This window comes from Spartinivicinus poritis, from assembly GCF_028858535.1.
Taxonomy (GTDB): domain Bacteria; phylum Pseudomonadota; class Gammaproteobacteria; order Pseudomonadales; family Zooshikellaceae; genus Spartinivicinus; species Spartinivicinus poritis.
Genome location: NZ_JAPMOU010000001.1, coordinates 173,015 through 230,685 on the forward strand (window position 1 = coordinate 173,015; position 57,671 = coordinate 230,685).

51 protein-coding genes and 1 tRNA gene (2 of these 52 running past the window's edge) are annotated in these 57,671 nt (G+C 42.0%); 18 read left to right on the forward strand and 34 right to left on the reverse strand.

What is annotated here, in order from left to right:
• On the forward strand, positions 1-1,127 hold the 3' portion of the coding sequence (mltF, locus tag ORQ98_RS00770) for a membrane-bound lytic murein transglycosylase MltF (protein ID WP_274686860.1). The gene continues 265 nt to the left of window position 1, outside the view; 1,127 of the gene's 1,392 nt are visible here — the last part of the coding sequence; its start codon lies off the left edge, out of view; it ends in the stop codon at positions 1,125-1,127.
• Between the two features lie 54 nt (positions 1,128-1,181).
• Here mltF and tadA read toward each other — a convergent pair whose 3' ends face one another.
• Complete coding sequence (gene tadA / locus ORQ98_RS00775) at positions 1,182-1,691, reverse strand: tRNA adenosine(34) deaminase TadA (protein ID WP_274686861.1); 510 nt, start codon at positions 1,689-1,691, stop codon at positions 1,182-1,184.
• 99 nt (positions 1,692-1,790) lie between these two features.
• Here tadA and ORQ98_RS00780 point away from each other — a divergent pair, with 99 nt between their 5' ends.
• The 3 genes from ORQ98_RS00780 to folM all read left to right on the forward strand — a co-directional run bounded on the left by ORQ98_RS00780 (position 1,791) and on the right by folM (position 5,646).
• Entirely contained in the window at positions 1,791-3,029 is a 1,239-nt protein-coding gene (locus ORQ98_RS00780; RefSeq protein WP_274686862.1) for an HDOD domain-containing protein, read from the forward strand.
• Positions 3,030-3,174: 145 nt separating this feature from the next.
• Positions 3,175-4,557, forward strand: coding sequence for a class II fumarate hydratase (locus ORQ98_RS00785; RefSeq protein ID WP_274686863.1), 1,383 nt, complete (start codon positions 3,175-3,177; stop codon positions 4,555-4,557).
• Between the two features lie 363 nt (positions 4,558-4,920).
• Positions 4,921-5,646: a dihydromonapterin reductase gene (folM, locus tag ORQ98_RS00790; RefSeq protein ID WP_274686864.1), complete on the forward strand. Its 726-nt coding sequence runs from the start codon at positions 4,921-4,923 to the stop codon at positions 5,644-5,646.
• A gap of 7 nt (positions 5,647-5,653) precedes the next feature.
• On the opposite strand, the gene ORQ98_RS00795 is transcribed toward folM, so the two are convergent.
• Entirely contained in the window at positions 5,654-7,258 is a 1,605-nt protein-coding gene (locus ORQ98_RS00795) for a Na+/H+ antiporter NhaC family protein (RefSeq protein WP_274686865.1), read from the reverse strand.
• A gap of 469 nt (positions 7,259-7,727) precedes the next feature.
• The gene (locus ORQ98_RS00800; RefSeq protein WP_274686866.1) at positions 7,728-8,204 is read right to left on the reverse strand and encodes a Dps family protein; all 477 of its coding nucleotides are present in this window, start codon (positions 8,202-8,204) and stop codon (positions 7,728-7,730) included.
• 752 nt (positions 8,205-8,956) lie between these two features.
• On the opposite strand from ORQ98_RS00800, the gene ORQ98_RS00805 reads away from it, so the two are divergent.
• Entirely contained in the window at positions 8,957-9,676 is a 720-nt protein-coding gene (locus tag ORQ98_RS00805; protein WP_274686867.1) for a hypothetical protein, read from the forward strand.
• Between the two features lie 82 nt (positions 9,677-9,758).
• Here the strand turns inward: ORQ98_RS00805 and guaA are convergent, their stop codons facing one another.
• Positions 9,759-11,336 carry a glutamine-hydrolyzing GMP synthase gene (gene guaA, locus ORQ98_RS00810; RefSeq protein ID WP_274686868.1) on the reverse strand — a complete coding sequence of 526 codons (1,578 nt, stop codon included), beginning with the start codon at positions 11,334-11,336 and terminating at the stop codon, positions 9,759-9,761.
• Between the two features lie 302 nt (positions 11,337-11,638).
• Positions 11,639-13,108, reverse strand: a complete 1,470-nt coding sequence (gene guaB / locus ORQ98_RS00815; protein WP_274686869.1) for an IMP dehydrogenase — start codon at positions 13,106-13,108, stop codon at positions 11,639-11,641.
• Positions 13,109-13,217: 109 nt separating this feature from the next.
• On the opposite strand from guaB, the gene xseA reads away from it, so the two are divergent.
• The gene (xseA, locus tag ORQ98_RS00820; protein WP_274686870.1) at positions 13,218-14,612 is read left to right on the forward strand and encodes an exodeoxyribonuclease VII large subunit; all 1,395 of its coding nucleotides are present in this window, start codon (positions 13,218-13,220) and stop codon (positions 14,610-14,612) included.
• Positions 14,613-14,858: 246 nt separating this feature from the next.
• Here xseA and der read toward each other — a convergent pair whose 3' ends face one another.
• The 19 genes from der to trmJ form a co-directional block, all read right to left on the reverse strand.
• Positions 14,859-16,328 (reverse strand): ribosome biogenesis GTPase Der, encoded by a 1,470-nt coding sequence (der, locus tag ORQ98_RS00825; protein WP_274686871.1) that lies wholly within the window; start codon positions 16,326-16,328, stop codon positions 14,859-14,861.
• Positions 16,329-16,460: 132 nt separating this feature from the next.
• Positions 16,461-17,633 (reverse strand): outer membrane protein assembly factor BamB, encoded by a 1,173-nt coding sequence (gene bamB, locus ORQ98_RS00830; RefSeq protein WP_274686872.1) that lies wholly within the window; start codon positions 17,631-17,633, stop codon positions 16,461-16,463.
• A gap of 13 nt (positions 17,634-17,646) precedes the next feature.
• Positions 17,647-18,309, reverse strand: coding sequence for a YfgM family protein (locus tag ORQ98_RS00835; protein ID WP_274686873.1), 663 nt, complete (start codon positions 18,307-18,309; stop codon positions 17,647-17,649).
• A 107-nt stretch (positions 18,310-18,416) separates the two neighbouring features.
• A complete protein-coding gene (gene hisS / locus ORQ98_RS00840) occupies positions 18,417-19,688 on the reverse strand; it encodes a histidine--tRNA ligase (protein WP_274686874.1) in 1,272 nt (423 codons plus the stop codon).
• Between the two features lie 228 nt (positions 19,689-19,916).
• The gene (gene ispG / locus ORQ98_RS00845; RefSeq protein WP_274686875.1) at positions 19,917-21,029 is read right to left on the reverse strand and encodes a flavodoxin-dependent (E)-4-hydroxy-3-methylbut-2-enyl-diphosphate synthase; all 1,113 of its coding nucleotides are present in this window, start codon (positions 21,027-21,029) and stop codon (positions 19,917-19,919) included.
• A gap of 5 nt (positions 21,030-21,034) precedes the next feature.
• Entirely contained in the window at positions 21,035-22,096 is a 1,062-nt protein-coding gene (locus tag ORQ98_RS00850) for a RodZ domain-containing protein (RefSeq protein WP_274686876.1), read from the reverse strand.
• Complete coding sequence (gene pilW, locus ORQ98_RS00855) at positions 22,086-22,865, reverse strand: type IV pilus biogenesis/stability protein PilW (protein WP_274686877.1); 780 nt, start codon at positions 22,863-22,865, stop codon at positions 22,086-22,088. Before pilW ends, ORQ98_RS00850 begins: the two co-directional genes overlap by 11 nt.
• Positions 22,866-22,903: 38 nt before the next feature.
• Positions 22,904-24,046 carry a dual-specificity RNA methyltransferase RlmN gene (gene rlmN / locus ORQ98_RS00860; RefSeq protein WP_274686878.1) on the reverse strand — a complete coding sequence of 381 codons (1,143 nt, stop codon included), beginning with the start codon at positions 24,044-24,046 and terminating at the stop codon, positions 22,904-22,906.
• 121 nt (positions 24,047-24,167) lie between these two features.
• Positions 24,168-24,599, reverse strand: a complete 432-nt coding sequence (gene ndk / locus ORQ98_RS00865) for a nucleoside-diphosphate kinase (RefSeq protein WP_274686879.1) — start codon at positions 24,597-24,599, stop codon at positions 24,168-24,170.
• Between the two features lie 98 nt (positions 24,600-24,697).
• Positions 24,698-24,898, reverse strand: a complete 201-nt coding sequence (iscX, locus tag ORQ98_RS00870) for a Fe-S cluster assembly protein IscX (RefSeq protein WP_274686880.1) — start codon at positions 24,896-24,898, stop codon at positions 24,698-24,700.
• Between the two features lie 14 nt (positions 24,899-24,912).
• Positions 24,913-25,251: an ISC system 2Fe-2S type ferredoxin gene (gene fdx / locus ORQ98_RS00875; RefSeq protein ID WP_274686881.1), complete on the reverse strand. Its 339-nt coding sequence runs from the start codon at positions 25,249-25,251 to the stop codon at positions 24,913-24,915.
• Positions 25,252-25,261: 10 nt separating this feature from the next.
• A complete protein-coding gene (hscA, locus tag ORQ98_RS00880; protein WP_274686882.1) occupies positions 25,262-27,118 on the reverse strand; it encodes a Fe-S protein assembly chaperone HscA in 1,857 nt (618 codons plus the stop codon).
• A 134-nt stretch (positions 27,119-27,252) separates the two neighbouring features.
• On the reverse strand, positions 27,253-27,804 hold the full coding sequence (gene hscB / locus ORQ98_RS00885) for a Fe-S protein assembly co-chaperone HscB (RefSeq protein ID WP_274686883.1): 552 nt from the start codon (positions 27,802-27,804) through the stop codon (positions 27,253-27,255).
• Between the two features lie 21 nt (positions 27,805-27,825).
• The gene (iscA, locus tag ORQ98_RS00890) at positions 27,826-28,149 is read right to left on the reverse strand and encodes an iron-sulfur cluster assembly protein IscA (RefSeq protein ID WP_274686884.1); all 324 of its coding nucleotides are present in this window, start codon (positions 28,147-28,149) and stop codon (positions 27,826-27,828) included.
• A 197-nt stretch (positions 28,150-28,346) separates the two neighbouring features.
• Positions 28,347-28,730, reverse strand: a complete 384-nt coding sequence (iscU, locus tag ORQ98_RS00895) for a Fe-S cluster assembly scaffold IscU (protein ID WP_274686885.1) — start codon at positions 28,728-28,730, stop codon at positions 28,347-28,349.
• A 33-nt stretch (positions 28,731-28,763) separates the two neighbouring features.
• Positions 28,764-29,972, reverse strand: coding sequence for an IscS subfamily cysteine desulfurase (locus ORQ98_RS00900; RefSeq protein ID WP_274686886.1), 1,209 nt, complete (start codon positions 29,970-29,972; stop codon positions 28,764-28,766).
• Positions 29,973-30,074: 102 nt separating this feature from the next.
• Positions 30,075-30,575, reverse strand: coding sequence for a Fe-S cluster assembly transcriptional regulator IscR (gene iscR / locus ORQ98_RS00905; protein WP_274686887.1), 501 nt, complete (start codon positions 30,573-30,575; stop codon positions 30,075-30,077).
• Between the two features lie 358 nt (positions 30,576-30,933).
• Positions 30,934-31,818 (reverse strand): serine O-acetyltransferase, encoded by an 885-nt coding sequence (gene cysE / locus ORQ98_RS00910; protein WP_274686888.1) that lies wholly within the window; start codon positions 31,816-31,818, stop codon positions 30,934-30,936.
• Between the two features lie 6 nt (positions 31,819-31,824).
• Entirely contained in the window at positions 31,825-32,589 is a 765-nt protein-coding gene (gene trmJ, locus ORQ98_RS00915; protein ID WP_274686889.1) for a tRNA (cytosine(32)/uridine(32)-2'-O)-methyltransferase TrmJ, read from the reverse strand.
• A gap of 191 nt (positions 32,590-32,780) precedes the next feature.
• On the opposite strand from trmJ, the gene ORQ98_RS00920 reads away from it, so the two are divergent.
• Positions 32,781-33,593 (forward strand): inositol monophosphatase family protein, encoded by an 813-nt coding sequence (locus ORQ98_RS00920; RefSeq protein WP_274686890.1) that lies wholly within the window; start codon positions 32,781-32,783, stop codon positions 33,591-33,593.
• A 79-nt stretch (positions 33,594-33,672) separates the two neighbouring features.
• Here the strand turns inward: ORQ98_RS00920 and secF are convergent, their stop codons facing one another.
• From secF to queA, 5 genes are all read right to left on the reverse strand, one after another.
• Positions 33,673-34,593, reverse strand: coding sequence for a protein translocase subunit SecF (secF, locus tag ORQ98_RS00925; RefSeq protein WP_274686891.1), 921 nt, complete (start codon positions 34,591-34,593; stop codon positions 33,673-33,675).
• A 31-nt stretch (positions 34,594-34,624) separates the two neighbouring features.
• On the reverse strand, positions 34,625-36,487 hold the full coding sequence (secD, locus tag ORQ98_RS00930; protein WP_274686892.1) for a protein translocase subunit SecD: 1,863 nt from the start codon (positions 36,485-36,487) through the stop codon (positions 34,625-34,627).
• A gap of 156 nt (positions 36,488-36,643) precedes the next feature.
• Complete coding sequence (yajC, locus tag ORQ98_RS00935; RefSeq protein WP_274686893.1) at positions 36,644-36,973, reverse strand: preprotein translocase subunit YajC; 330 nt, start codon at positions 36,971-36,973, stop codon at positions 36,644-36,646.
• A 44-nt stretch (positions 36,974-37,017) separates the two neighbouring features.
• Positions 37,018-38,151 (reverse strand): tRNA guanosine(34) transglycosylase Tgt, encoded by a 1,134-nt coding sequence (gene tgt, locus ORQ98_RS00940; protein WP_274686894.1) that lies wholly within the window; start codon positions 38,149-38,151, stop codon positions 37,018-37,020.
• Positions 38,152-38,183: 32 nt separating this feature from the next.
• Complete coding sequence (queA, locus tag ORQ98_RS00945; RefSeq protein WP_274686895.1) at positions 38,184-39,215, reverse strand: tRNA preQ1(34) S-adenosylmethionine ribosyltransferase-isomerase QueA; 1,032 nt, start codon at positions 39,213-39,215, stop codon at positions 38,184-38,186.
• A gap of 189 nt (positions 39,216-39,404) precedes the next feature.
• Between queA and ORQ98_RS00950 the strand changes: the two genes are divergently transcribed.
• A tRNA-Leu gene (locus ORQ98_RS00950) sits at positions 39,405-39,491 on the forward strand.
• Between the two features lie 899 nt (positions 39,492-40,390).
• On the opposite strand, the gene ORQ98_RS00955 is transcribed toward ORQ98_RS00950, so the two are convergent.
• From ORQ98_RS00955 to rluD, 4 genes are all read right to left on the reverse strand, one after another.
• Complete coding sequence (locus tag ORQ98_RS00955) at positions 40,391-40,600, reverse strand: cold-shock protein (protein WP_180567228.1); 210 nt, start codon at positions 40,598-40,600, stop codon at positions 40,391-40,393.
• Positions 40,601-40,925: 325 nt separating this feature from the next.
• A complete protein-coding gene (clpB, locus tag ORQ98_RS00960; protein ID WP_274686896.1) occupies positions 40,926-43,490 on the reverse strand; it encodes an ATP-dependent chaperone ClpB in 2,565 nt (854 codons plus the stop codon).
• Positions 43,491-43,695: 205 nt separating this feature from the next.
• Positions 43,696-44,481: a peptidoglycan editing factor PgeF gene (gene pgeF / locus ORQ98_RS00965; protein WP_274686897.1), complete on the reverse strand. Its 786-nt coding sequence runs from the start codon at positions 44,479-44,481 to the stop codon at positions 43,696-43,698.
• Between the two features lie 46 nt (positions 44,482-44,527).
• Complete coding sequence (rluD, locus tag ORQ98_RS00970) at positions 44,528-45,490, reverse strand: 23S rRNA pseudouridine(1911/1915/1917) synthase RluD (protein ID WP_274686898.1); 963 nt, start codon at positions 45,488-45,490, stop codon at positions 44,528-44,530.
• A gap of 458 nt (positions 45,491-45,948) precedes the next feature.
• On the opposite strand from rluD, the gene ORQ98_RS00975 reads away from it, so the two are divergent.
• On the forward strand, positions 45,949-46,971 hold the full coding sequence (locus ORQ98_RS00975) for an outer membrane protein assembly factor BamD (protein WP_274686899.1): 1,023 nt from the start codon (positions 45,949-45,951) through the stop codon (positions 46,969-46,971).
• A gap of 75 nt (positions 46,972-47,046) precedes the next feature.
• Here the strand turns inward: ORQ98_RS00975 and ORQ98_RS00980 are convergent, their stop codons facing one another.
• Positions 47,047-48,669: an NAD+ synthase gene (locus ORQ98_RS00980; RefSeq protein WP_274686900.1), complete on the reverse strand. Its 1,623-nt coding sequence runs from the start codon at positions 48,667-48,669 to the stop codon at positions 47,047-47,049.
• 151 nt (positions 48,670-48,820) lie between these two features.
• Between ORQ98_RS00980 and ORQ98_RS00985 the strand changes: the two genes are divergently transcribed.
• From ORQ98_RS00985 to ORQ98_RS01025, 9 genes are all read left to right on the forward strand, one after another.
• Positions 48,821-50,428 carry a sensor histidine kinase gene (locus ORQ98_RS00985; protein WP_274686901.1) on the forward strand — a complete coding sequence of 536 codons (1,608 nt, stop codon included), beginning with the start codon at positions 48,821-48,823 and terminating at the stop codon, positions 50,426-50,428.
• 37 nt (positions 50,429-50,465) lie between these two features.
• Positions 50,466-51,821, forward strand: a complete 1,356-nt coding sequence (locus tag ORQ98_RS00990; protein WP_274686902.1) for a sigma-54-dependent transcriptional regulator — start codon at positions 50,466-50,468, stop codon at positions 51,819-51,821.
• Positions 51,822-52,101: 280 nt separating this feature from the next.
• A complete protein-coding gene (locus tag ORQ98_RS00995) occupies positions 52,102-52,674 on the forward strand; it encodes a GspH/FimT family pseudopilin (RefSeq protein WP_274686903.1) in 573 nt (190 codons plus the stop codon).
• A gap of 121 nt (positions 52,675-52,795) precedes the next feature.
• Complete coding sequence (locus ORQ98_RS01000; protein ID WP_274686904.1) at positions 52,796-53,374, forward strand: GspH/FimT family pseudopilin; 579 nt, start codon at positions 52,796-52,798, stop codon at positions 53,372-53,374.
• Between the two features lie 20 nt (positions 53,375-53,394).
• Entirely contained in the window at positions 53,395-53,958 is a 564-nt protein-coding gene (gene pilV, locus ORQ98_RS01005; RefSeq protein WP_274686905.1) for a type IV pilus modification protein PilV, read from the forward strand.
• 2 nt (positions 53,959-53,960) lie between these two features.
• Positions 53,961-54,755, forward strand: coding sequence for a PilW family protein (locus tag ORQ98_RS01010; RefSeq protein WP_274686906.1), 795 nt, complete (start codon positions 53,961-53,963; stop codon positions 54,753-54,755).
• A gap of 11 nt (positions 54,756-54,766) precedes the next feature.
• Positions 54,767-55,345, forward strand: coding sequence for a pilus assembly PilX family protein (locus ORQ98_RS01015; RefSeq protein WP_274686907.1), 579 nt, complete (start codon positions 54,767-54,769; stop codon positions 55,343-55,345).
• 2 nt (positions 55,346-55,347) lie between these two features.
• Positions 55,348-55,656, forward strand: coding sequence for a hypothetical protein (locus ORQ98_RS01020; RefSeq protein ID WP_274686908.1), 309 nt, complete (start codon positions 55,348-55,350; stop codon positions 55,654-55,656).
• A gap of 24 nt (positions 55,657-55,680) precedes the next feature.
• On the forward strand, positions 55,681-57,671 hold the 5' portion of the coding sequence (locus ORQ98_RS01025; protein WP_274686909.1) for a pilus assembly protein. It continues 1,093 nt past the right edge of the window; the window shows 1,991 of its 3,084 coding nt (coding positions 1-1,991); its start codon is at positions 55,681-55,683; its stop codon lies beyond the right edge, outside the window.

The following is a 57,671-nucleotide window of genomic DNA, read 5'->3' on the forward strand; positions in this document are numbered from 1 at the left end:
TCAGCCTGGCTGCTGCTGGCTTAGCTGTCACTGACCACCGTCAACGCCAAGTACGTTTTAGTCAGCCTTATATGGATGTTACTCAACAACTGATTTATAACGCTAAGTTGAAAACACCAAAATCATTTGCCGACCTTGTGCCAGGTAAGTTTCTGGTATTGGCAGGTTCAAGCCATGCAGAGCGCCTTAAGCAATATAGCGATCAAATCCCAATTCCTTGGGAAACCACTGAAGTGCATGAAAACATTGATTTACTAAGAATGGTGAATGATGGCGAGATCGACTATACGGTGGTTGACTCCAACGAGCTTGCCATGAATTTTATTTATTTCCCTAATATCCGGGTTGCCTTTGACCTGGCTCCAAGTGACAAGCTCGCCTGGGCATTCCCCAAAAGCGTTGATGCCAGCTTAATCAACCGGGCGAATTTATTTTTTGCCAAAATCAAAGCCAATGGCACCTTGGCCCACCTTTATGAGCGCTTTTATGGCCATGTCGAACAAATTAATTATGTGGGAGTTAAAACCTTTACCAAACAGATGCAAAAGCGGCTGCCTAAATACCGTAATTACTTTGAAAAAGCCGCCGAATCTTATGACATGGACTGGCGATTACTTGCATCAATTGGTTATCAGGAATCTCACTGGCGACCTAAAGCAAAATCGCCCACTGGAGTGAGAGGGCTAATGATGCTAACCCGTGCCACTGCTAAAGAAATGGGGGTTTCAAACCGGTTAAACCCTAAGCAGAGTATCATGGGTGGCAGCCGCTATTTTAAAAAAATAAAAGCGCGTATTAACCAAGATATTAAAGAGCCAGATCGAACCTGGATGGCACTGGCCGCATACAATGTAGGCTATGGCCACTTGCAAGATGCCAGAAAGCTGACTGAAATGCGTGGTGGAGACCCTAACAAATGGGTTGATGTAAAAGAGAGCTTGCCGCTTCTTTCCAAAAAACAGTGGTATCAACTGACCAAATATGGTTATGCCAGGGGCTATGAGCCTGTATTATATGTGCAAAACATTCGCCGCTACTACGACTTACTAAGATGGCTGACCGTACCTCAAATTGAAAACTTGCCTGTCGCCAAAAGTGAGCACTCGCCAGGCATTAAAGATGGTTAGTCCTGCATATTGTCTTTTAAAAAGTCTTCTAAAGCCAATACCCTACAATCATTTTCACTGCTGGTCTTTTTGTTGTTGCTTGAACAGCTTTTTAGCTTGGCGACGAGACTTAAAAAAGTCAGACAACAGTTGTCCACACTCCTCTGCTAATACTCCCCCTATCACTTCAACAGAATGATTCATCTGTGGTTGGCTAAAAACATCTGTTACGCTACCTGCAGCACCTGCTTTAGGCTCATAAGCACCAAAGACCAGACGTTTGATTCGGCTATGAATAATTGCTCCAGCACACATGGTACAAGGTTCTAATGTGACATAAAGAGAACAGTCAACCAGCCGATAGTTGCCTAAGTGTTGTGCAGCCTCAATTAAAGCCATCATTTCAGCATGAGCAACAGGGTTATGGCTACTAATCGGCTGATTAAAGCCTCTCCCTATTACATTCCCCTGATAGACGACAACTGCACCCACTGGCACCTCTCCAGCTTTAGCACCTTGTTGGGCAAGCTCAATTGCCTGATTCATCCAGCTAATATCAGTTTGGCTACTACTTACTACTGTCATTATTTAGTCTCAAGTGATCTTACTGACTGTACAATAACGGTCTACACTAAAATAAATAACTATATCAGCGAATAGAATTTTCCAGCCAAGGAATGGGCAATGGAAAAAAACAATCAGCCCTCTCTTGATGTCTTACGGCGCTTTGCCTGTTTTGAAAATCTTAACAAGCAACAGCTGATATTAATTGCAGCCGCTTGTGAGCAGCTATCGGTTGGCGCCAAAATAACCTTATTTAATATTGGTGAAACAGATGATAAAGAGTACTTTTTACTTAGCGGGGCAATAAAACTCACGGCTGCTGACGGTATTAGTAAAACGATTATAGCGGATAGTAAAGAGTCCATTGCACCTTTAGCAAGGCTGAAACCTAGACTATTTAAAGGGGAAACCACCCAAAAAAGTCAACTATTGGTGTTTGACCAAAGCCGACTTGATCAATTTTTGAGTGATAATAAAACAACCTTAAGTTCATTAATCCATGAAGATGAAGTAGAAGAACAATCTTTCTTTGACAGGTTTTCAGAAGACTTAATCCAAAACAGGCTACAACTTCCAACTTTGCCTCAAATAGCTATTGCGGTAAAAGAAGAGTTAAATCGAAGCAACAATCACCTTAATGATATAACCCACATTTTAAAACAAGACCCTGCTATTGCTGCCAAAGTATTAGCAGCAGCTAACAGCCCCTTATTTCGAGGAATTAGTCCTTGCGATACACTTTCTGGGGCTATTTCCCGGCTCGGCACTAAAGCAACAGAACAGTTAGTAATTGCCCTTAGCCTACAGGAATTATTACAAGTCAAAAGCCGCCTACTGCGACCACAAATTCATGAGTTTTGGCGTGAAAGTGTTGAAGTGGCTTGCTTAAGCCATGCCTTAGCGAAACACAGTAATCAGTTCAATCCAGAGAAAGCGCTATTGGTTGGTTTGGTACACAATATTGGTTTTATTCCTATTGTGCTGTATGCAGATCATACCGATGAAGAATGTACTATTGCTGAATTAGATGAGCTCAATCAAGAATTTGGGCGTCGTATTACCCAAGCTATTTTACATAAATGGAACTTCCCTGAAGATATTGCGGAAGCTGCTTTGCACAGCCACGACTGGTATTATGTCAGCAGTAAGCCAGAAGACTACACTAACCTGTTAATCATGGCCCAATTACACTATGCCATGTTCAATCGCACACATTTTCCTGAGCTGCCTCGAATCAGCCTAATTCCCGCATCCAAACATATTGGCATTGGCGACTTTAACCCACAATTCAGCTTACAGATTAAAAAAGAAGCGGATAAAAACATGGAGAGCTTTCATGCAATAGTGACTAACAAATGATCAACGGCTGTCCATATTCCTAATCGACAATCCAAATATTATAAGAAGGCACTTACTAGCCAGCTAAATGCTCAATACCGACAAGCGGGCATAGAAAATAAGAATAAAAATCATTACCATTAAGCAAAACCAAGACAGGTGAGTTATGACTGAATTTCGCATTGAAAAAGATAGTATGGGGGAGCTTCAGGTTCCTACTAACGCGCTATACGCAGCCCAAACGCAACGAGCTATCGATAATTTTCCTATCAGCGGCCTGGCGATGCCACCTTTATTTATCAGAGCCTTGGCTTTAGTGAAAAAAGCAGCAGCACTAGCCAATATCGAACTGGAGCTACTACCCAAACCGATTGGAGAAGCTATTGCTCAATCTGCTCAGCAAATTGTTGAAGGAGAACACCTAAACCAATTCCCTGTGGATGTTTTCCAAACAGGCTCTGGCACCAGTAGTAATATGAATATGAATGAGGTCTTAGCTACCTTAGCTAGCCAGCAGCTGAATGAAACTATCAGCCCCAATGATCATGTTAATATGGGGCAAAGTAGTAATGATGTTATTCCCACTGCTATTCACCTGAGTGCTTCCATTGGCCTTAAAGAGCAGTTATTACCTGCACTCCACCACTTAAAAGACGGCTTAACCAATAAAGCCAATCAGCTGGCTGAATACACTAAAACAGGTCGCACTCATTTAATGGATGCGATGCCTGTTTCCATGAAGCAAGAATTAGACGGCTGGGGTTTACAGATTGCCAATGGCATAGACCGTATAGAAGCTACTCTGCCTCGACTTCATAAGTTAGCGCAAGGCGGTACAGCGGTAGGCACCGGCATAAATGCTCATCCAGAGTTTGCCAACAAAATGGCTGCCCGCTTGAGTGTAGAAACCGGGTTAGCGCTAGAACCCAATAGCAGTTTTTTTGAAAGTTTGAGCAGCCAAGATGCTGCTGCCGAATTATCAGGGCAATTAAAAACAGTTGCTGTTAGCTTAATGAAAATTGCCAATGATTTACGCTGGATGAACAGTGGCCCACTCGCAGGTTTAGGAGAAATTGAACTACCTGCCTTACAACCCGGCAGTAGTATTATGCCAGGTAAAGTTAACCCAGTGATTCCAGAAGCAGTAGCTATGATTGCAGCACAAGTGATTGGTAACGACTCCACCATTACTATTGGCGCACAGTCAGGTAATTTCCAATTAAATGTTATGCTTCCCGTAATAGGCTACAACTTATTGCAAAGTATTCAGTTACTGGCAAACGGTGCTACTGCTCTCGCTGATAAAGCCATTGAAGGTTTTAAAGTGCGTGACGATAACCTAAAAGAGCCTTTGGCCAAAAATCCCATTTTAGTCACTGCTTTAAACCCCATTATTGGCTACTTAAAAGCGGCTGAAATTGCTAAAAAAGCCTACCAGGAAAGCAGGCCAATTATCGATGTAGCAGAAGAGTCTACAGATTTAAGCCGTGAAGAATTAATGAAACTACTCGACCCAGCCAAGTTAGCAGAAGGCGGCATTCAAGGGTAATTTTCTTACTATGGAAATTGAAGAGTAGTTATGGAGTAACAGGGTATTCTTCCACCGCTCTACAAGGGCAAGTTTACTACTGTGAAACTTGTGGTAGCGCCTTTAATTGAGATAAAAGCGCTACTGGATCAGCTATGGTCTTTAGAGCTTTAGCTGTTCTAAGCAGCAGTTCCAGAACACCCTATCACCCCATATTTCCCAACTTTTTCGACAGCCTCAAAAGGCGACTAAGAGGAGTTTCATAAAAACCTCCCAATTAAAGTACACTGCACTCCCTTCTCCTTCTGGGTCTTCTCTTCTATTTAAGACTTTTTTTCAGGCATAATGGCAGCAATACTTAATAAAAAATAAGACTATTACCTTATGTTTAAGCCATCAACAGCACCTGTTTTAATTACTGGAGGAGCGCAACGAGTTGGTTATCACTGCGCCCAACGTTTTGCTAAGCTGGGCCAGCCCGTTATTATTAGCTACCGCCAGCACCATGAAAATGTAGATAAGCTCACTGACCTTGATGTTAAATGCATCCAAGCTGATTTCTCCAGCTCAGAGCAAACCCTGGCTTTTATTCAAGAGTTAGCTAGCACTACTCCATCACTACGTGCAATTATTCATAATGCTTCAAGCTGGTTAACTGAAGAAGATGCAACCATGCCACCTGAGCAGCTAATGAGCATCATGACTCAAGTGCATATGATGGCGCCTTATTTAATAAACTTACACTGTCAGTCATTATTGAAAAATGCAAAGGAAACAGTCACTGATATTATTCACATCACTGACTGTGTAGTAGCCAAAGGCAGCTACTCCCATATTGCTTATACGGCAAGTAAAGCAGGGCTAGATAATATGACCCGCTCTTTTGCAAAACAGTATGCGCCTGATATTAAAGTGAATACAATCGCTCCAGCGCTATTAATGTTTCATCCTGACGACCCTACAGAGTATAAGGAGAAATCCCTTAGCAAATCATTACTCGGTATTGAACCAGGCCCCGAGGTCCTTTTCGAGGCACTTTGTTTTTTACTGGGTAATCGCTATATGACAGGACACACCCTTACGTTGGATGGTGGTAGGACTATTAAGTAAAGTCCTGCTAAGAAGTTATCGCTTGCAAAGAGTCCCCAGTATTTTTTCTGCTAGCTAACCACTTTAACCCTATCACCACAGCTACAAAAGCAATAGAAGACACCAGTAGACCAGCAATAACAGAATCAGCTACTCCCATTGCAATAAAACCGCAGCTAGCGACTAATGCCACTGCAAGACTGTACGGCAGCTGGGTCATCACATGATCAATATGGTGACAGCCGGCACCCGTGGAAGAAAGAATAGTTGTGTCAGAAATAGGAGAGCAGTGATCACCAAACACTGAGCCTGCTAATACAGCAGCCAACGCAGGCAGCATTAAACTAATTTCAATTGCAGCCGCCATATCACCTGCAATCGGCAACATAATACCGAAAGTCCCCCAGCTAGTGCCCGTTGCAAATGCCATGGCTCCAGATACTACAAATAAAATAACAGGCAACAACTGCGGGCTTAACCAGCTTTCTACCAAGCTTGATAAATATAACCCCGTTGATAGCTCTTTAATTAACCCTGTTAGCACCCAAGCAAAAATTAAAATAATGATAGCTGACAGCATGGATTGACAGCCTTGAACAATCCCCATCAATATTTCTTTTCCTGTTAGCCGTTCTTTAACAGCAATTGCCAAAGTTATTACCGTACCTACTAATCCACCATAAAGCATTGCTCCGGCTGGATCACAGTTCTCAAAAGCCCCTAATACAGTAATGGGTAAGTTGTCAGCTACTAAGGCTTGATAGCCAGTAAACCAAACAAAAAATAAAGTGGCAAAAATTAACGATACAATAGGCAATACCAGTTGGTATACTTTGCCTTCTCGTTCATTGTTGAAGCTAACTGTGCCTGCTGGGGTACCTCTAGCAGGATCGTAAAGCTGGCCTTCAACAGCCATCATTTCATGGCGCTTCATCGAACCAATATCCAACTTAAAATAAATAACCGCCAATACCATGAATAGTGCAAAGATCGCATATAAATTCATGGGGATCATTGTAACAAAAGCAGTTAATGGTGCTTCACTAGTAAGCTCGTGAGCAGCTAACACACTGCCAATCAAGGCAATAATATAAGCTCCCCAGCTTGAAATAGGAGTAATGACCACAACTGGAGCTGCAGTTGAGTCAATAAGATAGGCTAACTTAGCACGGGATACTTTATGCTGATCAGTTAATGGCCGACTAGTGCTACCTACCGCAAGGCTATTAAAATAATCATCGATAAAAACAATAATTCCTAACAAAAAGGTTGCTAATTGTGCACCTTGACCACTTTTAACCCGTTGCCGAGCCCATCGCCCAAATGCTTTAGCACCACCAAGCAACGTGACCATGCTGGTAATCACGCCAAGCAACAATAAAAACAGCATAATATCTACTTTACCGTGATTAATACTGCCAGCTTGGCCACTTTCACCTGCCTCCCAAAACAGGCTTAATCCAGCTGTACCCAGATGCCCAATACTGGCTAAAATATCACCACCATTAAGTAATAAAATGCCAACTAAAATACCTGCACCAAGTGAAATAAGCACTCGACGAGTAATAATCGCTAAAGCAATCGCCACAATTGGCGGTAATAACGACCATGCATTAGGCACGGAAAAGTCCATTAAGCAGCCCCTTAATTTAGGGCACCTCTAATAATTGTTTATGGCCTCTGAGCAAGCTGACGGGCTCTTGAACAAGACGGCTTGCGAAGTGTAAGGCTGGTTGCCTTTTCAAGTAAGCCAACACAGTGCAAGAGCCCGTCAGGCAGTGCCTTCAGGACCTTCTAGTAAACCCGCACTCGGTGTTGTTGCTTTTCGACAGGCCACCAGCATGCCTTCAAACCAACGCCTTGATTGCGAATTTACCAGAAGGCCAGAGACAGTAAACAATGATTAGAGGTGCCCTTTAGTTGAAATTAAGTTCTGCATTATACCGATTGGTCTGAACCTGTTAATACTAATAAATGAAAACTATTCTAAATTTCCTGATGGATAAGAAAAATAGCAAAAAGAAGGGTAGTCTCAGGATAAATGACAGCCCCAATCAACATTAAGGCTGTCACTTTATATTCATTATTTTTAAGAAAAAGTTTTACAACATACTTCTTAACATCCAGGCATTTTTCTCATGTAAACGCATTCTATCCGAAATTAACCCAACAGTAGATTCATCATCTGCCTCTTGAGCTGTAGGCAATATTTCCCTAGAGGTTCTAACTATCGTTTCATTGGCTTCAGCTAATAGCTTTACCATTTCATTAGCTGAAGGAACACCTTCCACCTCTTTTATGGCTGAAAGTTCAGCAAACTGTTTGTAAGTGCCTGGTGCTGGGTAGCCTAAAGTACGAATTCGTTCGGCAATTTCATCTACAGCAGTCGCCAACTCAGTATACTGCTCTTCAAACATTAAATGTAAATCACGGAACTGAGGCCCTGTTACATTCCAGTGAAAATTGTGGGTCATTAAATATAAAGTATAACTGTCGGCTAACAACCGAGATGTATTATGTGCAATTTTTTCCCGCGCTTCTGCCGAAATACCAATATTGACGTCTTGCACCTGTTTCATCACGCTCTCCTCAACCATTTGCTTCTGTTTAGTTTATTGGTTGATAGTATAGGACGAACAGCATACACAACAAAACTAATCAAATAAATAATTGCCATAGATAAAAACTATCAAAATAATCCAAGGTATTGTTTAGTTGAACCATTACAATGGTTGATATTACCGCCTAGTTTATAATGGCCAAATCAATATTATATATTTTTACTGGCTCTTGAAAAATATATAATATTTCTTGTCAACCACTTTATTAGTAGAATCCTAAAAGCTAAATCCTTGCTTGCAGTTATCCCACCCTCCATATAAATAATCTCATTTTAACTAGACTCAGTTAGGTGCTTTCATCTTAAAAAGCATTATTCCTTCAAATTACAACGGATTACTTTTTCAAGCTTAATCTAGACATTATTTGCTAGATAAAAAGCAGTTTTTTAATATTCACAACTATTTTTTATTATTTTAATTACAGTATTTCGACAAAAGCTCTTGATAATTTTTAGGGCTAGCTTACTACGACGAAGCCAGCAATAGCTGGCACTTAGTAAAACAAAAAAGTCAAGGGGGCTGTCTAATGACAAAGCTCCATGAACTAGTCTTTTCAAAGTGGTTGATGTTAAGAACGATTAGGAAAGCTTCTTCATACAAACTTAATAATATAATGTAAAAGCTACCCTATACTCCATTCGAGTGGTATGTAACACCACATACAAATCATCACTACATCTATTTTTGAAATGAATTTAAGGGATATTCAAATGAATGAATATATTAATTGGGATGATGGACGTCGACTCAATCTTTCAACTGGAGCAACTGCTAAATGTCAGGCTTTAAACCCAGGCCAATTATATGCTCTATTTTTATATAACAGCAGCAATGCCGATCATGATATACAAGCTACTGTAGTAGGCAGCAACTCTACTCCTCCTGTACAGGTAACTGTACCAGGCACCACTGCTAACGAAGGTTTAGCTTCAATAGTTTTAGTCTCTGGTAATGATACTGATACTGTATCTATATCTATTGTTCCTAATGGAGTTCATTCAACTAATAATTTAGATATTTGGATTGGTAGTGTTCAAATGCCAACTAATACTGCTGGTTTAAATAATCAGCATTTAGATGCGACAGGTCAACCACAGCAATTTAACAAATATTGCCGGTATTACTCTGTGCCTGCTTCACACTGGTATAACGTATCAATAAACAGCAATATCAATCAATTTATCAGTGTTCAGTTCCAAGAAAGCACAGCTACTGTATACATTGTTAACCCAACACCAAATGCAAATGCACGTGTTACTGCATTAGGCACTGTTACTGAAAATAAAGATTACACTATCGTAAAAGGCGCAAATCCAACTCCACAAACTATCACTCATTACTTATCAGGCAATGGAAAACAGTTTGTTTGGATGGATGCAGACAGTGAACAAAACTCTGAAGGAGCTACATTAGCTCTGACTAGTTTATAATACGGACAATAAAATAAGTCACATTTAGGGTAGGCTACATTTGTAGCCTACCTCTTTTCTTTCAAAAGGCTAATAAATACAATTATTCCCACTCAATCGTCGCAGGCGGTTTGCTCGACACGTCATACGTCACTCGTGAGATACCACTGATTTCGTTAATAATTCGGTTAGACACTTTTTCTAATAATTCATAAGGTAAGTGCGCCCAGCGAGCTGTCATAAAGTCGATCGTTTCTACAGCACGTAAAGCAACAACATACTCGTAACGACGTCCATCACCTACCACACCAACCGACTTCACTGGCAGAAATACGGCAAATGCCTGACTGGTTTTATGATACCAGTCTGCATTATGTAATTCCTCGATAAAAATAGCGTCAGCCTGGCGGAGCACATCAGCATATTCTTTTTTCACTTCACCCAAAATCCGCACCCCTAAACCTGGACCAGGGAATGGATGGCGATAAACCATGTCGTAAGGCAAGCCTAGTTCTAAGCCTATTTTACGGACTTCGTCTTTAAACAATTCACGTAGAGGCTCAACCAGCTCGAAAGCCATGTTTTCTGGTAAACCACCCACATTGTGGTGTGATTTAATGACATGGGCTTTACCGGTTTTAGCGCCCGCAGACTCTATTACATCAGGATAGATGGTACCTTGAGCCAAGAACTTAACGTCTTTTAGTTTTGCCGCTTCTTGATCAAATACTTCAATAAAAGTATTACCAATAATTTTCCGTTTTTGTTCCGGGTCATTAATACCTTTTAATTTATTTAAAAACAAATCTTCGGCATCGGCACGAATAACATGCACTCCCATATTTTCTGCAAACATGGCCATTACCTGATCACCTTCACGTAGGCGTAATAAGCCATTATCTACAAATACACAGGTTAATTGATCGCCGATAGCTTTATGCAATAAAGCCGCAACAACAGAGGAGTCAACGCCACCAGACAAGCCAAGCAGTACTTTATTACTACCAACCTGCTCTCTTACCTTATTAATTAAATCATCAATAATGTTGCTTGCCGTCCACAAAGGCTTGCAACCGGCAATGTTCAACACAAAACGTTCTAAAATCCGCTGGCCTTGCTTAGTATGAGTCACTTCTGGATGAAATTGCACACCATAAAAGTGCTTTTCTGCATGTTCCATTGCAGCGATTGGACAGCTGTCAGTTTTCGCAACTAATGAAAAGCCTTCGGGTAGTTGGGTCACTTTATCCCCATGGCTCATCCAAACGTCTAAAGATAAAATACCTTCACTACTGACATGATCTTCAATGCCAGCAAATAATTCTCCTGGAACAGTCAAATCAACCTGTGCATAGCCAAACTCTTGCTTAGCAGAGCAGGATACCTTTCCACCAAATTGCTCAGCCATTGTTTGCATGCCATAACAAATACCAAGTACAGGTACATTTAACTGAAAAACAATTTCTGGCGCCCGAGGCGAGTTTTCTGCCGCAACGGACTCAGGACCACCCGCCAGGATAATTGCCTTTGGATTAAATGCTTTAATCGCCTCTGACTCCATATCAAACGGATGGATTTCAGAATAAACCCCTATTTCACGCACCCGTCTTGCAATTAGCTGGGTATATTGAGAGCCAAAATCCAAAATTAAGACACGTTCAGCATGAATATCTAAAGACATAATTAATCTCAAAAAATCATCGAGGTAAAAGAGTAACGGGGCTGTCTTAGCCCCGCTTTATACTCTTCGCAATTGACTTTTAGGGGTTGTTGTCGCTGACCACCATGGATGGTGGGAATGCAGTTTAAGCAGGAGCATTTAACTGCCTTCACCCTAATCATTTATTTATATATAAACTCATAGGGCTTCATCGCTTGACGGCCCAGCTAGCGCTCTTTAAAACAGTTAGCGTTGCTATCGCTAACCTTGCAGTAGCAGGTTAGCCCCCAAAAGCCATTCGCTTTGACTATCTTACTAAGCCTTTAACCGACCCGGTAATTGGGTGCTTCCTTAGTAATGGTTACATCATGAACATGACTCTCCCGCATCCCAGCATTAGTGATCCGAACAAACTGGGGTACGGTACGCATGGTTTGAATATCCGGGCTACCGGTATACCCCATGGCTGCTCTCAAGCCACCAATCATTTGATGCAGAATGCTAGCCATTGGGCCTTTATATGGCACTCGGCCTTCAATACCTTCTGGTACTAGTTTTTCGACACCAGCCTGAGCATCCTGGAAGTAACGGTCACTGGAGCCGGAAGCCTGAGACATGGCACCTAAAGAACCCATACCCCGGTAAGCTTTATAGCTTCTACCTTGGTAAAGCTCAACTTCACCTGGTGCTTCTTCTGTGCCCGCCAACATACTGCCCATCATGACACAGCTGGCGCCAGCAACAATCGCTTTAGCAATATCACCCGAATAGCGAACGCCGCCATCCGCAATGACTGGAATATTTTCATTCTTTAATGCTTCTACTACACTGGCTACCGCTGTTATCTGAGGTACGCCTATGCCTGTTACCACCCGAGTGGTACAAATTGAGCCAGGTCCAATCCCTACTTTTACCGCATCAGCACCCGCATCAGCTAATGCTTTGGCAGCTTCAGCCGTGGCAATATTGCCACCAATCACTTGGATATGTGGAAACTGTTTTTTAACCCACGCGACTCGGTCTAGCACCCCTTTAGAGTGTCCATGAGCGGTATCCACAACAATTACATCAACACCGGCTTCAACCAGCGCAGTGACACGTTCTTCTGTTTCAACACCAGTACCTACTGCGGCACCTACGCGTAATTGGCCTGCAGAATCTTTACTAGCATTTGGGAAATCTTGAGCCTTTTGGATATCTTTCACTGTCATCATGCCAGTGAGATTGAAGTTATCATCAACCACTAATACTTTTTCGATGCGATGCTTATGTAACAATTGTTGTACTTCGTTAGGATCAGCACCTTCTTTAACTGTCACCAGTTTTTCTTTTGGTGTCATAATGTCAGAGACTAATGTATCCAAATCCAACACGAAGCGAACATCACGACTGGTAACTATTCCCACCAGGTCACCGTTTCGCATAACAGGCACACCTGATATTTTATTCTGGCGGGTGAGGTCTAATAACTGCCTGACTGTTGCCCCTGCTTCAATCGTGATAGGATCTTTTACCACGCCACTTTCATGCTTTTTAACTGCACGAACATGGTAAGCCTGATCAGCAATGGTCATGTTTTTATGAATGATGCCAATACCGCCCTCTTGGGCCATGGCGATGGCAAGCTGAGATTCCGTCACTGTATCCATTGCAGCTGATACCAGAGGAATATTCAGCTGAACTTCCCGGGTAAGCTGAGTTTTTAAGGATACATCTTTAGGCAATACTTCAGAGTAACCTGGAACTAATAAAACATCGTCAAATGTTAGGGCTTCTTGGGCAACGCGCAACATACTATGTCTACCGTATTGGCTTGCAAGGTGGGTAAATAAATCCCGCCAGTATAGCTTTTTTAGCTACTACTAACAATATCGACTGCTTTTAAAATCATCTAAGGCTGCTATGACCATACCAACAGCGGACCCCTATATTTCTCAATCCACTCCAGAACGGCAAGTGCTGAGCGTTTCTCAACTCAATCAACAGGTACGCCGACTGCTGGAAATTAGCTTAGGCCAGATTTGGGTAGAAGGTGAAATTTCTAACCTGGCGATTCCCTCATCAGGGCATTGGTACTTCACCTTAAAAGATGCTAATGCCCAAGTTCGCTGCGCCATGTTCCGCAACAAAAACCAGCTACTAGGGTTTATTCCTGAAGAAGGCACCCAGGTATTAATGCGCGCCAAAGTAAGCTTGTATGAAGGCCGTGGAGACTACCAACTAATCGCTGAGTATTTAGAAGAGTCTGGTGATGGTGCACTGAGACGGGCATTTGAGCAATTAAAGCAAAAACTGTCACAACAGGGCTTTTTTGAGGAAGCACATAAACGACCAATTCCTGAACTACCTAAGCATATTGGGGTGGTTACCTCTCCGACTGGTGCTGCCATTCATGATATTTTATCAGTACTGAAAAGACGCTTTCCTGCCATTCCTATTACCGTATTTCCCACCGCTGTTCAGGGCAAAGAAGCTGCACCACAAATCGTTGCTGCAATTACAGCGGCTGAACGCTATGGCCAATGTGATGTGCTAGTTGTTGGTAGAGGTGGTGGTTCGTTAGAAGACTTGTGGCCCTTCAACGAAGAAGTGGTCGCCCATGCTATTTATAATTGCTCAATACCTGTCGTGAGTGCAATTGGCCATGAGGTGGATTTTACGATTGCTGATTTTGTGGCTGACTTGCGTGCTCCTACCCCTTCGGCTGCAGCCGAAATGCTAAGTAGCGTTAGCCAGCAGGAGTGGCTATCTGTCATAACTAACTACCAAAACTTGCTTAAAGAGAAGCTGCAAAATGCACTTGCTTTTCATCAACACCAATTGACTAGCCTGAAAAAAAGACTTCGTCACCCTGGTCACCGTTTACAAGAGTTAAGTCAACGGTTTGATGATTTGGAAATTCGCTTAAAGCAAGCAATGGATAAAAAATTGGTTATTGCCAAAAACCAGCTAAAACTTCAACATAATGCCATCCAGCAACAGTCACCGGCTAAACAACTGTTGCAGTATCAACAATTCGTTCAATTACTTACCAATCGCTTACACCACAGTACTCAACAAGCACTAAAAAACAATCAACTTAAAATGCAGCACGCAGCCAAACAACTACAAATGGTGAGTCCATTGGCGACATTAAGCCGAGGTTATTCGATTACTTTAACTGAAGATAAGAGTCAGGCTATTCGCTCTTATAGTGAGGTAAAACCAGGGGACCAGCTAACAACTTTACTGACTGATGGGGAAATTAGCTGCCGGGTAGAAAAAACAACAAAGCGCCGAGCGCTAAAGACCAAATAAAGCAAAAAGCTGACTTGCTAGGGAATATCACAAAAACTAACAGATATGGGGTAACAGGGTATTCTATCGCCGCTGTCGGGAACAGTTTTAGCTCTAAAGGCCAGGGATGGCCTTTAGAGCGGCGAGGAATAAACTGTTATTCCGTGTCAGACGCAAAACTTCTTTTCAACATCCTTTTGCGTCACCCTAGTTAAGAAAAATTTTTTATGATCATCGATTATTTAAATGATCAGACTCGAAGGGTAACTAGCTTTTTTTCTTACGTTTCTTCTTATGCTCTGCCTTTTTCACATGTTTCATTAGACGTTTTTTCTTATTAACTTGACGATCTGATAACTTATTCTTTTTCCCTGCATAAGGGTTTTCGCCACCTTTAAACTCAATGCGTATTGGCGTACCAACAATCTTTAATTCCCTGCGGAAAGTATTTTCTAAATAGCGCTGATAACTGGCAGGCACTTCACTGGTTTGATTACCATGAATCACAATAATCGGTGGATTACTTCCTCCCATGTGGGCATAACGTAATTTAATGCGATTACCTCGAACCAAAGGAGGCTGATGCTCAACTATTGCATCCTCTAACAAACGCGTCAGTTGGTTAGTTGACCAGCGACTCATTGCTGCTTGATAAGCTTCTTCTACTGACTTATATAAATTTCCTACGCCAGATCCATGGAGTGCAGAAATATAGTGAATGCGAGCAAAATTAATAAAACCCAAACGGCGCTCCAGTTCTTCCTTAACCTGGGTTTTCATTTCTGTATCCATGCCATCCCACTTATTCAGTGCGATCACAACCGCTCGACCTGACTCTAAAATAAAACTCAATAAGTGTAGGTCTTGATCAACCAAGCCTTCTTTAGCATCTAAAACCAGAATCACGACATTAGCATCACTAATTGCCTGTAAGGTTTTAACAACAGAAAACTTTTCAACGGCCTCTTTGACTTTGCCACGACGACGTACACCAGCCGTATCAATTAACGTGTATTTTTGCTCTTGTCGTTCAAAAGGAATATAAATGCTATCGCGCGTAGTGCCTGCATGGTCAAACACAACCACCCGATCCTCACCCAGCATTCTATTGACCAACGTAGATTTACCGACATTGGGACGCCCGACAATACCTATTTTTATGCCCTGGGCTTCTTGCTCAATTTCAGCTGTTTGCTGCTCTTCAACCCCTTCTGCACTTTCTGCTAACTCAGTCAATTCTTCAGGTTTGGGAAACTCATCCAAAACCTTATTAATCAGCGCTTTCACACCACGACCATGGGCAGCAGCAATACCTTCGACATTAGCAAGACCCAGCTCATAAAAATCTGCCAATGCTGCATCAGCATCTAAACCGTCCAGCTTGTTTACCACTAAATAAGCAGACTTATTATGTATCCGTAAGTGCTTGGCAATCATTTCATCAGCTGGAGTCAACCCTGCCCGAGCATCAACCAGAAATAACACTGCATCAGCCTCATCAATCGCTTGCAACGACTGACCAGCCATCATGGCATCAATGCCTTCCTCGTTACCAGTGATACCACCTGTATCAATTACCAAATAATCGCGATTGCCAAGCTTTCCTTCACCATACTGACGGTCACGGGTTAAGCCAGAAAAGTTTGCAACTAAAGCATCTCTGGAACGGGTGAGTCGATTAAACAGGGTCGACTTTCCTACATTCGGTCTTCCCACTAGAGCAATGACTGGTGTCATAACATTTCCTACAACTTCAAAAGCACCCTAAGTGCTGAATTAACCCAATGATAGGTTATTAATTTAAATGCTTATAACAACAAACGGCTGCTTGTGATCACAAGCAGCCGTTTTAAAGTAAGGTAAGATCGTTTACTTAACAATTTCCAGTGCAGTTAAGTCACCATCATTACTATATACATAAACAAATACGCCATCCGTCACTGGTTGAGTACGAATGCCTGAGCTATCCACTTTAACCCGTGCAACAAACTGCCCTTCTAATTGGGAAATATAATGTATATAGCCCTCAAAATCGCCCACTACAACATAGTTACTGATTGGTGTAGGAGCAGTGATTTTACGGTTTTCTAAATCTTGCTGTTGCCACAATGTAGAGCTGGAATTTAAGTCAACCGCTGTTACATAGCTTTGGCTATCAGACAAATAGATATTACCAAAACCCTGAGCCAAGCCTTCTGCACTAGAGGCTTTACGTTGCCAAAGCACTTCACCTGAACGAGGGTCAAGCGCAACCAGCTGTCCTTGGTAGCTAACTGCGTAAATGACACCTTCGTGGAATAGAGGTGTTGCATCAATATCCACTATTCGTTCCAGCTCGTTACGCCCTTGAGGCACAGCTACACGCTGCTCCCAAACCTGAATTCCCTTGTCTGCGGCAAATGCTTTCATTTTGCCATCAGAAAAGCCACTAACAGCCAGTCCTTTAATCAACAATGGCGAGCTAGTGCCGCGAAGAGTTAATACTGGCGGGTTACCTTCATAAATCCATAGGCGCTCGCCTGTTTCTGCATCTAACCCCACCAATTTATCATCAATACTGCGAGCAATAACGACTTGACCATCAGTTTGCGGTGCAGCAAGTACTTCACTGGTTAGCTGTGCTTTCCAAGCGACTTTGCCATCATCTTGGTTTAATGCGACTACTTCACCTGTTTCAGTGCCTAGCAACACTTTGCCAAAACCAGCAGTAACACCACCACTTACTGGCAGCTCAAGCTCAACTTCCCACAGCTCTTTTCCAGAGTCACGATCCAGAGCAACCACTTCACCATGAACATCACTGGCAAAAATCCGATTACCATCAATTGCTGGAGTTAATTTGTAGTATTTATCATCATAGCCATCACCCACTTGATGGTTCCAAACTTCGCGAACCTTAATGGAGTTTTCAATATCGGTTAAAGGCTTTGGTTCCAGTGCAGTATCACTATCATCAGAGTCAAACAAGCTACAGCCAGAGACCAATGCAAACAAGGCCACTGTACTGACTAACTTGAGGAATGTGTGACTATTTTGCTTCACTTAACACCTTCCTTTACTGAGCAGCTAAATCATCTAGCTTGACTTGAACAAATAGATTGGGCTGACCATTATCTTTACTGGCATCGAGTGCTTTTTGGTATGCGTCACGCGCCTTAGCCTGATTACCTTGAGCTAAATAAACATCCCCTTTAAAGGACTCATAATTAGCAGTAAATTTACCTGCATCAACTTTCTCAACCAGTGCTAATGCCTTATCAGCCTGGTCAGTAGACTCGGCAAAAATCACCCTTGCCAAACGCAGCTTGGCGACCAGTTTGAGGTTAGTATCAACATCTTGCTTTAGCACCCATTCCAATTCAGTTTTAGCTGCAGCCAGGTCTTTTTCAGCTACAGCCTGCTTTGCTTTGACAAATGCAGCAAATACAGCATAAGTCGTATCAGAAAATTCTGTTTTTAACTGGTTGGCAAGATGTTCCAAAGATGACTTATCTTCGTCACTTAACTCCCCTTGAGCAGACTTGCTAGATACTTCTAATAAGTCGCTATAAATTGCTGATGCCTCAGCAGCAACCGACAGCTTATGGTTTTGCCAGCCTTTATAACCGAATACACCAGCCAGCGCGACACTGATACCAACCAAAATGGCTGTACCATTTTCTTTCCACCATTTTTTCAGTGCTTCTAACTGCTCTTCCTCAGTACGGTAGGCTTCCACCCTTCACTCCTGTACAAATTTTTATCTATCTTTCATTTACTCAATAGGCTGCAATTTTGCAGCCGCACATGGTAGCACAAAAATAAGGCATAAGCTGCCATATCATATTAAAGGGCTTTAAGTTCAGTGATTAATTGATCAAATCCCAGCGTTTGCTGGGGTTTATCCTCTCTCAGCCACTTAATGGTTACCTGTTGCTGTTCCTGTTCAGATTCACCAATTATCAGTGCAACAGCAGCACCTGACTTATCAGCCCGTTTCATCAGGCTCTTAAAGCTACTGCGACCACACTGCGTTTGCAACCGAAGTGTAGGTAACGCTGAGCGGATCTTTTCTGCAATCATTAACGAGTATCCAGTCACATCTCCTACACCTAACAAGGCAGCATCAACCTGTTGTTTGGCTGTTGCAGGAATTTTATCCAGTGACTCTAACATTAAAATCAGCCGCTCTAATCCCATCGCAAAGCCGACAGCAGGTGTAGACTTTCCACCTAATTGGGTTACTAGCCCATCATAGCGACCACCGGCACAAACCGTTCCTTGTGCGCCTAACTCATCTGTAATCCACTCAAAAACTGTATCGCAGTAATAATCTAAACCACGCACTAGTTTGGGGTTAATCTGATAACCAATCTTAGCCTGATCCAGAATTGCTAATAATTGATCAAAATGTGCTTTAGAAGTTTCATCTAAAAATTCTGTTAAAACTGGTGCACCTTTTAAGACAGCCTGGGTTTGAGGGTCTTTACTGTCCAAAATCCGCAACGGATTAGACGACAAGCGACGCACACTGTCTTCATCCAACTGATCTTTATATTGATTAAGGTATTCAACCAATGCTTCCCGATAACGAACGCGTGACTCAGTAGTACCAAGCGAGTTGATTTCTAGACGCACCACATCATCGATGCCTAACATTTGCCACAAACGAGCGGTCATGATAATCAGCTCTGCATCAATATCAGGGCCTTGCAGGCCAAATGCTTCAACACCTAATTGGTGGAACTGACGATAGCGCCCCTTTTGAGGCCGTTCATGGCGAAACATCGGACCCATATACCACATCCGCTGTATTTGATTAAAAATCAAACCGTGCTCTATGGCAGCTCTCACACAACTAGCAGTACCTTCAGGCCGTAAGGTTAAGCTATCTCCATTACGATCTTCAAAGGTGTACATTTCTTTTTCAACGATATCAGTGACTTCACCAATAGAGCGCTTAAATAAGTCAGTGCTTTCAACAATGGGTGTACGAATTTCATGGTAGCCATAGGCTGCCTGTAGCTGGCGAATTATTTGCTCAACATACTGCCAACTGCTGGATTCAGCTGGCAGAATATCATTCATCCCACGAATTGCTTGAAGTTTTTTCGCCAAGGAACTGTACCTTTTTTATCTAAGTCTGCGACTAAATTTCAATTAACCTGTTCAAGCCCTGGCCAGGCATTAATAGTAGCCACCAGGTATAAGAAAAGTGATTCTACGGATATTAAGTGCTGCTGGCCATAGCTTGTTAACCAGAGAGAGCAACAAAAGACAGACAAACAAAAAAGCCCTAATAAAAGGGCTTCTATTTATAAAAAAGTAAGGGGAAAATAATACAGGTTAGGCTTTGGCTATCACGTTTGCTAACTCTTCTTCTTTTTGCTTAGCCTTAGTACGGATCATATTTTCCAAGTGATCCACCAAAGTATCATTTTTCAACTTATGGCTGGGCTTGCCATCTTCATAAATCAGGTTGCTTGGCGTACCACCGGTTAAGCCAATATCCGCTTCTTTCGCTTCACCAGGCCCGTTCACCACACAGCCAATGACAGCAACATCGAGGGGTACATTAATATCTTCCAGGCGTTGCTCTAATTCATTCATGGTTTTAATGACATCAAAATTCTGTCTTGAGCAGCTTGGGCAGGCAATAAAATTAATGCCACGGGTCCGTAGTTTTAAACTTTTTAGAATATCAAAACCTACTTTCACTTCTTGTACAGGGTCAGCAGCAAGAGATACGCGCAAAGTGTCACCAATACCATCCATCAGCAATAACCCCAAACCAACTGATGACTTCACTGCTCCAGAGCGAAAGCCGCCTGCTTCGGTAATTCCCAAGTGAAGTGGTTGGTCAATTTGATTCGCCAGCAAGCGATAGGCTGCTACTGTAGTAAATACACCAGAGGCTTTCAGGCTGATTTTAAATTCTTGAAAATCAAGCTTGTCGAGAATATCAATATGGCGAAAAGCAGACTCGACCAAAGCTTCAGGAGTTGGCTCGCCATATTTTTTTTGCAAATCCTTTTCAAGTGATCCAGCATTAACCCCTATACGAATGGGAATACCTTTATCTTTTGCAGCATCGACTACTGCTCTCACTCGATCTTCTCTGCCAATATTACCTGGGTTGATCCGCAAACAGTCAACACCATTTTCAGCTACTTTCAGAGCAATACGGTAATCAAAGTGGATATCCGCTACTAAAGGCACTGTCACTCGCTGGCGAATTTTGGCAAAAGCTTCTGCTGCATCTAGGCTAGGAACAGAAACTCTGACAATGTCGGCACCTGCTTCTTGCAGTGCTTCAATCTGCCCTACTGTGGCAGCAACATCACAAGTCTCTGTATTAGTCATGCTTTGTACTGAAATAGGAGCATCCCCTCCGACCGCAACATCTCCTACATGAATCTGGCGCGATTTACGTCTTTTGATGGGGGATTCAGCAAACATGAAGACTACTCCTTACCTAGCACTAACTTGGCGACATCACCACGGGTGAATGGGGCGACATTCACTGCTCCCCCATTAAACTGGAGCAATTTTACCATACTTGCTTTACCTAGCTTAATTTTTATCGGCCCAGCTTGCTTGAGTTCTAGTTTACTGCCTGCTCGATATAAAGCTTTGACTAAGGCATTATTGGTTTGGGCATCTCTGACTTCTGTCCAGCAAGGACCATCAAAGGTTATCAGTAGGTGGTTAATACCTTCCTCTACGTTAGTTAGCGCAGCTTCAGTTGACAGTTCTGAAGTGACCTCACCACTAGCCGGTTGAGGTGTATTTTCTGCGGTAGACTGATTAACAACCTCCTCTGTTTGACTGGCAGTGCTTGATGTTTCTTCTGTTTCAGCAGCTGTAGCCTCACTTATTGCCGGCTCTTCTGCTACAGCCAATACCTGCGTTTCTTCCTGTTCTGGCAAAACCTGTTCGGCAATTGCTTCAGCAACGGCCACTTCTGCACTAGGTTTAGCATCAACTGCTTGCTGCTCTTGTTGCTGAGCCTCAGCCAGCACATTCACAACGGTCTCACCTGTTACCGTTTCAACAGTAATTTCATTTTCTTCTAAGTCAGCATTAGGGTTCTCTGTCAGTGGTTGATTAACCTCGTTTTGCCACCAAACAACCGTTAATGCCACGAGTCCACCAATTAATAAGTAAGTAAACCATTTAAATATGGGGTGGCTAGTTTCATCAGGTGCTTCAACTTCTGTCACTGATATTGGTTTATGCTCTTTTGCAGCAGCACCGGTAAAACGATCAAATGCCTGAATGACCTGGTTTGGATCCAGACCAACAAAATCAGCATAGCGCCTTAAATACCCTCGAACGAAGGTTAGTCCAGGTAATTTATCAAATGCAGAGCACTCTATTGCCTGAACAAAATCAACGCTAATTTTCAGGTTATCAGCAACCTCATCTTGCCCAACACCGAGATTCTGTCGTTGCTGAGCTAACATTTCCCCTGGAGTAATATGATCCTGATATGACTCCAGAGGTTTGATATTTTCACTCTTCATTCGCTAATAAACCCTGGTACTGCTTTAGCTCTTCTGAGCCAGGATACATCTTTTTCAACATTAAGCCATAACTGGCAACTACATCATTGTTTTCAAATACTTTGGCAATTTTCACACCTAGCCATAAAGAGCGTGCATTTTGACGGGACAGTTGTTTAAATTGCTCATAATGGCTCTTTGCTGGTATATATTTTTGTTCTTGATATAAGATGTCAGCCAGCTCAAGATGAGCCTTAGGAAGTCTTTTATTAAGTCGAAGTCCTTTTTCAAAGTATTCCTTTGCCTCTTCTTTTTTACCCAGCTTCAGTGCAACAAGCCCCATATTTTCATAAGAATAACTACGCTTGGGGTAGTAGACATTAGAGGCTGCTTTATCCAACTGCTTTAATGCATCTTCATAACGGCCTTGAGCGTATAAAAAAGCACCATAGTTGTTGTGCACATCAGAGGGCTCGTCACTATAACGAATAGCTTTACGAAAAGTCTTTTCAGCTAGCTCATTCTCACCTTCCAACTGATTCACCATAGCCAACACTGAATAAGCCTCACCTGAGCCGCTATCGTAATCAAGGGCTTTTTCCAGTGGCTTACGTGCCAAGCCTGCTTGCCCTTCTCGAATATAAGCTTTAGCTAAGCGAATTTGTGCAGTGACAACTTTATCTTCATCAATTTCTTTGCCACTTGGCGTTGTCGTGACACAGCCCACTTGCAGGAGAAGTAACATACAACCTAACAATACCTTATTGGCTGTTCTTTTATTAGTCACCATAGCCCCCATTGGATGCAACAAAAGTAATTAGCTTGTAATTAAAATGGTCTAGTTTGTTCTGATGCTAGCTGCTTAATATTCAACAGCTTATCACGATAGCGTTCACTACGGCGGGTTTTATCATTCACCTGTCCCGCCAGCTGCCCACAGGCTGCATCAATATCATCGCCCCGGGTACGTCTTACCGTGGTATTGTATCCCGCATCTAAAAGCAGTTGCTGAAATGCCCGGATAGCATTATTACTTGGCCTTTGATAATCAGATAAAGCAAATGGATTAAAAGGTATCAAGTTAATTTTACAAGGAATATCTCGTAGCAGCTTAATCAATTGTTTAGCATGTTCAGGTTGATCATTAATACCTTTAATTAAAGTATACTCAATTGTAATACGCCGCTTGTCGCTTAATCTTGACATATATTCAACACAAGTGGGTAGTAGTACTTCAAGGGGGTATTTCTTATTTAGAGGTACCAGCTCATTACGAAGTTCATTATTTGGTGCATGTAGCGAAAGCGCTAAAGAGACATCTGTTACATCGGCTAGTTTTTTCAATGCAGGTACAACACCAGATGTACTTAATGTGACTCGCCGTTTGGAAATACCATACCCCAAATCATCCATCATCAGGTTCATTGCATCGACTACATTGTCAAAATTAAGTAGTGGCTCGCCCATTCCCATCATAACAACGTTGGTAACAGCTCTATCTTCTTTATGAGGCACACTGTTAAATGACTTGGCTGCAATCCATACTTGACCAATAATTTCTGCTGATGTTAGATCTGAGTTAAAGCCTTGTTTACCTGTCGAGCAAAAACTACAGTCTAGGGCACAACCTGCTTGTGAGGAGACACATAAGGTGCCACGACCACGCTCAGGAATAAAAACAGCTTCAACACAGCTACCACTCGCAACTCTAACAACCCACTTACGCGTTCCATCTTCAGAAAAGTGCTGGCTAACAACTTCAGGCCCTTTAATTTCAGCCAACCCTGCCAGTTTTTCACGGAGTGACTTACCTAAGTTAGTCATGTCCTGAAAGTTATCCACGCCATAATGATGAATCCATTTCATGACTTGAGTTGCTCGAAATTTTTTCTCACCAATCGACTCAAAAAAAGCCTCTAATTTAGGCTTGGTTAAACCTAGCAGATTGGTTTTAGCAACAACACTGGTCATCTTCTTCACCTTTCAACGCAGACAACATTAACTCACCCTGCTTTTAGAGCAGTGTTATATAAGTGCAGACAAAAAACAGGCCTCTCCTATTTTTTGCCTGCACAATAGCTTTACTCTGTTATTAGCGAGTACGAGGGCAAATTTCTTCATCAGCAAAGAAATAAGCAACCTCACGGGCCGCTGACTCAGCAGAATCAGAACCATGAACTGCATTTTCATCAATTGTTTCTGCAAAGTCAGCACGAATAGTGCCCGCAGCTGCCTCTTTAGGGTTAGTTGCTCCCATTAAGTCACGGTGAGCAATAACAGCATTTTCACCTTCTAAAACAGAAACAACGACTGGGCCAGAAGTCATGAAAGCAACCAAATCTTTAAAGAAAGGGCGCTCCTTGTGCTCAGCATAAAAGCCTTCAGCTTTTTCTTGAGAAAGGTGCAACATTTTTGCAGCAACGACTTTCAAGCCAGCTTGTTCGAAACGGCTATAAATCTGGCCAATTACATTTTTAGCAACAGCATCTGGTTTGATAATTGATAAAGTGCGTTCAACAGCCATTTGGTCACTTCTCCAAGTTGAAAAAAGTTATTTTGAATAAATTAAACCCGCGAATTATACGCGGGTTTAGGGAAAATGCACCTGCTAGAAACAGTCTATTAATCAGCTTCTTCAATCCAAGCCATTTGTATCGCTTCAAGGATCTTTTCACCACAATGGGAAGGGTCATCTTCAAACTCTTCTAAAGCCACCACCCAGTTGCGCAAGTCAACAAAGTTAACATAGCGAGGATCGACCTCTTCGTGACGCTCAGCCAGCTCAATGGCTATCTCTTGCACATCCGTCCACTTTAAGCTCATACCCCCCCCTATGTTTAATGGCGCTCAGAAACTTGATTAATGGTATATTTTGGAATTTCTACCACCAAGTCTTGCTCAGCAACCAAAGCCTGGCAACTTAATCGTGACTCAGGCTCTAACCCCCAGGCTTTATCTAACAGATCATCTTCGAGTTCATCAGCTTCCTCTAAGGAATCATACCCCTCACGGACAATGACATGACAAGTAGTACAAGCACAGGACTTTTCACATGCATGCTCAATCTCTATATCATTGCGCAATGCAACATCACAAATACTTTCTCCCGGTTCTGCTTCAACAACAGCGCCTTCCGGACAAATGGTTTCATGGGGCAGGAAAATCACTTGAGGCATTATCGGTTACCTAAATACTATCGACTGAGTGGCCTGTTAGGGCTTTTTTGATGGACTCATTCATCCGCTTAGCTGCAAATGACTCTGTAAGCTGACTGACTTTTTCTACTTGGCTCTTTAACACCAAGTGGTCCTTTTCTTCTGCTAGTTGCTGAGTTAAACGTTGAACTTCATCAATAATTGTTTGTAACTCGGCATTTGTTAGCAAATTCTCACCATCTTCAGCTATTGCAACACTCACGGCTTCTAGAAGCCGCTCTGCTTCCACTTGCTGCTCTCGTAGCGCTCTTGCTGCCATATCTTCTGCCGCATGACCAAATGAGTCCTGCAACATGTTGCTAATAGATTCGTCTGTTAAACCGTAGGAAGGCTTAACTTGAATACTGCTTTCAACACCACTGGTTAGCTCTTTTGCACTGACACTTAGCAAGCCATCTGCATCAACCTGAAAGGTGACTCGTACCTTACCTGCACCAGAAGCCATTGGTGGAATACCACGCAAGACAAAGCGGGCAAGGGAGCGATTATCTTGTACTAACTCCCGCTCACCTTGGTAAACATGAATCACCATGCCCGTTTGACCATCTTTGTAAGTGGTGAAGTCTTGAGCTTTAGCTACAGGAATCGTGGAGTTTCGATGGATTATTTTTTCCATCAAGCCACCCATGGTTTCGACTCCTAAAGAAAGAGGAATAACATCTAACAGCAACATGTCATCGCCCGACTTATTACCTACCAATACATCGGCTTGAGTTGCTGCACCCAAGGCAACTACTTGGTCAGGATCAATGTCAATTAATGGTTCTTGGGCAAAAAAATCTTTTACCTGAGCACGTACAGCCAGCGTACGGGTAGAACCTCCTACCATGACAACTTCATTGATATCGGCTGGTTTTAAGCCTGCATCACGCAAGGTTCGGCGACAGGACTTTATGGTTTGTTGAATGAGAGGACTCAGTATTTCAGCCAATTGCTGCTGACTTAATACCCCCTGCCAATCATCAAATGTCACTGATACTTGTGGTTGCTTAGCTAATTGTTCTTTTATCTCACAAGCTGTTGCAAGCAGTTGGCGCTGTTGGACTGCATTCAAGTCATTGGCATTGACTCCCATTTGCTGAAGAATCCAGTTAGCAACCGCATGATCAAAATCATCGCCACCTAATGCTGAGTTTCCACCTGTAGCGAGCACTTCAAATACACCGCGATTCAGTCGCAAAATTGAGATGTCAAATGTGCCGCCACCTAGATCATAAACGGCAATAACACCGTCTTTGCCTTGATCTAACCCATAAGCAACTGCTGCTGCAGTAGGCTCATTCAACAGCCTCAATACTTTAATGCCTGCTAAAGTTGCTGCATCCTTAGTTGCCTGCCGCTGAGCTTCATCAAAATAGGCTGGCACGGTAATCACCGCCCCAGCCAGCTCACCATCTAATGCCTGTTCAGCACGCTTTGCCAAACACTGCAAAATATCAGCTGAAACCTGAACTGGGCTTTTATCGCCTGCAGCGGTTTGAATCAGCGGCATCCCCTCATCACCTTTGAAGTGATAAGGCAGTAAATCACCCAGCGACTTCACATCACTGATACCTCTTCCCATTAGCCGCTTAACAGACTGAATAGTATTAAATGGATCGATCGTAGCGTGGGCTTTCGCCAACTGACCAATCAGCAATTGGTCCTGGCCATAATAAACCACTGAAGGTAGTACAACCTGCCCCTGCTGATCTGCCAGAGTTTCAGGATTGCCACTTTTTACTGTCGCCACTAATGAGTTAGTGGTCCCCAAATCTATCCCCACTGCCAACTTTCGTTGATGAGGTGCTGGGCTTTCACCGGGTTCTGATATTTGCAACAAAGCCATGATAAATCTGTATGTCGTCTTAGCACTATTTCTTTAGTTTGCGAGTTTTGGGTAACTAGCCAACCACACTACAAGTTGCTTGATAACTGTAAATCTAAGGAAGTCAAAAGCTCATCAACAACTTAATTAAGCATTCAACCGTCAAGTTCTGCTTCCAGAAGCTCAGCTTCTACCAGTAGCTTATCAATAAACAGCATCTGTTTTACTATGGTTTCAGCTTGTTTAAGAGATTGTGGCAACTGTTCCTGCCAAGCTTTTACAAAGCGCTGCTGGAGCTGGGTGGATTTTGCCTCAACGGCTGCCATTAAGTCAGCTATTGCTTCATCGGGATTACTTGCACCTTTCACTTCTTCCAGCTGCTCCCGCCATTCCATCTGCTCCATTAAAAAGCCTGGATCCATGACAGTGTTATTTTCAATATTTAGCTCAACACCTTCCAGCGACAATAGGTAGATCGCTCTTTGGGTGGCGCTTTTCAAGGTGTTATAAGCCTCATTGACATGGGCTGTATATTGTACAGCAAGTCGCTGCTCTCGATCTGAAGCTCCCGCAAAACGGTCTGGATGAGTCACTTTTTGGAGCTGTCGGTAGCGGCTGGCTAAATCGGTAAGATCAATATCAAACTGAACAGGAAGGTCAAATAGCTCAAAAAAGCTGGCAGTTAAATCTAAAGCGTTGATTGTCATGGGCTACTTTCAAAAGTCAGATTACACATTAAAGCTTTCGCCGCAGCCACACTCACTGGCGACATTTGGGTTATTAAACTTAAACCCTTCATTCAAGCCTTCTTTAACGAAGTCAAGTTCAGTGCCATCAATATACAATAGGCTTTTGGGGTCAACGACAACCTTCACCCCCCGACTTTCAAATACCTGATCTTCTGCTGCCAGCTCATCAACAAACTCAAGAACATAGGCAAGCCCTGAACAGCCGGTAGTTTTTACACCAACCCGGATGCCAACACCTTTCGCACGACTGTTTAAATAACGGGCCACGTGTTTAGCTGCCGACTCCGTGAGGGTAATTGCCATAATTTCAACACCTTTGTTTTGTCACTATGCTGCTAACAATTAATAAAAAACCTACAATTGTTTTCGAGTCTTATGCTGTAGTTAAAAAGTATCAACAGCTAATTTTCACTTTTAGTCAAAACCAGCGCTTCCATAGAGATCCCCTCTTTCTAAAGCCCTGGCTTTTTTAATTAATTGCTATTGATCTGTACTTAACTTTAACTGCTACGCTTGTTGCGATAGTCCGTGACTGCAGCCTTGATCGCATCTTCTGCTAATACAGAGCAGTGAATTTTCACTGGTGGTAACTCTAACTCTTCAGCAATACTGGTGTTTTTAATTTGCTCTGCCTCATCAATCGTTCTACCTTTCATCCACTCAGTCACAAGCGAGCTTGAGGCAATCGCTGAGCCACAACCATAGGTTTTAAACTTGGCGTCTTCAATGACACCTTCATCATTTACCTTGATTTGCAAGCGCATCACATCACCGCATGCAGGAGCACCCACCATCCCCGTACCAACAGAAGGATCTTCTGCATCCAGTTTGCCCACATTGCGTGGGTTTTCATAATGATCTATCACTTTATCACTGTAAGCCATTTTGAACTCCTCACCCTTAATATCTGAATGCTACTAGTGCGCAACCCACTCAACTTTTGAAATATCCACGCCGTCTTTATACATGTCCCACAACGGTGAAAGCTCTCTTAACTTAGACACGGCTTTTCGTACTTGCTGCGCGGCATAATCAACTTCTTCTTCAGTTGTAAAACGTCCAAGTGTGAAGCGAAGTGAGCTATGAGCCAGCTCATCGTTAACACCTAAAGCCCTTAACACATAAGAAGGCTCTAAACTGGCTGACGTACAGGCTGAACCTGAAGAAACAGCTAAGTCTTTAAGTGACATTATGAGAGATTCACCTTCAACAAAGTTGAAGCTAACATTCAAGTTCCCAGGCAAGCGCTGGGTATAGCTGCCATTAACATAGACCTCTTCCATATCTTTAAAGTGGTCCCAAAAGCGATTACGTAACGCTAGTAAACGTTCCTGCTCTGCAGCCAACTCTTCTTTTGCGATACGGAAGGCTTCGCCCATCCCAACAATTTGGTGAGTTGCCAGTGTACCTGAGCGCATTCCACGCTCATGACCACCACCATGAATTTGAGCTTCTATTCTTACCCGTGGCTTACGTCGAACAAAAAGGGCTCCAATACCCTTAGGGCCATAAACTTTATGAGCAGAGAATGACATTAGATCTACTTTCAAAGTGGCCAGATCAATATCGATTTTCCCTGCACTTTGGGCAGCATCGACATGAAAAATGATTTTTTTCTCACGAGTAATTTCACCAATTGCAGCAATATCAGTGATCACGCCAATTTCATTATTAGCATGCATTAAGGACACTAAAATAGTGTCTTCACGAATGGTATCTGCAACGACTTGCGGGGTAATAATTCCTTCGGGATTAGGCTCTAGATAAGTAACTTCAAAGCCTTCGCGTTCCAATTGACGACAGGTATCAAGTACTGCTTTGTGCTCAATTTTAGAAGTGATTATGTGCTTACCTTTTTTCTGATAAAAATGGGCAGCACCTTTAATAGCCAAATTATCAGACTCAGTAGCCCCAGAAGTCCAAACAATTTCACGCGGATCACAGTTTACCAAGTCGGCCACCTGACGCCTGGCATTCTCAACCCCTTCCTCTGCTTTCCAACCAAAGGCATGAGACCTTGAGGCAGGATTGCCGAAATGTGTCGTTAGATATTCCGACATCTTTTCAGCCACTCTTGGGTCAACCGGAGTGGTAGAAGAATAGTCCAGGTATAACGGTAGTTTCATTGATTACTATCTCCAGCGCTTACTACGCTCCAGGCTTAATCTCAACTCTATCAAGCAACTACAGTTGCTTTCATTTAGTAAACGGTTCTAACTAGCAGCGAGTCAGGTCAAGGTTGAGGCATCAATTCGCTCAACTAACTTTTGCTCACTTTGCTTTTGGTTGTTGACCCGCTCTTCTTGGCGAGTTGCAACATCACGTACTTCTCGCTGGGCCACTAAATCAGCCAAGCTAATTCCACTTAAAAATGTATGTATCTGCTTACTTAAATCACACCACAAATGGTGGGTTAAACAGGTATCACCTTGCTGGCAGCCGGTTTTGCCATGACAGCGGGTCGCATCCACCGACTCATTAACTGCATCAATTACTTGTGCTACATGAATTTCTTGGGAGGAGCGACTCAACCGATAGCCACCACCAGGGCCTCGAATACTGGTAACTAGCTCATTACGTCTCAACTTAGCAAACAGTTGCTCCAAGTAAGACAAAGAAATTCCTTGGCGTTCTGATATATCTGCAAGCGCAACTGGCCCTTTATCAGCATGTAGGGCAAGGTCTAACATTGCTGTAACTGCATAACGGCCTTTGGTAGTTAAGCGCATGTCGATTACTCTGTGTGTCGATTGCTGTTATCGCTTACAATTTTAAGAAGCTATGGTATATAATCGCAGCTCTCTTCAGCTTTAAGAACTTTAAAATTTTTCTTCACTTAAACTTCAAAAAGTTATTAGCAAACTCTAGTTAAAGATTATGCTAAAACCAACCAAATTGATCAAGTATTTATCCCAGTATTTTAGTCAAGTATTTTTCAAGGACACCTTAGTCAACTCAATCAGCCACCAAACAACCAAAATCTTTGGGTATTCCAATTCATGAAGGGAAGTTGCAACTGCAGTAATCCAAAAGGCATTGGTTCAGATAAACCACTGAAAGATATCTGCAGCCTGATACCTTATTGGGCTAAGTAATATTATCTTTTTCTCTATCAGGTTCATTTACCTCTTGGGGAGGGTGGGACTGATGCACCCCTACAGCAGGCTCGGATGATTTTTCTTCAAGATCACTTGCAACAGAGCTTACAGCACCATTTTCTTTTACGGATGCAAAATCCTCATCATTTAACTCAGGCAAGGCTTTATCACAGTAATTAATACCCAAGTCTTTCAACCCTTTGCACATAACATCAATTTTGGTATCCACTGCATGTAAGTGCCCTAACAAGCTTGTTACTGCTTTGGCTACAGGGTCAGGCATATTTTGCGTCACACCATAAGCGTCAAAGCCTATTTTTTCAGCCATTGCCTGATGACGAGGATCAACGCCATTAGTAGAGGACTTTTGAATGATACGACCGGGAATACCTACCACAGTAGCACCAGCAGGTACTGGCTTGGTCACTACCGCATTCGAGCCCACCTTGGCATTTTCTCCTACGATAAATGGACCCAGTACTTTTGCACCAGCACCAACCACAACTCCATTTTCTAAGGTGGGATGACGCTTTCCTTTATTCCAGCTGGTACCACCTAGGGTAACGCCTTGATAAAGCGTTACATCATCACCAATTTCAGTGGTTTCACCAATAACCACTCCCATGCCGTGATCAATAAAAAAACGTCGACCAATTTTGGCTCCCGGATGAATTTCAATACCAGTTAGCAAACGAGCAATAGATGAAATAAACCTAGCCAACCACTTAAGCCCTTTACTCCAAAGCTTGTGACTTAAGCGATGAAACAGTAAGGCATGTACTCCCGGATAGCTGGTTAATACCTCAAAGGTGTTACGTGCCGCAGGGTCACGATCAAAAACACTGGCTATATCTTCTCGGAGACGCTCAAACATGGCGAGTTAACCTGTGGATTTAGTATTACTAAGTTGTTTGATTATCCGTTGGGTATCAGACAGTACACCACGTAGCATATTTACTTCTTTACTATCTAACATGGCTCGTTGAAATAAGCGACGAAACCTTGTCATCACCACACCCGGATTAGAGGGATCAAGAAATTCTATTTGAGTCAGCAGTTCCTCAAAGTGAGCTAAAAACCGTTCTACTTCTTTATGCGAGGCCTCAGGAAAAGTATGCTCATGACCAGCCGAGAGCGATGTTTTTTCGGGTTGCTGCTCCAGCTGGTTCATCCGTAGCTCATAGGCAATAACCTGAACTGCCGCACCGAGATTCAGAGAGCTATAGCCTTCACAAGCAGGAATATTAACGTGGTAATTGCACAGGGCCAGCTCATCATTGGTTAAGCCACGATCTTCTCTGCCAAAAACAACAGCCACTTTTTTATTGCTACGACTGGTCTGCCCCGCTAACTCCGCACACTCTCTTGGGTTTATCAGTGGCCAGGGGATCTTACGCTCACGAGCACTGGTACCAATTACTAATTGACAATCAGCTACAGCCTCTTGAAGGGTATCCACAACACAAGCCTGATTTAGCAAATCCTCTGCTCCAGCAGAGCGACTAGTTGCATAAGGATGGGGAAACTGATCAGGCTCAACCAGCCGTAAGTCACTAAGTCCCATGGTTTTCATCGCCCTGGCAACTGCACCAATATTACCAGGATGAGAGGTGTTCACTAACACCACTCTAATATTATCCAACACAAGCCGTACCCAACTGTCTTCAATAAATCAAATTGCGATTTTAACAGAGTTCGGATTCATAAGGTAACTGGCTGTAAGCACATACAGATAAATCGGCTATGTATAAATACCAACACACTAAAGTTAACAGCCATGATTTATTATTTGATATAATTAATTTTTGTTCTTTTACATGCCAAAGTGATTTTCCTATGCAACCAATGCTGAATATAGCCTTGAGGGCTGCTCGTAATGCCAGTGACGTGATAGAGCGTGCTGTTGAGCAGCTAGATGTACTCACTGTTAACAAAAAAGGCGACCGTGATTTTGTTACAGAAGTTGACCAGGCAGCAGAAAAAGTAATTCTGCGTACATTAAAAAAAGCTTACCCCAATCATGGTTTCTACGGAGAAGAAACAGGCCATCATCCTGGTCATGGTGAAGGACAAGACTATCTTTGGATTATCGACCCACTAGATGGCACCACTAACTTTATTCATGGCATCCCTCACTTTGCAGTTTCAATTGCCTGTCAATATAAAGGGCGTATTGAGCACGCCATTGTGTTAGACCCTATCCGTAAAGAAGAATTTGCAGCCAGCCGTGGTCGAGGGGCTCAATTAAATGGCAAACGAATTCGAGTCAGTAAAAGCAAACCGTTAAACGAATCACTACTGGCAACGGGCTTCCCTTTCCGCCCAGACCAAATGGATAAAATTGATGACTACCTTGGCATATTTAAATCACTTGTCGAGCAAACTGCTGGGATACGTCGTGCAGGCTCCGCAGCTCTTGACTTAGCTTATATCGCTGCTGGTCGCTATGATGCCTACTGGGAATTTGGTTTAAATCAGTGGGATATTGCTGCAGGGGTACTGCTTATTCAAGAAGCCGGTGGACTGGTCAGTGACTTTAAAGGAGGTCACGAGTTTATGGATAATGGACAGGTTGTAGCAGGCAATCCAAAGTGTTTTAAATCTGTGTTACAGCAAGTTCAGCCCCACATATCCAAAGGCTTTAAATAACCATATTATTGTTAATACCCAAAAAAAGGTGGCTAATAGCCACCTTTTCATTTTATAGGAAGATCACACATAAAAAATATTAGGGCAGCTCATCAGTGGCTTCTTGTTCCACCTCTGGAGGCATTAAGTCTTCACGACTGATCTTCATCACTAACAATATATTGGCTGCTACATAGATAGAAGAGTAAGTACCAACACCAACACCAATCATTAGCGCTAACGCAAAGTTATGAATTAATTCACCACCATAAATAAACAAAGCTACTAGTACTAACAAGGTGGTCAGTGACGTAACCAAGGTTCGACCTAGCGTTTGAGTAAGCGATGAATTGATCACTTCGATTGGTGTTGCTTTTCTTAATTTTCTAAAGTTTTCACGAATTCGATCAGCCACAACAATAGTGTCGTTTAATGAGTAACCGATAACCGCTAACAGTGCAGCTAGTACGGTCAGATCAAAACTTAAATTAAAAACAGAAAAAACACCAAGCGTAATGATAACGTCATGAGCTAACGCTAGTACGGCACCAAGAGCAAACTTAAACTGAAATCGGGCTGCAATATATAGCATCACCACGCCCAGCGCGAGCAACATACCAAGCCCGCCATCTTCTCTCAGCTCTTCACCCACTTGCGGGCCAACAAACTCAGAGCGTCTCAGTTCAATTTCGCCTTCATAAGATGACTTCAGTATTGCTGCCACATCATTACCTAAAGAAGGTTTATCACCAGCAATCCGCACCAGCACATCTTTGTCAGAGCCAAAGTCTTGAACAACTGCATCAGGGTATCCAGCACCCTGTAACTCTTTACGAATACTTTCTAAGTCAGCGGTTTTATCATAACCAAGCTCTATCAGGGTTCCCCCCGTAAAATCCAATCCAAACTGTAGCTGGTTAGAAAACAGAGAGATAATCGAGCCCAACACGAGCGCTATAGAGAGTGCAGCAGCTATTACCCGCGCCCCCATAAAATTCAACACTTTTTCGTTGTCATTCATCCTTTTGCCTTTAAATCTGCTAAGTTAGGAGCTAAATCCACAGTTTTTTCAACTGACGTCCACCGTGGGTTAGATTGACCAATGCACGTGTCACAACGATGGCAGTAAATATTGAGGTCACAATACCAATGGACAGTGTGACAGCAAACCCTCTTACTGGGCCAGTGCCCACACCATAAAGAATAATGGCGACTAATAAAGTAGTAATATTGGCATCAAGGATAGTTACAAATGCTCGGTCGTAACCTTCATGAATAGCATGCTGAAGGGGTAGCCCTCGTTTCATTTCCTCTTTTATTCTAGAGAAAATAAGCACATTAGCATCTACGGCCATCCCCACGGTCAGCACTATCCCAGCAATACCAGGCAAGGTTAAAGTGGCTGATAAGATAGACATAAAAGCTATCAGCAAGACTAAGTTAAGTCCCAGCGCCACATTAGCAAACAAGCCAAACACCTTGTAATAAACCAACATGAAAAACAGGACCAAGACAAAACCGACTACTACTGATTTAAATCCTAATTCAATGTTTTCTTTGCCCAGGCTTGGGCCGACTGTACGCTCTTCAACAAAGTACATGGGAGCAGCAAAAGCACCTGCTCTTAATAGCAGTGCTAACTCTTTTGACTCACCAACTGAATCTAATCCAGTAATTCTAAACTGAGTACCTAATGCAGACTGAATCGTCGCTAAACTGATAATTTTGCGCTCTTCTTTAAAGCGTGTCTCTTTAACAACAGCTGCTTTACCATCAACAACCTTTTCAACTTCTTTGGTATAAGGACGCTCTTCAATAAAGATCACAGCCATTTGGCGACCAACATTGGTGCGTGTAGCTTTATTCATTAACTGGCCACCACCACCGCTTAAAGTAATATTTACCTGTGGGCGGCCATTTTCATCAAAGCTGGCTCTCGCATCTGCAACCTGGTCACCCGTAACAATCACTTTCTTTTCTAACTTAGCCTGACCGCCTTCTTTACGATCAAGAATTTCATATTGTCCTGCTTTAGCATCAAGCTGTGCTGCCAAGCGAAATTCCAGGTTAGCCGTTTTACCAATAATCTTTTTAGCTTCGGCCGTATCTTGAACACCTGGCAACTCCACCACTATACGATTACGCCCCTGTCGCTGGACCAGTGGCTCAGAAACCCCTAACTCATTGACCCGATTTCTAAGTGAAGTCAGGTTCTGCTTAATGGCATAATCCTCAATGTCTTTGATTTTTAACTCAGAAAATTGATAGCTAAGCCAGTAGATAACACCATCTTCGCCTGCAGTAATATTCAAGTCAGTGTATTTGCCTTGAACTACCCGCATGGCTTTATCACGCTTAGTTTCATTTTTGAAATTTAACACCCAGCGGGTATTGGTAGAGCTACTAGCGACTTTGTAACGCAGGTCTTGCTTACTCAACTCAGAGCGAATTTCGTTATGAATCCCTTTTAAACGAGTTGCAATCGCTTTATCCATATCCACTTCCAGTAAGAAGTGAACCCCGCCACTTAAATCCAAACCCAACTTCATTGGCCCGGCCCCCATTGAGCGAAGCCAATCAGGTGTCGTCGCAGCCAGGTTGAGCGCCACTATATAGTCATCGCCAAGCCAGTCTTTAACAATTGACTTAGCTTTCAGTTGATCTTCAAAGCTGTTTAGCCGGAGCAAACCTGCCCCTTTATTAGTTACTTCAAATGCTTTTATCCCGATACCTTGCCTTTCCAAACGTTTTTGAGCTTGTTGTAACGTAGACTCAGAAACCGAGGTTGCTGATTGATGATGGGAGATTTGAATGGCTGGATCATCTTGATATAAGTTGGGTAATGCATAAATCACCCCTATCGAGACAATAAAAATAACGAGGAAATACTTCCAAATTGGATACTTGTTGAGCATGGTTCTGCCCTATATTCCTTCTTGTTCAACAGAACCCGGCAAGCCTAAGCCTGCCTGACGGGTCGGTAGTTGGCGGGTTAATCTAATAAAGGCAGCTAAAAAAGCGATGCTTTTAGCCAAGCCTTTAATGATGATTAGGATGCTTCGCCTAAATAATTAGATTGCTTTGATAGTACCTTTCGGTAATACAGCAGATATGGCCTGCTTCTGAAAATTCAACTCCACATTGTTAGAAACCTGTAATGTGACAAATTGTTCAGATACCTTTGTGACCTTGCCAACAATCCCTCCGTTAGTCACTACCTCATCGCCTTTGTTCAGGTTTTCAACCAGCTGCTGATGCTCTTTCATACGCTTTTTCTGTGGGCGAATTAGCAAGAAATAAAATACTGCGACCATCAACACCAGCATACCAATTTGAATCATTCCACCACCTTGTGCACCAGCAGCAGGGGCAGCAAAAGCTTCATTAATAAAAAAACTCATGGTTGTATTACTCCGTCGTTAATATAAATCAGTATTGGTATTCACTAACCCAGTGCAGGCACTGCCTCACCACGTTTTTGATAAAATTCTGTAACAAACTCAGTCAGCTGATGATTCGCAATAGCCTCTCGTAGTCCTGCCATGAGCTGCTGGTAATAGCGCAAATTATGAATCGTATTAAGCTGAGAACCTAAAATTTCCTTGCATTTATCCAAGTGATGCAAATAAGCACGGCTAAAATTATTGCAGGTGTAGCAATCACATTCAGCATCCAATGGCCCTGTATCCGTTTTATTGACAGCGTTGCGAATTTTTACCACTCCAGTGGAAGTAAATAAATGGCCATTACGGGCATTTCGTGTTGGCATAACACAATCAAACATATCCACGCCACGCCTTACCGCTTCGACAATATCTTCGGGGGTTCCCACTCCCATCAAATATCGGGGCTTATTCTCAGGCATCAAGTGGGTTACCCCAGATAATACCTGCATCATTTCATGTTTCGGCTCGCCAACAGAAAGCCCACCAATGGCATAACCGTCAAAACCAATACCGTTTAGTGCTTGTAATGACTGCTCCCGAAGGTCTTGGTACATTCCCCCTTGAATAATGCCAAATAAGGCAGAGGGATTATCTCCATGAGCCTGCTTGCTTCGCTCTGCCCAGCGCAATGATAACTCCATTGAGCGCTTGGCTTGATCATGTGTGGCAGGATAAGGTGTACACTCATCAAATATCATCACAATATCTGAACCCAGTGCTCGCTGCACTTCCATAGAACGCTCAGGACTAATAAATACTTTGGCGCCATCTACAGGGGAGCGAAAGGTTACACCGTCTTCAGTAATTTTTCGCATTTCACCCAAACTAAAGACTTGAAACCCACCAGAGTCTGTCAAAATTGGTTTTTCCCAGCCAGTAAAGTCATGGAGATCGCCATGAGCTGAGATAATGTCAGTGCCTGGCCTTAGCATCAAGTGAAAGGTATTACCTAAAATAATGTGTGCACCAATATCTTCGATGTCTCGGGGCAGCATACCTTTGACTGTACCGTAGGTGCCCACTGGCATAAATGCTGGCGTTTCAACAATACCTCTGGGAAAGTGCAACCTTGATCGACGGGCGTGACCATCAGTAGTGATTTGCTCAAATTTTAAAAAACATTCACGAGCCATAAAGTACTCAATACTATTTAATGAAAAGTCTATTAATTCTGTCTCTGGCTGATAAACATGGCATCGCCATAGCTAAAAAAACGATACCTTTGTTCAACGGCTTCTTGATAAGCTTTTTTGGTTGCTTCCATACCAGCAAACGCTGATACCAGCATCAATAACGTGGACTCTGGTAAATGGAAGTTAGTTACCAAGGCATCAACAGTTTTAAATTGATAACCAGGATAAATGAATATATCGGTTTCCCCTTGGTAAGGCTCAATTTCACCTGTCATGCTAGCCGTTTCCAAACAACGGACACTGGTCGTACCTACGGCAATCACTCGCTTACCAGCTGCTTTCGTTTGCTTTACCAACTGACACACTTCAGCAGATACATCAATTAATTCAGCATGCATTTTGTGATCTAAAATATTGTCTACTCTTACTGGCTGAAACGTGCCTGCCCCCACATGAAGAGTGACAAACGCTTTATTAACACCTTTCTTTTCAAGTAGTGAAAACAATGCCTCATCAAAGTGTAAACCTGCTGTTGGTGCCGCAACTGCACCAGGTTTACTACCATATACCGTTTGATAACGCTCACGATCAGCCAGCTCATCTTCTCGCTTCATATACGGCGGAAGCGGCATATGACCAATTTCATCCAACACTTCAAGCACTGAGTGCTCTTCTGCAAACTGCAACCGGAACAAGCTATCTAAGCGCTCAACCATGGTTACCCAGATACCATTTGCCAGCTTAAGCTTGCTACCAGGTTTGGGTGGCTTACTTGCTTTAATGTGAGCTAACACTTGATTATCAGACTCAACCCGCTCAATTAATATCTCAAGCTTGCCACCAGTTGCCTTCTGCCCAAATACTCGGGCAGGAATCACTCTGGTATTGTTAAACACCAGCAAGTCTCCTGCCTCTAAAAAATCCACTAACTGACTGAATTGTTGATGAGTAACATCGCCAGTATTCCCATTCAAGCACAGCAGCCGGCTTGCTGAGCGCGACTTCAAGGGGTACTGGGCTATCAACTCTTCAGGTAGTTCAAAGCTAAAATCTTTAACTTGCATGTTTCAGTACAACAGCTATAAAAACACGCTAGCTTACCGAAAAACTGACGCTGGACCAATCAGAAAAAGCGATTCTCCTCTGAAAATAGCGGGCTTCCTTAGTGAAAAGTAAAGACAAGGCGCTTAATGACTGATTGGAAATTAACAGTTGACCTTACATAAACCTTTGTTATACTTCGCTGCAATTGTGCCAGCGTGGTGAAATTGGTAGACACGATGGATTCAAAATCCATTGCTAGCAATAGCGTGGCGGTTCGAGTCCGCCCGCTGGTACCATATATGTCAATACCTTATAAATCCAAATAAAACCGACCAGACCAGTAAAACCTCCTTTATATTATCTTATTTTTAGCCTCTTTCGCTGGAGCTCATCTACCCTTGCTTTGCCAAAAAAATAATTGAAGATTATATTTTAATGATTTATTTAGAGGTGGTTTAACAAAAATCCAGCTCTTCAAAACTTAACAATATTTTAATTAAACTCTTTTTTTATTTGCTAAGCAGCAAATTATTATTCATAAATTCAAAAACACATTTACTTCATCCCACTAAACTTTTAGAAGCAGTCGTGAATTACTACCGACATCATAAGGGCTGAGTATGAACCAACCTAATACCTCCTCACCTTACAACTTTATGTCAGCAATCTCCAAATTTTTCAATTTGTTCCTCCAATTCATTGCACTACTTCTTTCTACAGCAGGCACTTTTGCATTAGTTGCAACAATCTTCGTAGTACTACTACAACTATTACACTTTATTGAATCAGACCTATGGGTAAACTTTACTCCTGAGATTCTTTTTGGCCAATGTTACTGTCCCTTTTTTACTCATGACATAATCCAAAAAATCGGCCTAGCAGGCATGCTCTTTAGCTGTGGTATCGTTTTATTGCTAAGTGGTTATTTGCTAAGCTTTTCCAACACCAAAAATGTGTTTGTAACAATAAAATTAAACCGCACTACTCCTAGTGTTGAAACTTAAATTATCAGTAAATAATAACCAGAATTAATTATTTAAAAACCTGATGCAATAGTCAGTGGTGGCTATATAGTGTCATATAAATTAGCCAATTGATCATTAATAATTCATAAAAGCAAAACGGAAGGATTTTAAAAGTAAAGGATAGGGGCAGTGCAACACACCACCCACAAGATATAAGCAACAATTATTACTTATAGAGGAACTACATTCTCAGCTTGTAAGCCCTTAGGTCCTTGAGTAACAGTAAACTGCACTTGCTGACCTTCAGTTAACACTTTGAATCCAGTACCTTGAATAGCACTATAGTGAACGAATACATCTGGGCCAGACTCCTGCTCAAGAAACCCGAAGCCTTTAGATTCATTAAACCACTTAACTGTGCCAGTTTGTTGATTAGACATAGATCGATCCGATATTAATTAAGCACATGAATTATAGGGTAAACAGGTGTGCCGTCAACTCATATAATTACATTCCATGTGCAGAACTTTTAACACTACTTTACCAAGTAAAGCTAACCTGCAGTCTGAAGTATTTGCTGCTTATCACAACGTTTACACTTCATTATTGAGCACTCTACAAACTAGAAGCGCTCAGCAAGTTGTTGACCACTAAGCACCCATATATATGCAGAATGCACTATTGACTGCAATGTAGACTCCCACTTTACAGCAGTTACGCCATTAGTTGTCAAGTACTAGTGCTGAATCCTGTAATAGCGCTTAATTAGCCAAAACTTATTTGGTCATCCACTAAGCACACCTGAATAGTTTCACCAGGGCTATACTTACCCGCTAATATTTCTTGTGCTAATGGGTTTTCCAGCCAGCGCTGAATCGCTCTTTTTAGTGGCCGAGCACCATAAACCGGGTCAAAACCTACGTTCACCAGCTTATCAATCACACTGTCTGCCAACTGTAGATTTAAATCTTTTTCCTGTAGCCGTTGCCGTAAACGACTCAATTGTATTTCAGCAATTCCTTTAATTTGCCCTACTGATAAACCATGAAAAACTACCAACTCATCAACTCGGTTGACAAACTCTGGTCTGAAATGATCTCCCACCACATCCATTAAGGTTGCTTTTAGTGCTTCAAAGTCATGAGCTTGTTTTTGAATTAAGTCTGAACCCAGGTTAGATGTCATGACCACTACGGTATTTTTAAAATCAACAGTACGCCCCTGACCATCGGTTAAACGCCCATCTTCCAAGACTTGCAACAAAATATTAAACACATCCGGATGAGCTTTCTCCACTTCATCTAACAACACTACTGAATATGGGCGGCGACGCACTGCCTCGGTCAGATAACCACCTTCTTCATAGCCAACATAACCTGGAGGTGCACCTACCAGCCGAGCTACTGAGTGTTTCTCCATAAACTCAGACATATCAATACGAATGATTGCTTCTTCAGTGTCAAACAAAAATTCAGCAAGAGCCTTACATAACTCTGTTTTACCAACCCCCGTTGGCCCTAAAAACATAAATGAGCCGTTGGGACGATTAGGATCAGCCAGCCCTGCCCGAGATCGACGTACCGCGTTTGATACAGCAAGCACAGCCTCATCCTGACCAATGACTCTTTTATGCAGGGCATCCTCCATTCGAAGCAGTTTCTCTCGCTCACCTTCCAGCATTTTAGCTACTGGTATACCAGTCCACTTCGATACCACCTCAGCAATTTCTTCCTCTGATACACGATTACGCAACAAACGCATATCACTCATTTCTGCTTGGCTGGCCAAATCTAGCTGCTTTTCCAGCTCTGGAATTCGACCATATTGCAACTCAGACATTCTGGCTAAATCACCACTCCGGCGGGCTGCTTCCAGTTCGGTACGTACCCGCTCTAACTCCTCTTTAATTTTTTGCGAGCCCTGTAGTGATGCTTTTTCAGATTTCCAGACTTCTTCTAAATCTGCGTACTCTTTTTCCAGTTTGCTAATGTCATCCTGAAGTTTGGTTAAACGTTTTTTGGATGCCTCATCATCTTCTTTTTTCAGTGCCTCACGCTCAATTTTTAATTGAATTAAACGCCGCTCTAGCCGATCCATACTTTCGGGTTTTGAGTCCATTTCCATCCGGATCCGGCTGGCTGCTTCATCAATCAAGTCAATAGCTTTATCCGGCAGTTGTCGATCAGTAATATATCGATGAGAGAGCTTAGCAGCCGCTATAATGGCAGAGTCAGTAATATCCACCCCATGATGTACTTCGTAGCGTTCCTTCAAGCCCCGCAAAATAGCAATAGTGTCTTCTTCATTGGGCTCATTAACCATCACTTTTTGAAAGCGACGCTCCAGAGCTGCATCTTTTTCTACATATTGACGATACTCATCTAAAGTTGTTGCACCAACGCAGTGTAACTCACCTCTAGCTAGAGCAGGCTTCAGCATATTACCGGCATCCATCGCCCCTTCAGCTTTACCTGCACCTACCATGGTATGGAGTTCATCAATAAATAGAATGATTCGTCCTTCTTGTTTCGCAAGTTCGTTTAAAACAGCTTTTAACCGCTCTTCAAAGTCACCACGAAATTTTGCCCCAGCAATCAATGCCCCCATATCCAATGCCAATATTCGCTTATCTTTCAAGCCATCGGGTACTTCACCATTAATTATGCGCTGGGCTAAACCTTCTACAATTGCGGTCTTACCCACCCCAGGCTCACCAATTAATACTGGATTATTTTTGGTACGACGCTGCAGCACTTGAATAGTACGGCGTATTTCATCATCTCGACCGATGACTGGATCCAGCTGACCTTTTTCTGCCTTAACAGTTAAATCAATGGTGTAGCGATCTAATGCCTGGCGATGTTCTTCTGCATTGGGATCATTCACTGCCTGGCCACCACGCAAGTTTTTAACTGCTGTTTCAAGCGCTTGCTGACTAACTCCCTGACTCTTTAGCAGCTCTCCTACTGGGCCTTTATCTTCCATTGCAGCTAACAAAATGGTCTCACTGGAAATAAACTGATCACCCGCCCTTTGCGATAGTTTATCCGCCAGGTTTAATAGCCGCCCTAGCTGTGGTGACATTTGAACATCACCATCACCGCTTGATACGACAGGAAGATTATCTAATACATTTTCAAAACCTTGCTTTAACTGATTAACATCAAAACCCACCTGCATCAATAAAGGCCTGATAGAGCCACCTTTTTGCTCTAACAGAGCCATCATTAAATGCACTGGTTCAAGGTAATTGTGATCACGCCCCACAGCTATTGACTGAGCATCAGCCAATGCCATTTGTAGTTTACTGGTTAGTCGATCAACTCTCATTTGCTGTTTCCACCTATAAATTTTTTACATAAGTAGGCCGTAACTGTTGTTTAAAAATAGCAGCAGTTAGTCAAAGGAAAGTTTCACCGGTGAGATTTGCGCGCTTTTGCTCCTGAGCCTACCAGGATGCTTACTTACTAGTTTATATGGAGCTTATTAAAAGGTTTTCAAGGACTGTCTGTTGACTTAAAGCAATTGAATGGGTTTATGACTCTTCCCGCCAAATCAAAGATGCCATTCGACCCGTTTGCGTAGAGCGTCGATAAGAATAAAAACGTTGTTGGTCTCTGTAAGTGCAAAAACCACCACCATAAACTTGATCAATCCCTAACTGGCCCAACTGCAATTTTGCTAACAAATAAAGGTCAGCAAAATAATGACCTGGCCTATTGCTTGGCTGAAATGCTGTTTCAGCATCTATACCTAAGTACTGAAAGGCCTCCCTCACTTCTGGCCCTACCTCAAAATGCTGTGGGCCAATGGCAGGGCCAAGCCAAGCCATTAAGTTTTGTTTTTCTCCCGTATAACCACAAACCAACTGTTGTAATATACCCGCAGCCAACCCTCGCCAACCGGCATGGGCTGCGCCTACCCAATCTCCCTGCTTGGAACACAATAAGACTGGCAAGCAATCTGCTGTCATCACTGCACAAGCCAGTTGGGGTTGACTCGTCACAACAGCATCAGCCTTTGGTACTATTTCGTCTACCGCTTCCTCTACTGATTCTACCTCAGCAGCTGTATATTGTGCTGCAATGACATCTGTACCATGCACTTGATCAAGCCACTGAATGTGTTGAAGGGCAAACTCATCTTTCAACCACTGGCGGTTGGCTTTAACTTGCTCAGCATCATCGCCGACATGTAATGCAAGATTAAAATGATCGTAAGGTACCTGGCTTGCACCACACTGTCTGGTAGTCACAAGTGAGCGCACAGCAGTGGGTGCAGGCCAATCAGGTATTAACAATTGAGGGGTAATATTTTCCACCACTAGCGACTCATAGCTTTATTTAATTATTCATTGCACAGTTTAACTATTCATAGCACTGGTGCTGATCATCAGACAACATTTGTAGTAGTTGCTCAAAATCATCAGGCAAGGGGATTTCCCACTCCATATATTCATCAGTTGCTGGATGATATAAGCCCAGTTGACGAGCATGCAGCGCCTGTCGCTTAAATTGCTGTAGTGTGTCAATGAACTCACTGCTGGCGCCTTTTGGCAGTTTCAGACGTCCCCCGTAAACTTGGTCGCCAACCAGCGGGTAGTGAATATGACTCATATGCACTCTGATTTGATGGGTGCGCCCTGTTTCCAGTTTTACTCGTACATGAGTATGGGCACGAAACCGATGCAAAACCCGATAATGGGTAACCGCTTCTTTACCTGACTCAATCACAGCCATTTTAGTGCGCTGAGTTGGATGACGACCAACTGGCTGGTCAACAGTGCCCCCTGCTGTCATTACCCCGCAAGCGATTGCCTCATATTCTCGGGATATCACTCTATCCTGTAACTGAGCTACTAAGCTGGTGTGTGCGGCTAAACTCTTTGCCACCACCATAATACCTGTAGTGTCTTTATCCAGCCGGTGGACAATTCCTGCACGAGGTACACTGGCTAAGTCAGGGCAGTGATGCAAAAGTGCATTTAATAATGTACCACTATGATGCCCAGCCGCAGGATGCACTACTAACCCTTCAGGCTTATTAAGCACCACAATATCATCATCTTCATAAACAATATTAAGGCTGATCTCTTCAGGCTGATGGGTTTCATCATTTTCGACCTGAGCATTCAAGCGCAGCAACTCACCACCGTAGAGTTTGTCTTTTGGCTTGCGAACTTCATTATCAACAGTTAACTCCCCTTGCTTAATCCAAGCTTGTAGTTTAGCTCTGGAAAAATCAGGAAAGCAGTGGGCCGCAATTTGGTCTAATCGGCTACCACCCTGCTCAAAAGGTACAACAGATTCCAGTACAATATGTTCAGCCATGGGATGATTTTCGCAAAATATTGTCAACTACAGGGGTTTACTTTGGTTTACTTCACTAGCTGTGGTTAAATACAGCGATTATTTTGAAGCCGCTTCACGTTTTACAACTGACGTGAATGGTAAATGTTAATAAATGGTAATGATAGTCATAATATAAGTGCCTAAAAGTTTACCACAGTTAAGCTTCAGGCAAACCAGCAACATTCACTATCAACCGCTATACCATTCATAAGCATTATGTAGAATGTGCTAACAAAAAGCACCATTAAAACATCAGTGCTTTATAAAAGTGCTTCAAATTGCAGTACAAAAGCCTTATTTGACAGCTATCGTCAACCAATGGCAGCTTATGGGAAAGCTTACCCCATTAGAAATTAAATAAACGCCATTTTATTTATTGGTGATTACATTATACCCAATGCGATGGGTATTTAAGCCACAGCTAAGGAACTCTATTAATGGTGCGCATGATCAAGTATTCATTATTGCTAAGCCTGGCGTTATTGCTAAGTGCCTGTGCTTCCGATAGTAAGCAAGATATCCCTGAAGAGTTAACTGAAGCCGAGCTTTATCAACAGGCTCAGCTTGCGCTCGATACTAGCAACTATAGCGATGCAATTGATAAACTCCGCGCCTTAGAGTCTCGCTTCCCCTTTGGCTCTTATGCTGAGCAAGCCCAGCTTGACCTTATTTTTGCCTACTACAAAAACCAAGAGCAGGAAGCTGCAAAAGCTTCTGCAGAGCGCTTTATTCGCCTTCACCCCCAGCATGAAAATGTTGACTATGCCTATTATATGAAGGGGCTGGCTTCCTACACTGCTGATATAGGCTTTATTGAGCGTTTTGTTGAAATCGATATGAGTAAGCGAGACCCTGGCCAAGCAAGGGACTCGTTTAATGAATTTGCCGAATTACTTAAGCGCTTCCCAAATAGCCGTTATGCACCTGACGCCCAAAAGCGAATGATCCACCTACGTAACCAACTGTCACGTTATGAAATTCATGTAGCTAACTACTATATGAAACGAAAAGCATATGTAGCTGCTGCTAACCGGGCTCGCTTCGTAGTTGAAAATATGCAGGAAACTCCCGCTATTCCTGATGCACTGGCAATACTGGTTGAAGCCAACCAGCATTTAGGGTTAACCAAAGCATCTGACAATGCCTTAAAGGTACTGCGAACCAACTATCCTAAACACCCAGCATTGGATAGTCAGGGTAATTTTGTTCAGTACAAGGTTTACTATGATGTTGATCCATCAGTCTGGAATATCGTCAGCTTTGGCTTATTAGACGACCCAGAAGAAAGTATTCCGCCAAGCCGTCAACAGGTAGTAAAGCCTGCTGAAGAGAAAGAGCAGGAAAAGACTGAAGATGAACAAACCAGTGGTGATCGCTCCTGGTTAAATATAATGACTTTTGGCGTCGTGGGAGATGATGGCTCAGAGCAATCAGAAGAAGAGCCTAAAACCACTGAATAGTTTTTAAACAGCTTCATCAGCAAATTACAAGAAAGGGAAGCAATACTTCCCTTTCTTATTCAAAAAAAACGCTAATTAAACACCCAGCTTCCAGCCATTGGTCACTGGATAGCGTCGGTCACGACCAAACCCTCTAGCGGTAACCCTCACTCCAATAGCAGCCTGACGTCGCTTATATTCATTAATATCCACTAGTCGTAAAACTCGGTACACATCGTCACGATTAAAACCTGCTTCAATAATGGCCTCAGCACTTTTATCCTGCTCTATATAAAGCGCCAGAATTTCATCCAGTATGTCATAAGGAGGCAGTGAGTCCTGGTCAACTTGATCCGGTGCTAGTTCAGCAGAGGGCGGCCTCTCAATCACTCGCTCGGGAATCACGACACCATTCCGGTTACGATAGCGTGACAGTCGATAAACAATTGACTTTGGTACATCTTTCAGGACATCAAAGCCCCCCGCCATATCACCATATAAAGTGGCATACCCTACAGCCATTTCACTTTTGTTACCCGTAGTTAACACCAAATAGCCTTTCTTGTTAGAAATAGCCATGAGTAACACACCACGACAACGGGCTTGCAAGTTTTCTTCTGTTGTATCCGTTTTGGTACCAGTAAACTCATCAGCCAATGCCTCCATAAAAGCATTAAACATTGGCTCTATTGGCAGCACAGAATAACGTACCCCTAGCGTGTTTGCTTCTTTCTCAGCATCTTCCAAGCTCATTTGCGAGGTATAGCGAAATGGCATCATTACTGCTTCAACCCGGTCTTTGCCCAACGCATCCACAGCTACTGCCAAGGTCAATGCAGAGTCAATTCCTCCAGATAAGCCCAATACCACGCCTTTAAAGCCATTTTTATTGACATAATCTTGAACACCTAGCACCAGCGCTTGATAAATACTGGGAAGTAATTCAGGGATTGCTGGCTGGTTAGCTTGCTTCACAAAATGTTGGTCAGCAGTATTATATTCGGCTAAGTATAGCCCCTCCTGGTAAAACTCAGCCTGTACTGCCACTTCACCATCTTTATCCATGGCAAAAGAGCCACCATCAAATACGAGCTCATCCTGCCCGCCTATTTGGTTGACATAAACCATTGGTAGTTGTGCCTCTACGCAGCGCTGCTTAGCAACTTCTCTGCGCTCTACCTCTTTACCTCGGTGAAAGGGTGATGCATTAAGGCTTAATATCAGCTCAGCGCCTGCCGCTTTTGCCTGCATAACAGGCCCTGAATACCAAATATCTTCACAAACGGTTAGGCCAATCTTGACTCCCTTGTATTCAAATACACCAGCCTCCTGGCCAGGCACAAAGTAACGCCGCTCATCAAATACTTGATAGTTGGGTAGACATTGCTTTGAATACACAGCCAACCGCTGGCCACCACTTAGTACCACAGCCTGGTTATATTCGCTATTGGCTCCTCCAGGAGCCCCTAATACCAAACAAATACCAGTAACTTCTCTCAACTTATTAAGCGACTGCTGCACTCGAACTTGCATACTGTCCCGCAATAACAAGTCTTCTGGGGGATATCCACAGATACATAGTTCTGGAAAAACAACGATATCCGCCGCAAACTGCTGCTTTGCCTGTTGAGCTGTTTCAATAATGCGTTGGGTGTTCCCTTCTAAATCCCCCACCAGCACATTCACTTGCGCCATTACAATTCGTAATACAGCCGCCATAACCATCCCCACATTGAACTGGTTGTTAACAAGCTTATTGTCCCATTAATTTTAGTTAAAGAACAGAGTTCACTAACCCTTTTCTTCTCTTAACTAAAACTGGGTTTGCTAAACTGAAACAAACCGAATAAAAACCACCTTCGTCATAAAAATGAACAATAAGACTTCAACAGGGCCACCAGCCAACCTTAATCTAAGAGTATTGCGAATATATAATCTATATCGCACCTTTTTAGGGCTGGTACTTACCCTTAGTGCATTCAGCCCCATCAATACGGTGCTGTTTAACCCTACTAATTTGAAATCACTACAACTATTCGCTGTTGTTTACTTATTCATCAACATCATTGTTCTCATCAGCATACATCACTCGACGTCTTCACCTGTCACTTTTTGTATCTGCTGCACAGATATTTTGCTATTAAGCTTGCTGCTTTCACTGCAGACGTCAAAAAACCTGGCTTTTGGTAATTTAGTTGTCGTATCTGTTGCGGCGGGTAATATTCTTATTCGAGGCAAGCTAGGCCTATCACTTGCTGCTGTTGCCTCACTTTGTATTGTTGTCATTACGTTGTTTCGTAGCACTCAATTAACTATTGGCTTACAAACCCATATTAGTAGTGGTTTATTAGGTATTGTTTATTTTGCTACTGCTTTTTTTATCCAAAGCTTATCCGAGCGATTAAGTCGCAGTGAAGCACTTGCAGAACAGCGCCGAACAGAATTTTTTAATTTACAAAAACTCAATCAGGTTATCATTCAACGAATGCGCACTGGCATTCTTGTAATCAGTCATGATCAATTATTGGTAATGATGAATGAAGCTGCCAAATTATTACTTAACAGTACAGATTATCCAAAAACACTAGAGCAGGCATCACCACAACTCAAACAAGCACTCACACTATGGCAAAACAACCCTAGAGCTCACATTGAACCATTTCAGGCAAACTCAGCAAGCCCAAAGGTAAAAGCAAACTTCACACGACTTCCTGTTAGTGGTCACATCAATACATTAGTCTTTTTAGATGATATATCATTACTTACCCAGCAAGCCCAGCAGCTTAAGCTTGCTTCTTTGGGCCGTCTTACTGCCAGTATCGCTCACGAAATCAGAAACCCACTAGGTGCCATTAGTCACGCAGCACAACTACTTAACGAGTCACCTGATATCACCTCCGCTGATGTTCGTCTGATTGAGATCATCCAAAACCACTCGAAACGAGTGAATAATATTATTGAAAACATTTTACAAGTGGCTAAGCGTAAACAAACACAACCAGAAACATTCTTACTTGAGCCCTGGCTAAAAAAACATTTAAATGAAGAACACTTTACCAATATTCAGTCTCCAGTATTTTATATCCAAAATAACAACACACCGATCGAAGTGGTATTCGACCCGCATCAATTAAGCCAGGTAGTCACCAATCTTTGTCAAAACGGTCTACGCTATAGCTACCTAACCTGTGGTGAAGCCTATATAAAAATCATTACTCATATTAAATCCGATACAGGACAACCTTGTATGGATATTATTGATAAAGGGCCTGGCATCCAAAATGGTCTGGCAGAACAAATTTTTGAGCCTTTTTATACAACTGAAACCACAGGTACAGGCTTAGGACTATATATTTCCAGGGAACTATGTGAAGCTAACCAAGCAAGCCTAGACTTAATCAAAGGGAATCAGAGCGGGTGTTGCTTTAGAATCACTTTTGCTCACCCACAACGCAATCAAAGTTATTTAGAGCATTAATTCGGTAAAAATAAAATAATATTACGAGACTAACATCATGGCAAATCCCTTGGCATTAATAGTTGATGATGAGCCAGATATCAGGGAACTTCTGGAAATCACCCTAGGAAGAATGAAAATTGATACAGAGTCTGCCGCTAGTCTCAACCAAGCATATCAACATTTAAGTCATAAAACGTTTGATCTCTGTTTAACCGATATGAATCTACCTGACGGTAATGGTATCGATCTAGTTAAATATATTCAGCAAAAATACAGTAAAACACCTGTCGCAATGATTACTGCCTACGGTAACATGGACACAGCAATCACCGCTTTAAAAGCCGGGGCATTTGACTTTGTATCAAAACCAGTCGATTTGCAACGACTGCGGGATTTGGTCAGTTCAGCATTAAAGCTTAACAAACCCCATCACGATACTAAGAAAACAACCAGTGAAATTAAACTCCTAGGTGAGTCTAAAGCGATTAAACAATTGCGTAAGCAAGTGATAAAACTAGCTAGAAGCCAGGCTCCAGTTTATATCAGTGGTGAGTCAGGGAGCGGCAAAGAACTAGTAGCCAGGCTCATTCATGATGAAGGTCCTCGAGTAGATGCACCTTTTATCCCCGTTAATTGTGGTGCAATCCCCACAGAGCTAATGGAAAGTGAATTTTTTGGCCATAAAAAAGGGAGCTTTACTGGTGCTGTAAGTGATAAACCAGGTTTATTTCAAGCGGCAGATAATGGCACATTATTTTTAGATGAAGTCGCAGATTTACCAATGTCGATGCAAGTTAAACTCCTAAGGGCAATTCAAGAAAAATCCATCCGTCCAGTAGGCACCGAAACCGAAATTAAAGTAGATGTCAGAATTCTCAGTGCCACTCATGAAGACCTGAGTCAGCTGGTCAATGAGGGGCGTTTCCGCCAAGATTTATTTTATCGGATTAACGTTATTGAATTAAAAGTTCCTCCATTAAGAGAGCGATCAGAAGATATACCTTTACTTTCAGAACACTTTTTACAAAAAATTGCCAGCAGCTGTGACCTTGAGCAACCAAAGCTGTCAAATGAAGCTTTAGCTGCATTAAAAAGCTATCCTTTTCCAGGCAATGTGAGAGAATTACAAAATACTCTGGAAAGAGCATTTACACTTTGTGAAAATGACTTAATTAAAAAAGATGATCTTAGGTTAAGTGATATTGAATCTAATAACCTCTTGAGTGTACAAGATACTTCACTACCTCCCGAAGGGGTTAGTTCATTAGAGGATTATTTAGAGGATCTAGAGCGTAAAGCTATTGTTCAAGCCTTAGAAGAAACTCGCTGGAACAAAACAGCTGCCGCAAAAAAACTTGGTATTACTTTTCGTGCACTTCGCTATCGATTAAAAAAATTAGATTTGGAGTAATACCTATAAAACCTCAATCTTCATTTTTATTAATTGAACATTTAAAATATCACACCTCTCCATCAAGTATTTTTAATCTACCATTCAATACATCGCATTTAGCAATACCTTCAACCTTTTTTTAGCAAAATAGCAACCCACAATAATAAGCAATTAACATTTTCATTTAAAACTCTACCCTTCGAGCAACACAAAAAATAATTCTGTTCAGTGGTTAACAACACAGCTTTTCAAGAATCCTTACACTGCAAAAAAATCAACAGCATTAAAAGGGACTCTAATGAGTAAATTTAAGGATTTATATCAAGCAAATGCAGCAGGTTTCACATTAATTGAATTACTTACAACTATTGCAGTTTTTTCACTGATAATCAGCATTGGCATTCCAACATTGAGCTCAATGATTCATAACTATCAAGCACGCACCACAATGCTGCAACTGCATAGTGCTATTCATTTGACGCGAGATTACGCCATCACCCAACGAGCTTTAGTCACTATTTGTCCAAGTAAAGGCGAGCAGTGTTTACCCCACTGGCAAACAGAAGAAATCATGATCTTTACTGATCCAAATAAAAATGGTCAATTAGATAATGATGAAAAATTATTAAAAATCATACCTATTAATATCAACGGCTATATAAATGTTCGTCTATCATCTCGAAAACAATATTTAAGGTATCATCCAGAAGGATTAGCACGTCCTATTTTTGGCCGTATTACTCTATGCCCTAAAAACCAAGAAACTTACCCTCCAAGACAATTAATTGTCAATTTTGTTGGCAGAGTTCGCCATAACACTCCACCCCGTCAAAGTCGTGACGCCCAAAAAATACTAAACGAGAACTGTTAGTAGTTTTTTTTAACTAAATCACCACTTAGGTTACAAAATATCCTGCTTATCGGTTGATCAGTGTCTATATTAAGCCTGTATGGAGAATGCGTGATAAATTTAATACAGGAGGCCACGCATTATGCAGCGCACCCAAGGTTTTACACTGATCGAACTGATGATCACCATTGCTATAGCTGGAATTATCCTAGCTTTTAGTGCTCCCTGGCTTGGCAACTTTATACAGGATTATCGCTCCTTCTCTGAAACCAATCAGCTTATTAATACCCTTAGCCTAGCTAAGAGTGAAGCAATTAAAAGAAGCACCGAAGTCAGCTTAGAACTCAGTAGAAATACTAATCCAGGCTCTCTCGATGATTGGCGATATAGCTGGTCAATTTACTTAGATGCAAACGCAAATAATACACTTGATGCCGGTGAAAGAATAATTAAAGAAGGTCAAGGTGATCTTGAGCTTTCAATAGCGGATAATCTCACCACCAATACTGGCAACTTACGCTTCAATGCAAAAGGCTTAATTACTGCATCCAATATCAACCAAGATGCTAATGGAAATTTCATATTAAGAGTATGCGACGAACGTAGAGAAGGTACTTCTTTTGAATTAAATCGTATTGGTAGAGCTGAAAAAACCAAGCACAGTAGCAAAAATAGTCCTGCGAACCTTATTCCAGCAACCCAATGCAACTACAGACTTTAAATAATTACCTGGAATCAAAGATGAAATTTCAAGCAATAAACAAACAACAAGGAATTGGTTTAATTGAAGTATTAATTACTATCTTAGTGATAGCAATTGGCCTGCTTGGGTTAGCAGGTATGCAAGCTCAATCAATGAAAAGCACCTATCAATCAGGCCAACGCTCACAAGCTATTTGGATGGCCCAAGAACTCGCAGAAAGAATGAGAGCAAATCCAAGTGCTGTCAGTAATCAACACTATTTAAATGCAATTAATACTGTTCGAGCTGAGATCACTGCCAACCCAGGCTCTGACAAACCTTGCTCCACTCCAAGTCCAGCTTGTAATGCAAGTATTTGCAATGAAGAACAGTTAGCAAGATATGATGTTTGGGAACTTTTTTGTGCAGATACAAGTACCACCCCACTGCCTAGAGTTAATCCCTACCTAGTATGTACACCTGCAAGTTGTGCTGACGGATCAGATCTACACATTACCTTAGAGTGGGAAGAAGCACAAACAAACTTGCAGAGAACAACCAAAACGACTGGAAGCGGTAGTGATAACCCAACAGTTGAATTAATAATTAGATTAGAAGGTTAACCATGCATTTTTATAAACAACAAGGGATGTCACTAATTGAGTTGATGATCGCACTAGTATTAGGTTTACTATTAATCGCTGGTATCTTACAACTTTTTTTAGGAGTCACCCAAACATTTCGCCAAAATGAAACGCTATCTAGAATTCAAGAAAATGGAAGGTTTTCCTTAGACTTTATTGCACAAGATATTAGGTCTGCAGGTTACCAAGAACCAGGCAAGCGTGATGCTATTCCATTTTTTCTTAAAGATTGTTTAAAACCTGGCTCAACAACAGCAAACTTAGCAAACTGTACAAATGATCTATTAACAGTAGAAGGAAATGATCCTGCTAATAATAGCTCAGATAGATTATCTGTATTTTTTGAGCCTACTGATCAATTAGATTGTGCTGGAGCAGATATAAGAGACCCATCGAATACATCAGCCAATCAAACCGTTGTAAATATTTACTTTATAGATGGCGATGACCTCTCCTGTAGTAGTTACAGCCCATCACGAGAAGTCAACATCACAAATAATCAGGCACTATTGAGCGGAGTTCAAAGTATGCAAGTGCTATATGGTGTTCGAGATAGCGATGACAATACTCAATACTTAAGTGCAGACAAAATTGGTTCAGACATGTGGCAAAATATACGAACAGTTAAAATCGGAGTATTAGTCAATTCAGGAGAAGAAAAACCTGCTGTAGGGCCACAAAATACATATAAAGTACTAGGTAAAGAAATCAAACTCAACGGCGGTACGCAACGACACATATATACTACCACTGTTCGAATTAATAATGCTATTTAAAAGGAATTAATATGAATATTAATACTCAACAAGGCTCATCTTTAATTGTAAGTCTAGTGTTATTAACAATATTTACTATTATTGGCTTAGCCGCTATTTCAACTTCATCTCTTGAAGAAACCATGGCTGGAAATACTCAGCGACAGCTAGAAAACTTTCAAGTGGCATTAAGTGAGTTAGATTCACAAATTGTTCGATTACTTGGTGATACAACAGATAAAGACCTTGTCAAAGCAATAGACAAAGCCAATGCCAATAAAACAGGAACGAAAGAGCAAAAGACATATGAGTTTACTGATGCCAGTCAGTACGATCCAAAAAATAAAACTGTTTACGAAAATCAAAGAGGTATACACATAAACTCTAGTGTTCTTTATAACTACAAAACAGCATCAATTGGACCATCTAAAAAGTTTACAAACTCTGCCGATATAAAAGAAGGATATGTTTTGTATCACTTTGATCTAAACGCCAATACAGAGATGGGTGATGCTCCTGGAACAACTGATAGAAATATAATTGCCGCATCTAGGCAAACCTACGGGTTTAGTTATAAAAATAAAAACCAAAACATAGTAGCGGAGGATTAAAAATGAAAACCAACAGCATAATATCTATTATTTTTATTTTATTAATACAACCCGCAACTGCAGAAGATTCTTCTACAGAAGCAGAATTCATAAAATTTAGAAGCAGCAATAATTCTAACTATATTAATGTGGACGTATATGCATGCAGTGAATGCGAGCCATTAACATTAAAACTTAATAAGAGAAAAAAGATCATACTCAACAACAAGAAAGTGAAATCAGAAGCTTTACTCAACTATGATTTCAAAGGTGGTCTAATCATATACTCACCTACTAGTGAAATACTCAATATTACCCCTTATCAAGATTAAGTCTTAGTATAAAGGACAGCTAAAGTGAACAATATTACAAAGATCTCCTTTTCATCAATTATTTTTACCTCAGTATTTTTTCTAAGTAGCCAGCTAAATGCTGACGATACAGAAGTTTTTTTGACTGAAACCAACACTCCTAATGTACTTCTAATCCTAGACTCATCTGGAAGCATGGGATATGCAGTAAATCCTCCAGCTAACTATGCAAGTAACTTTGACTTGAAAGGGCTTGGTGGAAGCCATAGTATTAGTGATGGAAGAACTAGAATAAAAGTCGTCCGAGACGCTGCTGCAGACTTAGTTGCAAATATTAATAATGTTAACTTGGGAATAATGCGCTTTAATACAACCGCTCATGGTGGTTATGTCATTGCTGACTTTACTGAATTAACGGAGGATACAGATGACTCAGTCAGAACTAATTTAATAAATACAATTTATAATGTTGGTGCTCGAAATGGAACACCTCTAGCCGAAACAATGTATGAGGCTTATCGAAAGTTTACAGGCCAAAGCTCAAGGTATAACAGAGGCACACGATATACGTCACCATTTAAAGCCTGTCAATCAAATAGTATTGTTTATTTCACTGATGGCGCACCTTCCGTAGACAATGAGTCAGATTCAGATATCAAGAGTCTCTTACCCAGAGGACGCTGGTCAGTTCCAGTGCAAAATCTTCCAGCAGGCTTTATTAATGATCCAAAGCCAGCAGGAACACCAGCAACACCACAATCACTGCCTCTTTCAAGAAATTGTCGCGGACCAAATAGTGGAGAAAGTGATGCAACCACCCGCTCAGATTGTCTAAAAGAGCTAGCCTGGTATCTTAACAATACTGATTTAAACACCAGTTTATCTGGCACTCAAAATGTAACTACACATACAATTGGTGGATTTGGCCTAAGCTATAATAAAAGTTTGCAAATTATCAGTGCTGCTTTTCACGGTGGGGGTACATTCAGTTCTGCAACAACTCCCCAAGAAATTAAAAAAGCTTTGGCTAGCGCAGTACAAACTGCAGCAGCGCAAGGAAGCACAATGGCTCCTCCATCAGTACCCGTTAGCTCATTTAATGTATTATCGCTTACCAAAGACTTATATTATCCTTTATTTAAACCTAAAGCAGGCCCAAACTGGCCGGGAAATCTAAAACATTACAAATTTAATGATGACGGTGATATTGTTGATGCGAATAATAATCCAGCTATAGACAGCGGCTTTTTTAAATCAACATCAAAAAGCTATTGGAGCAAAACGACAGATGGAGATGATGTCGAAAAAGGTGGCGCTCTGGACCAGCTTTCCAGTACACGTAATTTATTTACATTTACTGAAGACTCAACTACCACACCACCAACTATTACAGATATCAATCTTAGTACATCAATAGACTATGCGGCTTTTGGGCTAGCTGGATCTGGATCTCCTCAGGCAGAAAGGGATGAATTAATTAACTGGGTCAAGGGAGTTATTGGAGACCCACTTCATTCTGGATTACAAGTTGTAACTTACCATAAAGATAACTCTAACCCTAACAATAAAAAGCTGGATGCTACCGCATTTTTTGGAACAAATCTTGGCTTTCTCCATGCTTTTAATGTATCAACAACTGAAGTCACAAGCTCTAGCGGAACTACTGAAACTCGAGAAACCACTGACAGCGGAAAAGAACAGTTTGCGTATATCCCTCAACAACTGGTAAAAAACATTAAAACTTACAAAGACAATATTGATTATAAACAAAAAACTGCACTAAAAGTATACGGACTAGATGGTCCTATAGATGTATGGGTTAACGACAAAAATCGCAATGGTAATATTCTGACTAGCAGTGGATTAAATAGCTCTGCAGAGTCAGGTGAGCATGTTTATCTTTATGCAGGTATGCGACGGGGGGGACGTACTTTATTTGCATTTGATGTTACAAAAAGAAACCAACCTAAACTGCTTTGGAAAAAAACTCATACAGATACTGACTATAAAGAGCTAGGATATACATGGTCTAAGCC

Bases quoted from the DNA above. Each gene is read 5' to 3' on its own strand.
- ORQ98_RS00780 (WP_274686862.1), top strand. From the start codon at position 1,791: ATGGAAAAAAACAATCAGCCCTCTCTTGATGTCTTACGGCGCTTTGCC.
- clpB (WP_274686896.1), bottom strand. From the start codon at position 43,490: ATGAGAGTTGATCGACTAACCAGTAAACTACAAATGGCATTGGCTGAT.
- iscU (WP_274686885.1), bottom strand. From the start codon at position 28,730: ATGGCTTACAGTGATAAAGTGATAGATCATTATGAAAACCCACGCAAT.
- ORQ98_RS00990 (WP_274686902.1), top strand. From the start codon at position 50,466: ATGGCAAATCCCTTGGCATTAATAGTTGATGATGAGCCAGATATCAGG.
- hscB (WP_274686883.1), bottom strand. From the start codon at position 27,804: ATGACAATCAACGCTTTAGATTTAACTGCCAGCTTTTTTGAGCTATTT.
- guaA (WP_274686868.1), bottom strand. From the start codon at position 11,336: ATGTCTTTAGATATTCATGCTGAACGTGTCTTAATTTTGGATTTTGGC.
- ORQ98_RS00995 (WP_274686903.1), top strand. From the start codon at position 52,102: ATGAGTAAATTTAAGGATTTATATCAAGCAAATGCAGCAGGTTTCACA.
- xseA (WP_274686870.1), top strand. From the start codon at position 13,218: ATGACCATACCAACAGCGGACCCCTATATTTCTCAATCCACTCCAGAA.
- ORQ98_RS00805 (WP_274686867.1), top strand. From the start codon at position 8,957: ATGAATGAATATATTAATTGGGATGATGGACGTCGACTCAATCTTTCA.
- queA (WP_274686895.1), bottom strand. From the start codon at position 39,215: ATGCAAGTTAAAGATTTTAGCTTTGAACTACCTGAAGAGTTGATAGCC.
- tadA (WP_274686861.1), bottom strand. From the start codon at position 1,691: ATGACAGTAGTAAGTAGTAGCCAAACTGATATTAGCTGGATGAATCAG.
- ORQ98_RS01010 (WP_274686906.1), top strand. From the start codon at position 53,961: ATGCATTTTTATAAACAACAAGGGATGTCACTAATTGAGTTGATGATC.
- iscR (WP_274686887.1), bottom strand. From the start codon at position 30,575: ATGCGCTTAACTACCAAAGGCCGTTATGCAGTTACAGCAATGTTAGAC.
- pilV (WP_274686905.1), top strand. From the start codon at position 53,395: ATGAAATTTCAAGCAATAAACAAACAACAAGGAATTGGTTTAATTGAA.
- guaB (WP_274686869.1), bottom strand. From the start codon at position 13,108: ATGTTGCGCGTTGCCCAAGAAGCCCTAACATTTGACGATGTTTTATTA.
- rluD (WP_274686898.1), bottom strand. From the start codon at position 45,490: ATGGCTGAACATATTGTACTGGAATCTGTTGTACCTTTTGAGCAGGGT.
- rlmN (WP_274686878.1), bottom strand. From the start codon at position 24,046: ATGACCAGTGTTGTTGCTAAAACCAATCTGCTAGGTTTAACCAAGCCT.
- pilW (WP_274686877.1), bottom strand. From the start codon at position 22,865: ATGGTGACTAATAAAAGAACAGCCAATAAGGTATTGTTAGGTTGTATG.
- ORQ98_RS01015 (WP_274686907.1), top strand. From the start codon at position 54,767: ATGAATATTAATACTCAACAAGGCTCATCTTTAATTGTAAGTCTAGTG.
- ORQ98_RS01000 (WP_274686904.1), top strand. From the start codon at position 52,796: ATGCAGCGCACCCAAGGTTTTACACTGATCGAACTGATGATCACCATT.
- ORQ98_RS00800 (WP_274686866.1), bottom strand. From the start codon at position 8,204: ATGAAACAGGTGCAAGACGTCAATATTGGTATTTCGGCAGAAGCGCGG.
- ORQ98_RS01020 (WP_274686908.1), top strand. From the start codon at position 55,348: ATGAAAACCAACAGCATAATATCTATTATTTTTATTTTATTAATACAA.
- ORQ98_RS00900 (WP_274686886.1), bottom strand. From the start codon at position 29,972: ATGAAACTACCGTTATACCTGGACTATTCTTCTACCACTCCGGTTGAC.
- secF (WP_274686891.1), bottom strand. From the start codon at position 34,593: ATGAATGACAACGAAAAAGTGTTGAATTTTATGGGGGCGCGGGTAATA.
- hscA (WP_274686882.1), bottom strand. From the start codon at position 27,118: ATGGCTTTGTTGCAAATATCAGAACCCGGTGAAAGCCCAGCACCTCAT.
- ORQ98_RS00955 (WP_180567228.1), bottom strand. From the start codon at position 40,600: ATGTCTAATCAACAAACTGGCACAGTTAAGTGGTTTAATGAATCTAAA.
- secD (WP_274686892.1), bottom strand. From the start codon at position 36,487: ATGCTCAACAAGTATCCAATTTGGAAGTATTTCCTCGTTATTTTTATT.
- der (WP_274686871.1), bottom strand. From the start codon at position 16,328: ATGACACCAGTCATTGCTCTAGTGGGAAGACCGAATGTAGGAAAGTCG.
- ORQ98_RS00795 (WP_274686865.1), bottom strand. From the start codon at position 7,258: ATGGACTTTTCCGTGCCTAATGCATGGTCGTTATTACCGCCAATTGTG.
- folM (WP_274686864.1), top strand. From the start codon at position 4,921: ATGTTTAAGCCATCAACAGCACCTGTTTTAATTACTGGAGGAGCGCAA.
- iscX (WP_274686880.1), bottom strand. From the start codon at position 24,898: ATGAGCTTAAAGTGGACGGATGTGCAAGAGATAGCCATTGAGCTGGCT.
- ispG (WP_274686875.1), bottom strand. From the start codon at position 21,029: ATGTTTGCTGAATCCCCCATCAAAAGACGTAAATCGCGCCAGATTCAT.
- ORQ98_RS00785 (WP_274686863.1), top strand. From the start codon at position 3,175: ATGACTGAATTTCGCATTGAAAAAGATAGTATGGGGGAGCTTCAGGTT.
- ORQ98_RS00985 (WP_274686901.1), top strand. From the start codon at position 48,821: ATGAACAATAAGACTTCAACAGGGCCACCAGCCAACCTTAATCTAAGA.
- ndk (WP_274686879.1), bottom strand. From the start codon at position 24,599: ATGGCTGTTGAACGCACTTTATCAATTATCAAACCAGATGCTGTTGCT.
- ORQ98_RS00920 (WP_274686890.1), top strand. From the start codon at position 32,781: ATGCAACCAATGCTGAATATAGCCTTGAGGGCTGCTCGTAATGCCAGT.
- ORQ98_RS00850 (WP_274686876.1), bottom strand. From the start codon at position 22,096: ATGAAGAGTGAAAATATCAAACCTCTGGAGTCATATCAGGATCATATT.
- ORQ98_RS00975 (WP_274686899.1), top strand. From the start codon at position 45,949: ATGGTGCGCATGATCAAGTATTCATTATTGCTAAGCCTGGCGTTATTG.
- yajC (WP_274686893.1), bottom strand. From the start codon at position 36,973: ATGAGTTTTTTTATTAATGAAGCTTTTGCTGCCCCTGCTGCTGGTGCA.
- cysE (WP_274686888.1), bottom strand. From the start codon at position 31,818: ATGTTTGAGCGTCTCCGAGAAGATATAGCCAGTGTTTTTGATCGTGAC.
- tgt (WP_274686894.1), bottom strand. From the start codon at position 38,151: ATGGCTCGTGAATGTTTTTTAAAATTTGAGCAAATCACTACTGATGGT.
- ORQ98_RS00980 (WP_274686900.1), bottom strand. From the start codon at position 48,669: ATGGCGGCTGTATTACGAATTGTAATGGCGCAAGTGAATGTGCTGGTG.
- fdx (WP_274686881.1), bottom strand. From the start codon at position 25,251: ATGCCTCAAGTGATTTTCCTGCCCCATGAAACCATTTGTCCGGAAGGC.
- iscA (WP_274686884.1), bottom strand. From the start codon at position 28,149: ATGGCAATTACCCTCACGGAGTCGGCAGCTAAACACGTGGCCCGTTAT.